This is a genomic window from Rothia sp. HMSC065C12 (genome assembly GCF_001812085.1).
GTDB classification, from domain to species: Bacteria; Actinomycetota; Actinomycetes; order Actinomycetales; family Micrococcaceae; genus Rothia; species Rothia mucilaginosa.
In genome coordinates this window covers 584,304-641,974 of the sequence record NZ_KV807679.1, presented here as the reverse complement: position 1 = coordinate 641,974, position 57,671 = coordinate 584,304, and the positions used below count along the sequence as shown (strand labels likewise).

The following is a 57,671-nucleotide window of genomic DNA, read 5'->3' as shown; positions in this document are numbered from 1 at the left end:
GAAGGAAAAGTACGCCGCACTGTGGCTTATCGTTGGCGTCATCATGATTGTGCTAGCGCTTTTCCCGAAGCTTTTGGATGCCCTCTCGCGTCTGGTGGGTATTGAGACCCCGGTCAACCTGCTGTTCCTACTGGCGATTATTATGCTGATGGGTATTAGCTTGCACTTGACCCTGGCTATCTCGAAGATTACGGATGATATGCGTACCCTCGCTGAAGAAGTTGCGATTATGAAGGCTCTTCAGCGTCAGCCGCAGGGCGCTTCCCGCGCTACGGAGCGAGAGCAGAAGAAGCCCTAAAGCCCCTGATTTTTATACGTTTCTACACGTTTGAGCTTGGAGTAATACCTCATGACCGTTGATATTCTGTTCCCCTACTACGGAGACGTCGCCATGATGAAGCAGGCTGTGCTGTCTGTGGTCGGTCAGACCAACCCGGACTGGCGCATGATTGTTGTTGATGACGGCTACCCGGACGACTCGATTCCCGGCTGGTTCGAGTCGCTGAAGGATGAGCGCATCACCTACATGCGTAACGAGAAGAACTTGGGCGCGAACGGTAATTACCGCAAGTGCTTGACCTTCGTAGAGAATGACCTGGTCACCGTCATGGGTGCTGATGACGTCATGCTCCCCAACTATGTGCAGTGGCTGGTGGATTCGGCGGCGAAGCACCCTGAGGCATCCATTTTCCAGCCCGGCGTGGTCGTGATTGATGAGAACAACGGCCTGTCGAATACCCTGGTGGAGCAGACTAAGGCGTTCTACCGTCCCAAGGGTGAGGCTGTTCTGCAGGGTGAGGAGCTGGCTACCTCCCTGCTGCGCGGCGCGTGGTTCTACTTCCCGTCCCTGGGTTGGCGTAAAGACGCTATCGTGGGCACCGGCTTCCGTGAGGGCCTGAACGTTGTGCAGGATATGGCGCTGATTCTGGACATTACGATGCGTGGCGGCTCCCTGTACTACGATCCGCAGGTTGCGTTCATGTACCGTCGTCACGGTGGTTCTGACTCGTCCTGGCGTGCCCTGGAGGGTACCCGCTTTGATGAGGAGCGCCGCTACATGAACACCATTGCTGATGAGATGACTGCCCTGGGTTGGACGAAGGCTGCCCGCGTGGCCCGTATCCGTTTCTCCTCGCGTGCTCACGCGCTGACTCTGCTGCCGAAGGCGGCCCTGGCGAAGAAGTGGCAGGGTGTTAAGAACCTTGCCGAGCATGTGGTGAAGTAAACCTATATTTGTGTGCGGTGCGTCGTACATCCTGCGGTGGATGTGCGGCGCATCTGCGTATGTAATGATGGTTTGTGTTGGCGGCTATATTGGCGGCTAGGAATGAGGAGGACGCGGTGAGCGAGTCGGTACAGCACCCCGATAAGAGCGGGGTGGAGGAACACCCCTCTCGGGAGGCCCAGTCTTCGGGTACGGTCACCCGCTACCAGTCCCTGGCGCTTTTGGGTTCGTCCCTGTTGGCGGCGGTCTCCACGCTGGTGGTGACCATGATTGCTCAGCGTGCCCTGAACGGTTCGGAGCTGACGGAGTTCCTGCTGTTCTGGGCGGCGCTTTTCACGGTGACGGGTATTATCACGGGTATTCAGCCGGAGATTACGCGCGCGGTGGGTACGGCACGCACCCGTGCTGTAGCTGACGGGGCTGCATCCGGTGGGGCTGCATCTGCTGAGGGTTCCGTGCCGCAGGGCGCTCGCGTGGTTACGGTGACCGCGGCTCTGGGTGCTATCGCCGGTGTGCTGGTGTTGGTGAGCTCCCCTCTGTGGGCGGGTCATCAGATTCCGCATTCGGCGGCGGTGGGCGTGACCGTTATGGCGGTGGGCGTGTTCCTCTACGCCCTGCAGGCGACTATGAGCGGTGTGACCGCCGGTGAGGACCGCTGGTACCTTTTCGCGGCGGTGGGCGGTCTGGAATCTGCCGGGCGCCTTATCCTTATGCTTGCGGCTGCGCTCATGATTCCTTCCCTTGCCGGTCTTGAGGCGGCAACCGTCGTGCCGATGGGTCTGTGGCTCATCCTGGCGTTCGTGACCGTTTCGGGTCGCCGCCTGTGGGTTGCCCGCGCCGATGTGCCCGCGCGCCGCCTGAGCTTAAATATCCTCTGGTCGTTCCTGTCCTCTGCCGCCGCGGCGGTGCTGATGATGGGCTTCCCGAACGTGCTGAAAGCGAGCGGCGCCGCGGCGAGCGAACCGATCGTGCTGGGCACCCTGATCCTGGCGATTTCCATTACCCGTTCGCCAATCATGATTCCCCTGCAGGCGTTCCAGGGTGTGGCGGTTTCTGCCTTCTTGAAGCAGCGCCACCGCCCCGTAGCGGCGTTCATTAAGCCTGCCGCCGCAGTGGTGGCTGTGGGTGCTGTGGGCGCGTTGGCGGCGTACCTGGTGGGTCCGCTGCTGTTCCGCCTGATTTACCCGCCTGCCGCAGGTGCAGAGTCCGCGTACGAGGCGGCAGCCTCCGGCATCACCCTGGGTGCGCTGGTCTTCGCCTCGGCACTGCTGGCGCTCATGACCCTCTCGGGCAATATGGCGCTCGCGGTGAACCAGCACCGCATCTACCTCGCCGGTTGGGTGGTTGCCGCGGCGGTGACCTTGAGCTTGGCGTTCCTGATTCCCGCCCCGCTGGTGCCGCGCGCTATTGTGGCGTTGGCGGTCGGTCCGGTCTGCGGCTTCGTGGTGCACATGGTGGGCGTGGCTTTGGCATCCCGCACGGAAGAAGCTCACGCCGAGTAGCTTAAAAACCTCTGCTTAAAAACCTATGGGAGGGGCACGTACATGATGTACGTGCCCCTCCCAACGTTTAAACCTGGTAAGCGGCTCACCGCTAGGGAATCAGCCACTTGCGGACCGGCGGAATCCAGCGCAGCAGCCACACCAGAATCAGCGAAGAAGCCCACACCAGCAGCGCGTAGGGTGCCTCCAGGCGGTAATCCACCAGCGGCCAACCGTAGGCGGCGAGGCCCTGAATAATCAGCAGGTGAATCAGGTACACACCAAAAGTCAGAGCCGACAGCTTACGCAGACCCGTCTGAACCGCCTCCGGCAGGCGATTCAGCGGCAGAGATTTGAAGAACACGAACACCGCCGCGGCCCAGAAAATCGTCGGAACAGACAGGTACTCGGTCGCCAAACCGCCCAGGCCCGGGTGGTTCAGTACCAGGTACGGGCCCACCAGAATATGCGCCAGAGAACCGGCAATACCCAGCACATAAATCACCAGACGCCACGGCAGGCTAAACTCCGTATTCGCCAATGCATAACCCAAGAAGCAGAAGCCCACATACCCCACGATGGGTGCCGAGAACTCCGGCATAAACTGCGGATTAATCTTCTGCAGGGTAGCAGTCGCAATGGGCATCAGCAGACCCAGCGCAGCCATCAGCCACGCCAGCTGCACCTTCTTCTCACCGGCACCACGCAGGGCGTACGAGAAGATCGGCAACACCAGGTACACGCCGATGAGCGCCTCCAAATACCAGAGGGTCACACCCACCTTGTTCGGCGCCAACAGCACCGCCAGAATCTCCTCACCCGTAGGCAGGGGAGTGTGCTTAAACCAGCTGCGCGCAAAGAGATACACCTGACCCCACACCAGCAGCGGAATCAGAATCTTCGTGAAACGCTTCTTATAGAACGTGCCGACGCTCTCACGGTTCGTGAAATTCAGCAGGGTAATGCCCGAGGCCATGAAGAAAAGCGGCACAGCCGCAACCGCGGTACCCGAAAGAATGTTCTCGAGAACCCAGCCGGGGGAGTCATAATCTACCCGGTAATTGAACCGCACGTGCAACGCCACCACGAAGATAATGGCGAGAACATTAATGAGATCCAGGTACACCTTTCGCGCGGGCTTAGGGTGCGTGGCAGGTACCTGAGACTCAGGCTGAGCATCCGCAGGTTGAGAGGACGCCACCTGCGCCGATGCAGGTTTGGAGGACATGAAATCCGCTCCAATCAATGTGTGTGAGTGTGACGAAACAGAGTATGACGAAACATGGGTGCACGCACCCGAATTCTAGAGGTTATAGACCCGCTTAACGTACGCACCATACAGCAGACGGTACAGTGGCGTGCTGGTCTTCAACAGCAGACCGGCGGCACCAAACACCGGGCGGATGCGCAACGCAAGCAGCGCATCGCTCACCGTAAAACCGGCACGGCAACCCGCCAGCACAGCCGGTGCGCTCTCACCGCCCACAATCAGCGCCTGCTGCGCGTTATTCAGGTACGCAATAACCCGGGCAATCGTCAGCGCCTCCTGACCGGCAAGCAGATGATACGTGCTCGTACGCTGCAGAGACTTCTCAAAATACTCCAGCAGGCGGCGAGTCTCAGACAGGGGAGTAATACGGCTCCACGTCAGGCTTCCCGCGCTCACCGCGTACGCGTACAGCGGCTCGTCAATGACGGTCACGCTCTGTGCTCGTAGGTAGCAGTCCAATAGCGCGCACTCATCCTCGGCTCGTTCAATCTGCGGGTATCGAACACCTTCAAATAGTTCGCGGCGAATAATCTTATCCCAAGCGTAAGGAGACAGCTCATCCTTAAGCAGGGCGAACGCCGCCTCCTGACCGGTCAGCGTGCCGGGGGCACCCTTCAGGCGCTGCGTAGTCGAACCGTCGGTCGCCACCATGTTGTGGGCGCAATTGACCACCTGCGCCCCCGTACGCTCCGCGTGGTGGTGCAGGCGCTCCAGGAAAATCGGGTAGAGAGCATCGTCAGAATCGGGGAACGTCACCCAATCGCCACGCGCCTCATCCAGGCCCTGGTTACGCATCGCGGACAGGCCCTGATTCTTGGGGTTATTGAACACGCGCACGCGCTCATCCGGGTTCTGCTGCAGATAGTCGGCAATCAGTTGCGCCGAATGATCCGGGGAGCCGTCAATCATGACCAGAAGCTCAAAATTGGGGTCGGTCTGCGCCAGCACCGACTTAATCGCCGCAATGACGGTGGAAGCGGTGTTGTAGACCGGCATAATGATGCTCGTGCGAGGGATGGCAGACATGAAAGACAGGAACCTTTAAGAACGGGGCTAATAAGAACTGTGATGATAAAAACGCTGAGGGGTTACATGCCGTAGGCGCGGCGAACGTACGCGCCGTACAGGGTGCGGTACAGGGCGGGGGAGAGCTTCAACAGCAGGCTCGCCGCACCCACCACCGGGCTAGAACGTAGCGCCGGCACAACCCAACCCCACTCGATTTGGCGGCGGCACTCGCGGATTACCGCGTCCGAGTCGGCGCTATCGCTCATGAGCGCCTGCTGGGCATTATTCAGGTAGGTCACCGCAGAAGAAATCGCCATCGCCTGCTGACCCTCCTTCGAGGAGAGCAGGGGTGCACCCGCTTCACGCATGTAGCGGGTGTGGCGGATACTTTCCTCCACCGGGGTCACGCGGCCCCACGTCAGACCCTCAGAGCCCATGTGGTACAGGTACAGGCAGTCCGGGATAACCTCAAGCTTCTGCGCCTGCATGAGGCACTCAAAGACCGCGAGGGCATCCTCGGCGCGGTGAATATCGGTTGCGAAACGTACCGAAGAGAAGAGCGAAGCGCGGAAAATTTTATCGTGCACAAAACCCGTAAAACGGTTCAGCAGATAGTTGATGGCAATATCGCGACCCGTGTACGTACCGGGCGCATCCTGCGGGCGGTCCATCGTGGAGCCGTCGGCGCGGGCAATGGTGTGACCGCAGGTTGCCACATCCGCGCCGTTACGTGCCGCCGCGGCGTGTAGGCGCTCCAGGAACTCGGGGCGGTACGTGTCATCAGAGTCAATGAACGTAATCCACTCGCCGCGCGCCTCATCCAGACCCTGGTTGCGTGCTGCAGACACGCCGGCGTTCTGCTCATTGTCGAACAGACGGATGCGGGGGTCGGGGGTGTTCTGCAGGAACTCGCGAATCACCTTCGAGGAACAATCCGGGGAGCCGTCAACTACTACCAGCAACTCAAAATCGGGGTCGGTCTGCGCCAGAACGGACTCCATCGCGGCGATGACAGTGTCAGCCGTGTTGTAGACCGGCATGATGATGCTGGTGCGCGGTGAAGACATGGTACCTCTTAGAGAACATTGGTGACGGAACTACATACAGATACATCATACGGGGGCTGGGGGTATCAGCCTGCTATTCCTACTTCATACTGTCTTCACACTCTGGGAACTTAGGTAACCCTATGGAAAACAGGTGGTGTGCTCCCTACACTGGAAGGGCACATTGACAAACCGCACGGGCCGCCTACACCGCGGCCCCGCCCCTCCCAACGGGTATAGTACCGAAGGAGCCACCCATGAGCCGACGCACCGACGCGCCCGCCCGATCACCACGACGAGCCGCCCTCGCCAGCTGGATAGGCTCCGCCCTCGAATACTACGACTTCGCCGTCTACGGCACCGCCGCGGCAATCGTGCTCAACCGCATCTTCTTCCCCGAAGACACTGCCGCCATCGGCATCCTCAAGTCCATGGTGGTTGTGGGCGTCGCCTACGTTGTGCGCCCCTTCGGCGCCATGATTGTTGGACCCCTCGGTGACCGCTACGGCCGCCGATTCGTCCTGATGCTCACGCTCTTCCTGATGGGCTTTGCCACTTTCGCAATCGGTTGCCTGCCGACCTACAGCGAGGCGGGTATCCTCGCCCCCACCCTGCTGGTCATCTGCCGCATGATTCAGGGTCTCTCCGCCGCCGGCGAGCAGGCAAGCTCCATTTCCATCTCCCTGGAGCACGCCAACGAGCATCAGCGCGCTTTCACGACCAGCTGGACCCTGCAGGGCACCCAGTTCGGCTCGCTGCTGGCAACCGCCGTGTTCATTCCCTTCGCCGCTCTGCCGGACGAGCACCTGCTCAGCTGGGGCTGGCGCGTACCCTTCTGGCTCTCCGCCTTCGTGGTGGTGACCGCCTGGCTGATTCGCCGCACCCTCTCCGAGCCGCCCGCATACCTGCAGCGCGAAAAGCTCACCGAATCCCCGCTCATGCTGGTCTTCAAGCACCACAAGCGCGCCGTGCTCACCATTGCCGTATGCGCCATGGTCAACACCGTGAACATGGTCTTCACGACCTTCGCGCTTTCCTTCGCCACCAAGGGTTACGGCCTTGACCGCAGCACTATGCTGCTGGTGCCGGTCGCCTCCAACACCCTCGGCCTGATTGCGATTCCGCTCGCCGCCATGCTTGCCGACCGGATCGGTCGTAAGCCCGTGTTCATTACCGGTGCGGTTGCATCGTCCCTGGTGATGTTCCCGTACCTCGGCGCGATTACCGAGGGCAACTGGGTGGGTATCTTCACCTACGGCGTGCTCATGCACGGTGCGCTGTACTCCATGGCGAACGGCGTGTGGCCCGCCTTCTATGCGGAGATGTTCCCGACCCGCGTGCGCGTGACCGGCCTGGCGCTGGGTACCCAGATTGGCTTCGCAATTTCTGGAGGCGTGGCGCCCGCCGTGGCGACGAGCCTCGCCGGTGCCGACCTGCATAACGCGGTGCTGCCCGCCATGTTCACGGTTGCCATGTGTGTGCTCGTGGCGTTGGGTGCGCTGACGGCTCGTGAAGGGTACAAGAAGTCCCTGGCTGAGCTGGATGCATAGCCCACAGAATATATTCCGAATATAGAATAAATACAGGTGGGGTTGGATAGATATCTATCCAACCCCACCTGCGTGTTTAACCTTCTAAGCCCCCTGCTGAGCTGCAATCAGCGCCTCAAAATGCGCCGCCATACGCTCAGCGTTCGGTTCCAATCCGGTGAAGAGACGGAACGCATCCACTGCCTGACCCACCGCCATGTAGCCGCCCGTCAGCACCTCGCACCCGGCGGCACGCGCCGCGCGCACCAGCTGCGTCTGTTGCGGCAGGTAGATGACATCCGCAACCCATAGGCCCTCACGCAACACCCCGGCGTTCAGCGCCGACTCGCTCAACGGCATACCCGGATGCACGTGCATACCCACCGGGGTTGCGTTCACTAAACCCTGAGCTTGTAGTAGAGCTTCAATCAAGCGCTCATCGTCGCTCAGCACCTCGACCCGGGTCTGCGGGAAGAGCCCGCCCAGCTGCTCCGCAAGCTCCTGCGCCTTCGCCGCGTCACGCTCAAAGAGACTCAGACGGCGCACCCCCAGGCGGCACAGCGCGTACGCCGTGGCGCTACCGGCACCGCCAGCACCCAGCTGCACCACGTGCTCCAGGCGCGCCGGGTTCTCCGCCACCTGCGGCAGGCCGCGCTTCAATCCCGCAATGAACCCGGAGTAGTCCGTGTTGTCGCCGTAGAAGCTGCCGTCCTCGCCAATCACTACGCAATTGACCGCGCCCAGGGCGCGTGCCGCATCCGAAAGCTCGTGCAGGTGCTCCATGACCGACTGCTTGCACGGGTGCGTGATGTTGAAAGCGTTGAAGCCGAGTAGCGCCGCCGCATCCAGAAGCGCCGGGGCGGAGGCGCCATCCAGGTTCAGGGCGTCCAGGTCGACGGGGCGGTACAGGTAGCGCACCCCGTGCGCGTCCGCCTCCGCCTCATGCATGGGAGGGGTCAGGGAGGAGGTGATGCCGTCACCAATGAGGCCCACCAGGAAAGATTCAGTACGCAAACTCATAGTTTCACTGTACGTGTCCGCCTCGTAAGATGCACCTACTTTCTTGAACCCGTACCAAATGCGCGCTGGAGTTGGGAAGAAGATAAAAATAATTTCTACGCCCACAAGAGCGATATGTCTGACAGAAACACCTCGAAGGTATAAGCTTGGTATAAGTGCTCGCGCGCCACGGCGCGCACATGAGACCACACAGACACCGTCACAGTGAAGTGATACCGATATTCGGAGGATAGATTGTCAATGACTGACAAGGCTATGGCACACTTCGCTGGCGCCGATGCATGGGTCGAGCAGTATTTCCTGAACAGCCCCGAAGATGAGCGTGAAGAGTTCACCCCGGCAGAGTTAGAGGATTTGGCTCGCACCCACCGTGCGCTGGCTCAAATCCGCCTGCCCAAGACCCCTGTCGTTGCCGCACGCAACGACGAGTACAACACCACCCTGTACGTCGCGACCGACGACATGCCGCACATCGTCAGCTCCCTGACCGCATGCCTTGCCACGCACTTTGGTGGTTTCGTCACCATTCTTCACCCTACCTTCCTCGCTGAACGCGGCCCGGACGGTACCCTCCTGAGCCTGCGCGGCACCGGCATGCGCGGCAACCTTGCCAGCGGTGATACCGCCACCCTTGGCGTGCCCTCCCTCAAGCTCAGCGAGAACGCCCCGGCGGGTACCACTGTCGCTATTGAATCCTGGATTGCGGTTCGCCTGACCCGCTACCTCACTGAGGAAGAGCAGCGCCGCTGCGAGAAGGAAGTTGAGCGCGTCCTCGCTGACGTTCGCGCCTGCCACACCGACCTGGATGCCATGGTCGCCCGCGTTTTCGACCTGGCGCAGTCCATGTACGACCTGCGCGGCGCAACCCTGGGTCATGGTGAGGAATCCTACGCCGCCAACCCGCGCGGTGTGGAGCCTGCATCCCGTGTGGAGGTGGCACAGGACTTCCTGCGCTGGCTGGCCCGCGGCAACTTCGTGTTCATGGGTGTTAAGGAGCGTGTGCTGGACGGCACCTCCGGCGCTATTTCTCTGGTGGACCGCCCCGGTTCGGCGCTCGGTATTCTGCGCACCACGGAGGGTAGGAGCCGCATCCCCCTTTCGGGTGAGACCCTGGAGCGTGCCCTGTTCCCGCGCCCCCTGTACATCACGAAGGCGAATTCCCGCTCCACTGTCGCACGGAACGACTACCTGGACTACATTGGTGTGCGCCGCTTCGACCTGAACGGCCGCGTGATTGGTGAGTACGTCATTCTGGGTCTGTTCACCCGCCAGGCGTACGCACTGCCCGCTATTGAGACTCCGCTGGTGCGTGAGCGTATCGCGATGGTGCGCCGCCGCCTTGGCTACCACCCCGGTTCTTACTCTGACAAGGCGCTTCTGGGTGCCTTGGAGGATTACCCGCGCCTGGAGCTGCTGCACGCTTCCGCTAATGATCTGACCGATACGTTCGGCGGCATCATGGGCCTGGAGGAGCGCCGCAAGACCCGCCTGTTCCTGCGCGCTGACCGGTTCAACCGGTTTATTTCCGCCGTGGTGTACCTGCCTCGGGATCGTTACAACACGAACGTGTGCTCCCGTATCCAGAGGGTGTTCCAACAGGAATTTGATCTTAGTGCCATCGACCATGAGGTGTACCTGTCCTCCTCATCGTTGGCGCGTCTATTTTTCCGCATTCGGCTCACCAACCCCAACGATGTGCCGAAGACGGATCATCAAGCTCTCGAAAAGCGACTGCAAGAAGCCGCCCGCTCCTGGGTGGAAGCAACCGCAGCTGCTATTGAGGCATGGAAACCCGGAGCGGCAGGCCGCCGACTCGCATCAGCCTGGGCAGATGCGACTAGCGCAGCCTACCGAGCCGATTACACAGTAGAACAAGCAATCGAGGATATCGTGATTCTTGAATCTCTCTCGGGCCAGAAGCCCGCCGCAATCAAGGTTGAAGCCGGCGAAGCCAACACCACCCGACTGAAGACCTACCTGTCCGCACCTCACACCCTCACCGAGCTTCTGCCGGTTATGCAGAATATGGGTCTGGTCGTTGTTGATCAGAAGCCCTACGAGTTCAAGCCTGAGGACGGCGAAGACTACGGCTACCTCTACGACTTCGGAGTTGAATTCCCCGAGGGCGTGGACGCAAACGCTGTGGCTTCCCTGTACGAGGATGCCCTGAACGCCTACCTGCTCGGTGAGCGCGAGTCCGATACCCTGGACCGCCTGATCCTGGCTGAGGGCCTGACCTGGCAGGAAGTACGTCTGTTCCGTGCCCTGAACCACTACCTGATTCAGCTGGGCCTGGGCTACACCCCGTCCTTCATGTCGAACACCCTGCTCGCTAACCCGGCCATCACCAAGCACCTGGTCGAGTTCTTCGAGGTCAGCTTCGACCCGAACAACGGTCTCAACGATGAGCAGCGCAATGCACGCCGTGACGAAATCGAAGCAGCCCTGGTTGAGGAACTGAACCAGATCCCCACCCTGGACGCTGACCGCTACCTGCGCTCCCTCGGCAAGGTTATCCGCGCTATCCTGCGCACCAACGCATACCTTGCTGACCGCCCCGCACTCGCGTTCAAGGTGGCACCGCAGGAGATCGACTTCGCACCCCTGCCCCGCCCCAAGTTCGAGATTTTCGTCTACTCCCCGCGCGTTGAGGGTGTTCACCTGCGCTTCGGTAGCGTTGCACGTGGTGGCCTGCGCTGGTCGGATCGCCGTGACGACTTCCGCACCGAGGTGCTCGGCCTGGTCAAGGCCCAGATGGTGAAGAACGCCGTCATTATCCCCACCGGCGCGAAGGGTGGCTTCTACCCCAAGCAGCTGCCCGACCCCGCAGTGGATCGTGACGCATGGATCACCGAGGGCCGCGAGTCCTACAAGGTCTTCATCGGCTCCCTGCTGGATGTCACCGACAACCTCGCAGTGGGCACCGACGGCTCCGAGACCGTTGTCCGCCCCGAAGGTGTTGTAGCACGCGACGCTGACGACTACTACCTGGTGGTTGCAGCGGATAAGGGCACCGCAGCATTCTCCGACACCGCAAACGCAATCAGCCTGGAGCGCGGCTTCTGGCTGGGCGACGCCTTCGCATCCGGCGGCTCCGTCGGTTACGACCACAAGGCTATGGGCATCACCGCACGTGGTGCATGGGAGTCCGTCAAGCGTCACTTCGCTGAGCTCGGCCACGACGCTCAGACCGAAGAGTTCACCGCAGTCGGCATTGGCGACATGTCCGGTGACGTGTTCGGTAACGGTCTGCTCCGCTCCAAGGCAACCCGCCTGGTCGCAGCATTCGACCACCGCGACATCTTCCTGGACCCGAACCCGAACGCGGCAGTGTCCTTCGACGAGCGTCAGCGCCTGTACAACCTGCCCCGTTCCTCCTGGCAGGACTACAACCGCGACCTGATTTCCGCCGGTGGTGGCGTGTACTCTCGCGGTCTGAAGTCCATCGAGATTACCCCCGAGGTGCGCGAGGTTCTGGGCCTGGATGAGTCCGTTACCGAGCTGGCACCGACCGAGCTGATTTCCGCAATCCTCAAGGCACCGGTCGACCTGATTTACAACGGCGGTATCGGTACCTACGTGAAGGCATCCACCGAGACCAACGCACAGGTTGGCGACAAGGCTAACGATGCACTGCGCGTCAACGGTAAGGACCTGCGCGCCAAGATTGTTGGCGAGGGCGGTAACCTCGGCTTCACCCAGCTGGGTCGTATTGAGGCTGCGCTCAACGGCGTTATCCTCAACACCGACGCAATCGACAACTCCGCAGGTGTGGAAACCAGTGACCGTGAGGTCAACATCAAGATTCTGGTGGACCGCCTCGTGGCACACGGCGAGCTGTCCAGCGAAGAGCGTGCTTCCTTCATCGAGTCCCTGCAGGACGAGGTCGGCGGCAAGGTCCTCGAGACCAACGTTGAGCAGAACGTTCTGCTGCAGGGTGAGTTCCACGGCTCCTTCCTGGGCACCAACCTGTACAAGCGCCTCATGCACGACCTGGAAGAGCACGCCGGCCTGAACCGCGCCGTCGAGTTCCTGCCCACCGACGAGGAGCTGGACGAGCGTCTGGAGACCACCGGCGACCGCCTGACCCGCCCCGAGCTGTCCGTCCTGGCTGCGTACGTGAAGATTTACCTCACCCACGCACTGGAGCAGACCGACTTCGCGGACGACCCCTACCTGGAAGGCGTTCTGCGCAGCTACTTCCCGGCAGCACTGGTCGAGCGTTTCGGTCAGCACCTGGACTCGCACCCGCTGCGTAAGGAAATCATTTGCACCCGCGTCGCTAACGAGCTGGTCAACATTGGCGGTATCACCTTCGCATACCGCGTGATGGAGGAGTTCAACGTCGGTATCGATTCCGTCGCACGCGCCTTCATCGTCGCTCGCGAGCTCTTCGAGCTGGGCACCGCAGCTAAGCTGCACCGCGAACTGCCCCCGAAGACCCCGCTGGACGCATGGTTCACCGTTCTGCGCGACAACCAGCGCGTTCTGGATCGTGCTGTCCGCTGGTTCATCACCGAGCGTGGCGTGGTTGCTGGCACCAGCATCTCTGAGCTGCTGGAGACCTTCGGTTCCGTCGTCGAGATGCGCCATAACCTGCCCGAGTACCTCTCCGGTACCTCCCGCGAGCGTGTTCGTGCAAAGCGCGACGCAGGCGAGGCATGGGGCCTGCCCGAGGAACTCATCGTCATCTGGATCCGCGGTTTCGAGGGCTACGCCCTGCTGGACGTCATCCGTTCGGCACGCGACCACGACTTCGAGGCAACCTCGCTGGCACCGGTCTACTTCGCAACCTACGACCGCTTCAAGGTGGACGAGCTGCTCGGCCTCATCTCCGACCTGCCCCGCAGCGACCGCTGGGAGATCCTGGCACGTCAGGCACTGCGCGGCAGCCTCTACGAGACCGCTGCAGGTCTGGCACTGTCTGTGGCAGAGGGCGCGAAGGGTGACTTCTCCACCGTGGACGGTGCGCAGAAGGCACTGGCTACCTGGATTGAAGAGCACCCGACCCGCGTGGGTAACATCGACCGCATCCTGAAGGAGATTGGCGAGGCCGCTCTGGACGTCACGGGTCACCCGCGCCTGGCTGTAGTGTCCGTGGCACTGCGTACTCTCTCGAGTGCATCCTAAATAGCTAAGGCCCGTTAGGGTCGCTTAGAGCATCCCGGTTCCCTCCCGGTGGGAGGGGCCGGGATGCTTTTGCGCAGGGACACATGGTGCGTGCACAGGTAGTGCGGGGGATCCTTGGTTGGGTGAACCTTGTGCCGGTGTGCCAGCGCGTCAGCACCTAGCGTGGAGCACCCAAATCAAGGTTGTTGCACCCCGCGTATATTGCATAGAATATTGCTCTCACTAGATGTTTTGCATTCTTGTGTGATGCGCATTATGTGGGTGTGTCCTAAATCCCTCCAAATATCAAGTAGAGGGTTAAGGAAACCAAAGGTTTTAGTTGATATATGCCGTATATTGATTCACGGCGGCATCAGCGCAAGCCATGGGGACCCGGCACTTCTCGGTACGACGACTCTTTCCCCTGGCGCGTCACACGGTGCTGTTCAAACACACTGCCCCTAATCTTTACGATTATCGACTGAAAGTCTGCAAGATTGTCTACCAACCACGGTACTGAGGAAAAAAGCAACAGCGCATGGCGCCTCCTCATTAACTTTCTGCTTTACGTCTCTCCGGTCGCCCTGCTGACCACCGTCTTCCCCATGGTCACCCCGACCATTAACCGGTACAACCTTGATGGTGTACCCCTGATCCAGGTGATTCTGGCGGCGTCCATTACCGTTCCTTGGCTCAGCCAGGCAGCCTGCCTGCCCCTTTACCGTGCTATCCAGATGGAGCACAAGAAGATTGCGGATGCCCGCGAAGGCCTGCGTATTCACGCTGAAACCCTTGAGCACCAGCTCAAGCGTGCCGAAGCACGAGCCGTACGCGCACGTATGTCCGAGCCGCAGTTCCAGGACATTACCGACCTGACCGCGTTCACCCGCAACTGGCTCTATCTCTTCTTCATGACCATGCCGCTGGTGCTGCTCTTCGCAATTCCGGTCGCCCTCGTTCTTCACTGGAGCCCGACTGCATTCGGTGCGTTCTTCGTCCTGGGCGTTCTCAACATTGCGTTCGCGCAGCTGCTGGTCATCCCGAACCTCGCGAAGAACCGCATCATCTGGTTCATCGCGTGGCTTGGCTACACTCTTGCCTTGTACTGCTATCCCGTCATCTGGTTCCTGCCGCCGCTGGTTGGTTCGCTCATCCTGCTTGTGAGCCTCGGTAAGGACCTGGTGCACCTGCTGCACTTCGCGCGCATCCCGCTCAAGGACATTGCGCTCGACGCCCTGCGCGGCTTCTTCACCGGCTCCATCATCTGGGCTGATAAGTACATGCTCTTCCTGGTCACCGGCGGTGAAATCAACGTCGTGGCAATCTACCTGAGCCTGATCCCCTGCGTTATCGCCTACAACTACTTCTTCGTGGTGGAGGCAGACCGCGTCAACGCAAGCATCCAGCACCTGTGGACCATCTTCGACCGCCTGCCCTACAAGGGTGTTCAGGAGGAGTCCTCGAAGGCTCTGCGCACCTCCAACCACGCTATCCGTAACTCCCTGCTGATTTACATCGCCAGCGCTATTGTCACCGGCATCCTGATGTTCATCTTCCTGCCGCAGTCCTACCCGCTGGCGCTCTCCGGCCTGGTCGTGGCGTTCCTCTTCGTTGCAGTGGCACTGCTGATTTACCAGATCGAGTACATGACCATGTACGTCACCGTGCAGCTGCTCTCCGCAGCGCACCTGGTGCTGCTCTTCATCTCCTTCATGATCCTGCCCAACGAGACCGGCTACCTGCCCATCATCGTGGGCGAGACAGTGCTCGCCTTCGCATGCTACCGCGTCTACCGTCAGGCGTGGGCTGCACCCGAGTACTCCCTCTTCTGGCGTCGAGCCCTCGCCTGGTAAGAACCGCACGGTCCGCGAAAGATACACACGACAATGACTGAACAGATGTACCGAAACCACTACGCGCCGCTGCAGCTTCCGGCTCCCGGCCCCCACTACAGCGACCCCGAATACCCGGACGTTGACGTCGCCATCATCATGGAATCCACCTACCCCTACCTCAAGGGTGGGGTGTCCGCGGTGGTGCACGATATCGTCTGCGAAAACCCGGATCTGACCTACGGCATTATTCACATCGCCTGGGATAAGAACTCCCCCCACGAAGACCTCTACGGCATGCCCGAGAACGTCAAGTGGGTCAAGGTGCTGTACCTGAGCCTGGAAGTCAACCGCGACGCCTTCGCGGAAGCCTGCGACCCCTCCGCACTGCGCATGAACTTTGCGGAGCGTCAGGCGCTCACCCAGCGCCTCATGGACGGATTCAGCGCCCTCATCGCCGGCGACGTGAACCCCCTCTGGAAGCTCTACGACGAGGGCATCAACCCCGCAACCCGCAGCTACAACCTCTTCGGTCTCTTCGGAACCCGTGAGTTCATGCAGGCGATTGCGGGTCTGGGCTTCTTCTCCGAGGTGCCCTTCGGTGAGCTCTTCTGGAAGGTGCGCGACTTCGTCTCCATCCTCTTTGCGATCCTGCACGAGCGGATGCCGCACGCCCGCGTCTACCACGCCCACACCACCGGGTACGCGGCACTCATCGCCGCCGCAGCCGCACGTGACCACGGCACCAGCTTCCTGCTGACCGAGCACAACCTGTACATTCGCGACACCGTGAACACCAAGCTCGAGCGCAACATGGCGAAGCCCGTCACCACCGACTACGCCTTCCTCAACGAGGAGCGTGAGCACCCCGGCCTGGGCCCGGTCACCCTCGACGAGCGTGCCTGGTCCGTCTGGTTCGTCGAAATGGGACGCTTCTGCTACCCCAGCGCCGACATGGCAACCTACCTGTACCCCAAGGCACTGGAAGAGGCACGCGGTATTGGTGCGCCCATCGACCAGATGAACGCGGGCGAGAAGGACCGCGCAATCATTCTGCCCAACGGTATGCTCATCGAGTCCGTGGCGGAAGCCTACTACGCCCGCCAGTCGGCGCGTGCCCGCATCCTCGCTGAGGGCCGCGGCCACGTGTGGCGCTTCGTGTTCATCGCCCGCGTGGTGCCTATTAAGGGCCTGACCGACCTGATTCGCTCCCTCGCGGTGCTGCGCGATCAGGGTCTGGTGAACTTCCACCTGGACGTGCTCGGCCCCAAGGACCACCTGCCCGAGTACTACGAGCTGTGCCTGCGCACCATCGAAGAGCTCAACATGGGCGAGTACATCACCTTCCACGGCACCGTGAACGTGCGTGCGATGCTCGACCGCTTCGACCTGCTGCTCATGCCCAGCTACAATGAGGGTCAGCCGATTGTGGCGCTCGAGGCGATGGCTGCGTCCATCCCGCTGGTCAGCACCGACGTGGGCGGTATGTCCCAGCTCATCGACGATGTGCTGGTCGCCCCCGACGGCCACGAAATCGGTAACTGCGGTATCTTGACCATCCCCGGCGATATTCACGGCTTCGCGGCGGCGCTGCGCACCCTCATGGAGGAGCCCAGCATCTACGAACGCTACTGTGTGAACGCCTACGACCGTATCGTCAGCTTCTTCCAGCTGCGACTGGTCATGGACCGCTACAACACGATCTACCGCGAGCTGGGCAAGCTGCCCCCTCGCGCCCCCGAATTCGACCCGGAGTACGATGGCGAATAAACTCACCCGCTTGGGCGGACCCGGCAAATTTGGTGCCTGGGTCCGCTACGGCGGTAAGCCCATTACCCAGCAGCAGCTCGATTTTGCGGTCAAGAACTACTCTGTCGCAATCCTGCAGCCCTGGGAACTGGACGCGGCACGCTACCTGAAGAAGCGTGCACCTCAAATGGTGGTGCTGGCGTACAAGTGCCTGTCCTCCACCCGCTCTTATGAGCCCGGCCCGATCTATTCTTCGGGTGTCTCTTACCCGCTGGCGCAATCGATGGCGAACTCCGGTAAGGATTTCTTCGCCCACCGCCTCAACGGTGACCGTATCGAATGGAAGGGCTACCCCAAGCACTTCCAGATGCAGGTGTGGAACGCCGACTACCGTTGGCAGTGGGTGGACGCTGTGGTGCGCGAAATGCGTAACTCACCCTTCGACGGGGTCATGGCGGATAACGACATCGAGAACGACTACTACGACCTGAACTTGCCCATCCAGGGTGTGGAGTCTATGACGAAGATCCGTGAGCACCTGGATTTTCTGGTCGCGTACGCCGGTATTGAGCTGAATAAAATCGGCAAGATTCTGGTGCCCAATATTGCTGAGTCTCGTCTGCGTTACGGCAAGTGGGAGCGTCACAGCGCCTACGGTGGCGGCTTTGAGGAGGTGTGGCTCGGCTGGGGTCCGAACGACTACCTGTCTTCGCCGTACGCCGTGATGCAGGGTCGTGAGATTGCGAACGGCTCGGCGGGCGACGTGAACCTGGGTACTACTTTTGCGGGTCTGGGTGGCCGTAGCGCCGCCTCGCAGAAGAAGGTGACGATTCTGCGTACCCCGCTCAGCGACCGCAAGGCTGCTATTACCGGTACGGATGAGAACTTCCTGTACGGTTTGGCGGGCTTCTGGGTGTTTGGTGGAGGCGCCTTCACCGGCATCAGCGCAACCCACCACGACGCCTACGACGAGATCCCGCACGCCCCGGAGCTTTCCTACGACCTGGGCGATCCGGTCGGCGGCATTATCGCTCAGAAGACCGCTCAGACTCGTGCCTTTACGCGCGGTTGGGCTGCCCTGAACACCGGCTCGAAGGATGTGACCGTGAAGGTTCCTTCCGGCCTGGTGGATGCGGCAAACCGCCCAGTGCCCTTGAGCTTCACGCTGCGGGCACATCAGGGTGTGGTGTACCGCCGTAAGGCGTAATTCACCGCTCGCGTAGCTCTTCTGAGCTTCTGTGCGACACCCCTTATTTGCGCATATAACCTCATAAACAAACCCACCGGCAATATAACCAATTGGCTATATGTACCGGTGGGTTTGTTATATGTGTGCTAGATGAGCTGGGGTAGCTTACTTAGCAGGGTAGGAGGGGACGTCGTAGCCGCCCATACGCTCCAGAACGCGAATCACCTGGCAGGAGTAACCGAACTCGTTGTCGTACCAGACGTAGACAATTGCGGAGTCATCGGTCACCACGGTAGCCAGCGAGTCCACAACACCTGCGGTGCGGGAACCCACGAAGTCGGTGGAAACAGCCTCGGGGGAATCCGAGTAGCCCACCTGGCGGCGCAGCTCGCCGTCGATGGACTCGCGGCGGAACAGCTCGTTCAGCTCCTCAGCGGAACCTGCGGGCTTGGTCAGCTTCACGTTCAGGATTGCCATGGAGACGTCCGGGGTGGGAACGCGGATAGCGTTACCGGTCAGCTTGCCTTCCAGCTGCGGCAGAGCCTTAGAAACAGCCTTTGCAGCACCGGTCTCGGTGATGACCATGTTCAGCACAGCGGAGCGACCGCGGCGGTCACCCTTGTGGAAGTTGTCAATCAGGTTCTGATCGTTGGTGAATGCGTGAACGGTCTCAACGTGGCCGCGCTCAACACCGTATGCGTCATCCAGAACCTTCAGTGCCGGAGTAATCGCGTTGGTGGTGCAGGATGCTGCGGAGAGAATCTTGTCCTCATCGGTGATGACGTTGTCGTTGACACCGAACACGATGTTCTTCATGTCGCCCTTACCGGGAGCGGTCAGCAGAACACGAGAAATGCCGGGGCGGTTCAGGTGCTGCTCAAGGCCCGGAACGTCACGCCAGCGGCCGGTGTTGTCCACCAGCAGAGCGTCGTTGATGCCGTACTCGGTGTAGTCAACGGTGGTCGGGTCAGAGGAGTAAATGAAGCGAACCGGAACACCGTTAGCGATGATGGTGCTGTTCTCTTCGTCTACCTCAATAACGCCCTTGAAGGGGCCGTGAACCGAGTCGCGCTCCAGCAGGGATGCACGCTTGACCAGGTCCTTGTCACCATTCTTACGCACCACAACAGCACGCAGGTTCAGGCCAGAACCCAGCGGCGAGGAGGAACGCTCCAGCAGAATACGAGCCAGCAGGCGACCAATACGACCGAAGCCGTACAGCACAACGTCCTGCTCCTTAGGCTGGTCGCCCTGGTGGTTCACGGAGGAACCCAGCTGCTCGGGCAGCCACATGGACAGCTCGGGGGAGCCAGCCTCACGGTGAGCCTTGTGCAGAGCAGCAATGTTAATCGAGCATGCACCCAGGTTCAGCTCAGCCAGAGCGCGAACCAGCTCCAGGGTGTGTGCGGGGTTCAGAGGTGCACCATCAATGTGAGATACAAAATCGTGCAGCTTCAGCAGCTCAATGACAGACTTGTTGACCAGGCTACGGCCGTGAATGCTCAGCACCACACCGTTCTCGCGGTGCAGCTTACCGATGAGGGGGATCAGCTCCTCTGCGGTAGCCTCACGGTTAACCCAGGTAGCGGTTGCAGTCGTCACGTATGACCTTCTTCCTAACTTCGTCGTTGGAGGGTAGGCGCGACGGTGCTGTCGCGTCAATACCGTGCCGGGCGTTAAAGACCCGGCGTCGGTTTAAGTCTAACCCGTGCGAACCCCTCTAGAGCCTCAAAATTAGTGATATTGGGGCTAAAAGTCAGAAGAGGTAAAAGTCAGTTCCTGCACCCGCCCGGCAAGCCAACACAAGCCCTCAAAAGGAAAAGTAAAACCACTTCAAATACCCACAAAAACACACCCCACGACATGGGAAAACATAGGTAAAATTGAAACCATGTTGACTGTAATCGGTGAAGCACTCGTAGACGTCGTCCACCAGCACGACGGAGAAACCCGCGCCTACCCCGGCGGATCGCCCATGAACGTAGCCGTGGGCGCACGCCGCCTCGGCCACCCCACCAACTTCGTCGGCCACTACGGCCCCGACGCCTACGGCAAGAGCATTGACGCACACCTGGAAGCATCCCAGGTGACCCTGCCCTTCGAACACAGTGCTGAGCGCACCTCCGTCGCCCAGGCAACTATCGGTGCCGACGGCGCAGCAGAGTACGAATTCGACATCACCTGGTCCCTCGACTCCGTCGCCGAGAAGCTCACCGAACTGGCACGCACCTCCGATGCAGTGCACACCGGCTCCATTGCCGCCATGCTCGAACCCGGCGCGCACGTGGTCGCCGCGGCCTTCGAAGCTGCCCGCGACAGCGCCCTGCTCAGCTACGACCCGAACTGCCGCCCCACCCTCATCCACAACGTCGACGAGGGCCGCGCCTGGGCTGAAAAGTTCGTGTCCCTCTCCACCGTCGTGAAGGCATCCGACGAGGACCTGCAGTGGCTCTACCCCGACCGCTCCCTCGACGACACCGCACGCGCATGGCTTGACCTCGGCGCTGAGCTGATGGTCATCACTCGCGGCGAGGACGGCCCCATCGCCTTCACCAAGAAGTACCCCGAGGGCATCAGCCAGCCCGCACACCGCGTTGAGGTTGCGGACACCGTCGGTGCCGGTGACTCCCTCATGGCGGCACTCATCGCGGGCCTGCTCGACCGCGGTATCGTCGGTGCTGAGGCGCGTGCCAAGGTCGCTGCACTGACCGCCGAAGACATCGCCGACCTGCTGCGTTTCTCCGCAACCGCAGCCGGCATCACCGTCTCCCGCGCGGGCGCTAACCCGCCCACCCGCGAAGAACTTGACGCCGTACTCGACGGCTAAATAATCTACGCCTCGCCGGCGGATAGCTCACTCTGTCCGCCGGCGTCACCATATCCACCCGCACCCCAACGCTGAGGAGCACCATGACCAACATCGGCACCGCACCCCTGCCCCGCGAACCCTACGCGGGCCTGCCCGAACTACCCGAATTCACCCTGACCTCCACCGACATTCAGGACGGCGGCACCGCCCCCGAATGGATGCGCTCCGCACTCTTCGGCATTGCTGGCGGTCAGGACCGTTCCCCGCAGCTGTCCTGGAGCGGATTCCCCGAGGGCGCCAAGTCCTTCGTGCTGACCTGCTTCGACCCGGATGCGCCGGTCCCCAGTGGCTTCTGGCACTGGACTGTCTCCAACATTCCCGCCAACGTGACCAGTATTGACACTGGCGCGGATGCACCCGCCGGCGCCCTGACGCACCGCAACGACGCCGGTGTGGCGGGCTTCCTGGGTGCTGCCCCTCCGGCTGGTCACGGCCCGCACCGCTACATCTTCTGCGTCACCGCCGTGGATGTGGAGAAGCTCGACATTGACGAGAACACCAGCCCCGCCGTCGTGAATTTTAACCTGCTCGGCCACGGTCTGGGTCGTGCGTTCCTGACCGTCACCTACGCGGAACCGGCGGCATAGCGGCACGCCGGCACAGTCTCACCAGCCCCGCCCACCAACCAGCCCTGCACCCTGACCAGCACCGATACACCCCACCATTGAAGGCATATCTGCATGATTAAACTCATCGCCAGCGACCTGGACGGCACCCTCATCGGGCACGACTTCCGATTCCGTCCGCGGACCTTGCGCGCCCTTGAGGCCGCCCGCGCCGCCGGGATTGATATCGTCTTCGTCACCGGCCGCCCGAGCCGCTGGCTCACGCCCCTGCGCGAGCAGACCGACTTCGACTCCTACGCCATCTGCTCCAACGGCGCCGTGGTGTACCACCTGGGCGCGAACGAGGTGGAAGAAGTCAACGGTGCAGACCCCGCGGTGATTGCCCGTACTCACGAACTGCTGGAGCCCATGTTCCCTGACGCCACCTACACCCTCGAAACCGTGGACACCGTCTACATTCAGGGCCCGCACGACGGCGGCGAGGTACTTGAGGGCGCCCGCGTGGTGGAGGCGAAAATCGCCGAGGCGCTCGAACGTATCGGTTCAACTCCGGTCATTAAGTACCTGATTCGTGTGCCCGGCATGGACCCGGATATTCTGCAGGCGCGCGTGCATCAGGCGGTCGGTTCGCTGGTGTCGGTGACTCGCGGCGTGGTCGGTGAGCCGCTCGTCGAGATGGGTTCTAAGACCGTGAATAAGGGGCGGATTTTGGAGAAGTTCGCGGCACGCCACGGCATTGAGGCGCACGAGGTGATGGCGTTTGGTGACATGCCGAATGACGCGGAGATGCTCTGCTGGGCGGGGGAGGGCTTCGCCATGGCGTCGGGGCAGCCGGCGCTCATTGCGAAGGTGGGGCGTACCTGCCCGCCCTTCCATGAGGACGGTGTGGCGCAGACGATTGAGGCGATGCTCGCCGAACGGTCCTAGCCGCCTAGCACTAGCTATCCAGCACGAGCCATCCGGTGCTAGCGGCTGGGTGAGCCTCCGCAGACATAACTCAGACATAAACTTTTATGTCTACACATAAAAAACATTTGAGTCTAGACTCAAATTTTTGTGTCTGATTTATATCTGATTTGTGTCTAAGTAGGGTGGTAGCTGTGTGTAACGTCCAGAAGACGCAAAAGCGGCCCGGATGGAAACCAATCCATCCGGGCCGCTTTTCTACAGCCTACGCATCAGGAGCATTACTCCAACGGGCGGTGAAGAACTTAGTGTCCCTCAGTGCTCTTCTCAGGGTCGAAGGGCTCTAGCGGGTCGCCAGCGGCCTTCGTGTACTTCGCGATGAAGGTCATCAGGTGGAAGATAATCAGGGTCGCAGCGGTACCCAGAGCAATACCGGCGAAGGACAGCTCACCGAAGGTCCAGGTGTAGTCCGCAATACCCACGATCAGCGCCACAGCGGCGGTGGTCAGGTTAATCTGGTTCGAGAAGTTCACGCGGTTCTCGCTCCAAATACGGGCACCGAGCATACCGATCATGCCGTACAGCACGGTTGCGGCACCGCCCAGAACACCCGCAGGAACGGTCGCAATTGCCGCACCGAACGCGGGGAACATGGACAGCGCAATCGCGAAAATAGCAGCCACCCAGTACGCCGCGGTGGAGTACACCTTGGTTGCAGCCATCACGCCGATGTTCTCAGCGTAGGTGGTGGTACCCGAACCGCCACCCATACCGGCGATGGTGGTTGCCAGGCCGTCCGCCATGAGGGCGCGGCCCGAGTAGTCGTCCAGGTTCTTGCCGCTCATCAGAGCAACAGACTTCACGTGGCCGATGTTCTCAGCCACGAGCACCAGGATCACGGGGATGAACAGGCCAGCGAGCTCCCAGTGGAACTCGGGGGTCTGGAACTGCGGCAGGCCAATGATGCCCTGGGTCTGCACAGCCTTGTCAATCTTGGAGAAGTCCACCTCACCGCGAATCACGGCGGTGATGTAGCCGATACCCACACCCAGCAGGATAGACAGGCGACCAATAATGCCCTTGAAGAGCACCGAAATCAGGATGATGGAGCACAGGGTCACCAGCGCGGTCACCGGTGCCACCATGAAGTTGTCCTTAGCGCTCTTTGCCAGGTTGAAACCAATCAGCGCCACAATCGAGCCGGTGACAACCGGCGGCATGAGCTTGGTGAGCCAGCCGGTGCCAGCAAACTGAACGATCAAGCCGACCAGGAACAGGGCGATACCCGCCATAACGATGCCGCCGAGGGCGCCAGCGGGGCCGTGCGAGTTCATGGCAGCCGCCAGAGGCGCAATGAACGCAAACGAAGAACCCAAGTAGGAGGGGACGCGTCCGCGAGTAATGAGCAGGAACAGGACCGTGCCGAGACCCGAGAAGAACAGGGTGGTTGCCGGCGGGAAGCCGGTAATAATCGGCACGAGGAAGGTTGCGCCGAACATTGCAACCACGTGCTGCGCGCCAATGCCGATAGTAATCGGCCAGGCGAGGCGCTCGTTCGGGGCGACGAAGGAACCGGGCTGAATGCTTCGACCGTCGCCGTGAATCGACCAGTCAAAGCCGAGAAGTTTAGAGATGCTCAAAGGGAGCTCCTGAGGTGAATGTGGTGGTGTATAAAATTCCACATAATTCTACGCGCATATGGGTGTAGGTCACAGCTAAACGCCTATAAATATGAGCAGAGATACGTTAATTAGGGCATAGTCTTTTTTTATTGTGGGCTCCATATCCCGTATATAGCCCAGAATGCATCAATACCCCGTATATGCAATTCAAAGCATATACGGGGTATTGATGCAAAGAGCGAATAAAAACACTCGCTATACGTAGCTCATTAGCTTAGAGAGCGTCACGCAGGTTCTCCAGGTGATCGTAACGCGCCAACTCATATCGCAGGTGACCTTCGGTCGGCGACTGAACCGGCAGGAACGACGCCTCACGCAGGCGACGAGCAGTCGGGGAAGTAGCCACGTAACCGGCGCCTCCAACAACCTGCAGCTCAAAGTGAGTAGCAATGGTCGCAAAGTGCGAAACACCCAAACGCAAGCTCAGCAGGTCACGACGCTCAGCACGCTCCGGCTCAGACGCCAGGCGAACCAGCTCCTCACGCAGGCTCTGGTACTCCGCCAGAATCAGCGGGAACTCAGGACGGAACACACCCTGGGAGACGTCCAGATGCTTAGCAGCCTCCTGTAGGGCACCAGCGGCAAGACCCAGGCAGAATGACGACTGAACCAGCAGGAACGGCGCGGTCACATCGTGCAGGAACGCCTCAATGTTGTCGCTGAGAATGTCCTCGCTCGGAACGAAAACGTCCTCGAACTTCAGAGTGCCAGACTCGGTGCCGTTCAGTGCCAGCAGGTTGCGGTGGTAGTCAACACTCAGGCCCTCGACGTCCTGGCGGACGGTCACGATGTAGCGGTTCGGGTGGCTTTCCGGGGCGTTCTGCACAGCCACCGGAAGAACAATCACGCCGCCCGGGTACAGGTTCGACGCCCACGACACGGAACCGTTCAGCTTCAGACCGCCCTCAACGAGGGTGCCCTCCACCTTGATCGGTGCCAGACCCGAAGCCTCCTTGTACGCCGCCGCCATGGCGGTGGTGCCGCTGACGGTCGCAGCCGCCAGACCGGCGGGCAGCTCGCGGCCCACAGCGTCAAAGAACGCAATGGTGGAGCGGTGAGCCCACAGGGAGAACGCCGTGGAGGCGTCCTCGGTGGCAAGGTCGAAAGCCACCGAAACCTGGGGGACCAGGGAACCGCCGTCGCGACCCAGGGTAATCAGGCCGTCCTTAGCGATTTCGCGCAGGTTTTCGAAGGGAGAACGCTCGCCGCGGTCAACAGCATCTGCGTGGGTTCGGGCGAGTGCGAGCACCTGCTCGCGCTGGGGGTAATCGTAGAGGGGTTCGAGAGTGAACTCGGACATGGGGTTTCTCCTAAGCGGGGAGCATCGCGTCTATGCGTGCAGCTTGAACAGTCGGTCGATGGGGGTGCTGACGGCCTTACGGGCGCGAACAACAGCTTCTTCGTCGGGTGCGTCGTAGAAGCAGAGGCACTTTGCGGTGTCTTCGCGAACGTAGGTGCGCAGGAAGGAAACCTCGGGTACTTCAGCGTACTTGGGGGCGTTTGCCTTCTTGCGGGTCAGGTACTGTTCCATAGTAATCTCTGCGGGGATGTCCCACTCAACCAGGTAGTCTGCGTCCTTCTTGAGCTTCTTGATGTCTTCGAGCTCTGCTCCGACCAGGCGGACTGCGTCGGGGCCTGCGACGGTTGCGCGCTCACCGATTGCTGCGGCGAGGTCGGGGCCGAATGCGGTGTTCTCGGATTCGACGATGACGAAGACGATCTTGTGGTCTGCGGAGACCTGGGTTTCGATGAGCTCGGCGCCGTTGGTCAGGGACGAGTTGACGGTCTCGATGAGTGCGGTTGCTTCGTCCTTGGACGGCTGTGCGGGGGTCAGTTCTACCAGGTAAAGTGCCATGATTTTCTCCTCGGCTAAGGGTTGAAGGGTCGTGCCGGAAGGTTTTCCGGCTCGTTCTGGAATCACCTTAGACCTGTGGTTGAGGGCTGTCTAGTAGATTTCTGTTCGTGGCTTAATGCGTCCCTTTTTGACCCTGTGTTTCGTCACGCGCGTTCACGGGGAGACATAAATCGTCACAGTTCCGCACATCAGAACTCGCCTGCGGCCGCAGAATTTTCGCGCGGGTTATCGAACCCGATGGCGCGTCTATCCGCGTCGTCCTGCTCGTGCCGCGAAGTTGTCGAGGGCGCGGTTGAGAGCGGGGACAGTCCACACTTTTTGCCCCTGAATTTTGACGCGTTCTTCACGCAGAATCTGCAGCTCCACCATGCGGTTGAGGAGGCGATACACACTAGCTCGGGACCCCTGTGTGTGCTCCTCCACCATGTGTGCAGTGAAGGCGGGCTCAGTGCAGCACAGGTCAGTGAGGGAACGCAGGAGAGGGGTTTTACGTTGGGCAATGGACAGCACCTCATCGCGCAGGGTTTCAATGTCTTGCGCCAGGATTTCTGCGTTGGTGATTGCCTTCTGCGCGGCGTCGATGAAGAGCTCGATGATGGGCTCAGCATCGCCTGCACGGTAGTCGGTGAGCGCCTGAATGTACCCGTCGGTATCGTGCAGCAGCCCGGAGGAGACGGGCAGAATCACGTGGCGAGTGACGCCGCGGGCGAGCAGGAGCGCGGAGATGAGGGCTCGTCCGGTTCTGCCGTTGCCGTCAGTGAAAGGGTGGATCGTTTCAAATTGGGCGTGCGCGATAGCCGCCTGTGCGAGGGGGTCAATATCGCGGCGGTTCATGAAGGCTACAAGGTCTTCGAGGGCGGCAGGAACCCGCTCGTGATGCGGTGCCACATAGTCGGCGGTTACCGGCGAATCACCCTTAATCCACACCCATTGGGTGCGGAGTACACCGGAGTCCTGCTGCAGGCCGCGGGTCAGTTCGCGGTGCATCGCGAGGATATTATCGACGCTAATGTTCTCTGCGGTGTTCAAGGCTGCACGCATGGCGTGAACATTGCGCGCCACCAGCTCGGCGTTAACGCCGACCTTCGACCCGCTTGCACCCAGGACAGCCAGTGAGAGCCTGCGTGCGCTAACGGTGAGGTTTTCAATCTGTGAGCTGGAGGCGGATTCGCCGCGCAGAAGAACCGCGGAGAAGGGGATGCCGCCGATGTGGTGGAGCCGCTCATCGAAGCGGGTCATTGCGGTGGCGTTCTCTTGGAGGCGCACTCGCAGTGCGGGGCTGAGTTCGACGTTGAGTGCGGCAATGGAGGCGGGTACGGCGCTGGAGAAGGCGCCGGAGTTGCGGCGCGTTGCGCGTCGGGAGGCGAGGGCGTCACGGTGAACCCAGGGGGTTTGCGGCTCCCATGTGAGAGCGGGCCAGGTGATGGCTGAGGGCATGGTTCCTCCTCCCTCCTCCTCTTCATCGGTGTCGTCTTGCTGGTCTTATGGGGGGTCTTAATAAGACAATACACTTCGATTTTCTTATTAAGGCGCTTAATAAGAAAATTCGCGCGGATTGTCTCATTAAAGAAAATGTCCCGAATGCCCCTAAACCCGCCCCTCCTGAACCTCCCTTCAACATTCCGGCGCTCCGACTGCTGGCACATACACCAGGGCATGCACCAAGTGCATACAGCAAGGGCCCCGAACCCTTGGTAATTCAAGGATTCGGGGCCCCTAGCCTAATATACGCTCGCCTATACACGCTCACGCCGCCTGAAAACAGCGAGTCAGCAGCCTAGACAAGCAGCTTTGTGGCTACTTCACGCCGCGCATCATCTTCTGAACCGGCTTGTGCACCAGGAACAGCAGAATACCGGTCGCGATGGTGATAATACCCATCCAGGTGAAGTAGGGAACCTCAGTCTCCATGCTGTAGAACGGAGCCAGCCAACCGGAAAGCACGGTACCCATTGCCACGGAGGTGAAGTACAGCGCCATCATGTTCACTCGGTGCGCCTTCGGGGCGAGTTTGGTCGCCAGCGAAATACCCACCGGTGAAATAATCAGCTCGGCGATGGTGCAGACGAACAGGATCAGCACGATCCAGCCGACGTTCACGCTCTGAACGCCCGCCTGAGCGAGGAAGATCCAGAACGCCAGGCCGATGATAATCAGCGCTGCGGAGAACTTCAGGGTGGTGACCGGCTGGCGGTCGCCCCACTTGGTCCACAGGGCGGAGAACATCATGCCGAAGATGATGATGAAGACGGGGTTGATGGAGTTGACCAGGTTCGGGGTCAGCTCCATGCCCAGGATGTTCCAGTTGAGGCGCTCGTCCGAGTACACCGCCATGACGGTGAACTGCTGCTGGTACAGTGCCCAGAATACGGAGTTTGCAATCCACAGGGGGATGAATGCGGTGACGCGGGAACGCTCATCAGCGGTGACATCCTTAGCGGTCAGCATCTGTGCGAACAGGGCGATAGCGCCGATGAAGATGAAGCCCATGACCCAGTTCTTGAGGTTGTCTGCGGTCATCAGGCCGGTTGCCAGCAGGATGCCGAGAACGACCACGATGCCGACCAGCGCCAGGGCGAAGTTGCGCTTCTGGGCACCGGTGAAGGGGGTGTCCACGTGGTGTACGGAGGCGGGCAGGTTCTTGCGGGTCAGCGAGTACTGAATCAGGCCGGCAGCCATGCCGATTGCGGCAAGACCGAAGCCCATGTGGAAGCCCCAGGTGCTCCAACCCCAACCGGTCAGGAGCGGGCCAAGCAGCGCACCGGTGTTCACGCCGATGTAGAAGATGGTGAAGCCTGCGTCGCGGCGGTGGTCGTTGTCCGAGTAAAGGGAGCCGACGAGCACGGAGGCGTTACTCTTCAGGCCACCGGAGCCGATAGCGACGAGCAGCAGACCAATCACCACACCCGGAATGCCGGGGATGAGGGAGAGGGAGATGTGACCCGCCATAATGCCGATAGCGGAGTAGAAGAGGGTGCGCTCGGGGCCGAGGAGGCGGTCACCGAGGATACCGCCGAGGATTGCCATGAGGTACACGACTGCACCGTACGCGCCGATAACGCCGGTGGCGAGGTCCTTGTCGAGGCCCAGGCCGCCCTTGTCGGCGGTGTAGTACAGGTAGTAGATCATGATGCCCTGCATGCCGTAGAAGGAGAAGCGCTCCCACATTTCTACGGTGAACAGGTTCGCGAGCATGCGCGGGTGGCCGAAGAAGGTCTTGGTGTCCTTGGGTTCGGCACCTGTGATGGTGTGAGACATGGTGGTAATTCTTTTCTGTGCAAGCCCGGGGTTCTGTGTGACCCGGGCAATATGTGTATAAGTGTATACCCTGAAAGGTGCATATGTATACATGTGGTGTTCCTGTATTTCAAAGATTTAACTATCAGTCAGTGCATGAAAAACCATTTCGATTTTTTCGTATGCATCATTTCCGAATCTCACAAACCCCCAAATACCGGGCTAGATGCGCCACGCACCCCCAAAGCGCTAGAGTGGAACCATAACTATGCCCACCCGGCACCCCACCGTGCCGACCGGCCCGTCCTCATTCAATTCAAAGGAGAACCCCATGACTGCTGTACCCCAGGTTGACCCCCGCGACGTTCCTGCCGGCGCAACCATCATCGACGTGCGTGAAGACTACGAGTGGGAGGGCGGCCACGCCACCGGCGCCAAGCACATCACCCTCGGCACCATCGCTGAGCGTCTGGAAGAACTGCCCGCACCCGGCGAGGACTTCTACGTCATCTGTCACGGTGGCGGCCGTTCGAACCGCGCGGCAACCTTCCTGCGCGAACACGGCTACGCCGCACACAACATTGCGGGCGGCACCAGCGCATGGTTCGCTGCCGGTCTGCCGATGACCAGCGAAAACGGCGAAGCACCCGCAGTCGTTCACTAAACCGCCAGTTCGCCTGTACGCCATACAATGGAGTCCGTGACTGAAACTTCCGCGGACCGTATTTTTTCTACCCCGAACGCTCCCGCTTCTGCGTCCCCTCATGCCCTGCCGAGTATTCTGCAGAGCATCCCGTGGGATGCGCAGACGCGGGAGCTTGTCGTGCGCCCGCTTCCTTTCGCGGTGAACTGCGAGGAGGCGTACCCGCTGCTGAGCGGTGGCGCTGAGTATTCCTTCTGGCTGGATTCGGCGCGCGAGGAGTCGCCCATGTCGGTTGCCTCGTATGTGGGTGTGGTTCCGGCGCAGCTGTCGCCCCTGCGCGTGGATTCGGCGCGTGCGGCGGCTGAGTCTGGCGGGGAAGACCCCTTCGCCCAGCTGGAGGCGGCGCTCGCCTGCGCACCGCGTGTGCACCCGGATGCGGCGGCGGCAACCGGTCTGCCCGCGGGTTTGCGTGGCGGTTACGTGGGCTATTTCGGCTATGAGGCGCGTGCCGCCATGGGCATGGAGCACAGCCACCCGGTGCCCGGCTACCTGCCGGCGCATGAGGCGCCGACCCCGGATTCTCTGTGGTTGCCGGCGGTCCGCTATCTGGTGCATGAGCATGCCCGCCCGGGGGCTGCGGCGCGTAGCTGGCTGGTGGGCGATGAGTCGTGGTGTGAGGCGGCGGAGCGGCTGCTGAGTGCGGCGCTGACTCCGGTGCTGAGCGCGGCGGGGGAGTGCGCCTCCGAAAATACTCCCGTCAACACCCCTGACAATGCCCCTGAGCTCGCCGAGCTCCTGCTCTTCCCGGCACCCGCCGCGGAAGCCTACATGGACGCCGTCCGCGCTAGTCAGCACGAAATCTACGAGGGTAACAGCTACGAGGTGTGCCTGACCGCGCAGACGGTCGCGCGCATCCCCAATCCGAGCCCGGAGCTTTTCTTTGAGCTGTACCGCCGCCAGCGCGCCCACAATTCGGCGCCGTATGCGGCGTATTTGCGGTGCGGTGATTTTTCGGTGCTTTCTTCTTCGCCGGAGCGTTTTTTGAGTGTGGATACGCACCGCAACGCGCAAACCAAGCCGATTAAGGGCACGGTACCGCGCGGCGCCACCCCGGAAGAAGATGCCGCAGCAGCGGCATGGTTGCGTACCGATGAGAAGACCCGCGCTGAGAACCTCATGATCGTGGATTTGCTACGTAATGACCTGTCCACAGTGTCTGACCCGGCGTCCGTGCGCGTGCCCGTGCTTATGGGAGTGGAGAGCTATTCGACGGTGCATCAGCTGGTGTCTACGGTCAGTTCGCGTCTGCGTGAGGGAATTTCTGCGGTGACCGCCGCGCGGGCGTGCTTCCCGGGCGGTTCGATGACGGGTGCCCCGAAGCCTTCGACCATGCAGATTATTGAGGGTCTGGAGGGTCGCGCTCGCGGCGTGTATTCGGGTGCTCTGGGCTTTGTGTCGGCGGATGGTTCGGCGAACCTGTCGATTGTGATTCGCACGCTCGTGGCGCACGATGAGGGCACGGTGACTCTTGCCGCGGGTGGCGCTATCGTGGCTGATTCCGACCCGACCGCCGAGTATGAGGAGATGCTGACGAAGCTGCGCGCCGCGTTGCCGCCGTCGGTAGGTTGCGTGGTGGAATAGCCTAGCGCTGGAATAGCACAGGGAATAGCCTGCGCCGCCTGCACGTGAGCCGCTACACTTGAACTATGACTAAGCTTTCTGAAAACCTCCCCATTGAAGAAGCCCGTGAACGCCTGCGCCAGCTGATTATGGAGCTGGCTGTGGTGCGCGGGCACGTGGTCCTCGCCTCCGGCAAGGAAGCCGACTACTACGTTGACCTGCGCCGCATCACCCTGCACCATGAGGCTTCTCGCCTGGTTGGTCAGGTCATGCTGGACCTGCTGGATAAGAACGGCATCGAGTTTGAGGCTGCTGGCGGCCTGACCATGGGTGCTGACCCGGTGGGTACCGCGATTATGCGTGCCGCTGGCGATCAGGACCGTGCGATCGACGCGTTTGTGGTGCGTAAGGCTCAGAAGTCTTACGGCATGGGTCGTCAGGTGGAGGGCCCGAGCGTTGAGGGTCGCCGCGTGGTTGCTGTTGAGGACACCTCCACGACCGGTGGTTCTGCGCTGACCGCTGTTGAGGCGCTGCGTAAGGCTGGCGCTGAGGTTGTGGCGGTTGCTGTGATTGTGGACCGTGCGACCGGCGCTAAGGAGCATGTGGAAGAGGTTGCGGGCGTTCCGTGCCTGTACGCGTACTCGAAGGATGAGCTGGGCCTGGATTAGTCTCTACTGGTTTGGACTAGGACCTCGTGAATTTTTAAGACGTTCCCGTTGCGGCGGGTGAACCCGTGCCGCTGGCTGCTGTGTGTGGCTGGTGGCGCGGGTTTTTGTCTGTAAGATGGCTCTGTGGGCGCCGGAGTGGTGCTGGTTGTTGGCGTGAAGGTGGTTGTGATGGTTGAGAATCGTGAGGCGGCTGAGGCTGTACCTGCGGAGGCTGTGCCTGCGGAGGCGGCTGTAGCTGAGGCTGTTGAGGGTACTGAGCAGGGTACTGCCCGTTTTGAGGTGGGTGTGGGCCCGTGGGAGGGCCCGTGGCCTGATGGTGACCACTGGGATGAGGAGCTGCTGCGTGAGGGCGACCGCCGTAACGTGGTGGATAAGTACCGTTACTGGTCGATGGACGCGATTATTGCTGACCTGGATACGCGCCGCCATGATTTTCATGTGGCGATTGAGAATTGGCAGCATGATTTGAATATTGGCACGGTGGTGCGTACTGCGAATGCGATGTTGGCGAAGGAGGTCCATATTATTGGGCGTCGCCGGTGGAATCGTCGTGGTGCGATGGTGACGGATCGTTATCAGCATGTGCGTCATCATCCGACGATTGAGGATTTTGTGGCGTGGGCGCAGGGTGAGGGTCTGGAAATTATTGGTATTGATATTTTTCCGGATTCGGTGCCCCTGGAGACTTATGATCTGCCGAAGAAGTGTGTGCTGGTTTTTGGTCAGGAGGGCCCGGGCCTGTCGGAGGAGTTGCATGCGGCGGCTAGGGATACTCTGTCGATTGAGCAGTTTGGGTCGACGCGTTCGATGAATGCGGCGACGGCTGCGGGTATTGCGATGCATGCGTGGGTTCGCCGCCATGTGTTTGGCCAGATTCCGTCGTAGTTCGGTGGCTGTTTATGAGGTGTTTAAAGGTTCCGATGCGTTGTGTGCGCGTCGGAACCTTTTTCGTTGTGGTTTGGGTGGCTTAAACCACGCATGAAATTATCTAGGCGTGTTAGTGTTAACGCAAATCACAGGAGATGTGAGAATCGCACTCTCAATTTCGGTTTAGGGTATGCGATGGATTTCCTGGCTTCGGCTCGCCAATGGTTGCGGGTTGTGCATATGAATGACCGCGACGTCATTCCCCTGAAAGGAGTCGGTAACAATGAAGAAATCTGCTGCTCTGTTCGCCTGCTTTGCTTTAGCTTTAAGTTCTTGCGCCGCTGCGCCTAAAGATACTAGCCTCAAAGCCCAGCTGGATTTTGAAAATAACTACATTACTCTTCCGCTCGATGAATACGACATGAGTGACCAGGCCCTAGATATAACATATAGGGCGTATTTGTTGATTCTTAAAGAGTGCTATGCGAAAAAGGGATACGATTTTGAAATTCTAGAAAACGGCTTGGTTTCTGGCAACGCCTCCCAGTACGGCTCCTGGAACGTGAAGCATGCGGCGAATCATTTTACGTCCAGCAAAGTCAGAGAAGAGCAGGAAAGGATTTATGAGAGCATCCCTGAAGACGTCAGGGCCAGCTGCCGCGAAGAGCATCGGGAAGAACTGGATATGCTCTATTTTGATGAGGCTGATGAGAAAAAGTACCGCCCCGTCGGTCGTATCAGTGGCGAAGCGTACCAGCGTGCGCAGGCTGACCCTGAATGGAAGAAAGCCCGCTCAGATTGGTGGGACTGCCAGCGTCAGGAAGGGTTGACGCCTCGCACCGGGGACGGTGAATGGACGAGCAAAGAAACGGCCAATCTGAATGCTGATGATCCCAAAGTGTTGGAGGAGGTTATCCGCCTGGCAACCATTGAAGCTCAATGTAGTGAGAAGGTGAGGTTGGCTCAGCGTCTGGGTGATCTTGAGGCGTCCTATCAGGGGCCTTTGATTGAGAAGAATCAGGCGTTGCTGAATGATTTGAAGGCCTATCGTGACGCGAAGATAGCCAAGGCGCGTGAAATTATCGCCACCCACCAGTAGATATCAGCGACAAGCAGATAGGAGCCCTTGGGATAATTGGGGTAACTCCGTTTGAACGTTACAACAAGGTATGGAGGAGGAAAAGCCTATGCGTAAGGCTCTCTCTGCGGTAGCAGTATTCTGCCTGCTGGGGGCGTGCGTGTCCTGCTCCAACAGCGCCGAGCGGGACACCTCACGAAAAGCTGTTCTTGATTATTCAAAGAACTACGTACACCTTCCACTGGACGAGTACGCCTTGGATGAACTAACACTCCGTACGGTGAGCACGGCGTGGCACACGCTCATGTCCGAGTGCTATGCGCACCACGGGCAGTCCTACGCCGTACCCTCAATAGACACCCCGCAACCGGGAGGCCTATACGGCAACTGGAACGTTGAGTACGCCAAAAAGTACGGGTACTCCCAGAAGGAATCCCGAGGCCCAGAAGATTCAGCATCAGACGACATCAACACCCGGTGCCAAGAAGAGGTGAAAGCCGCATTCTCTGACGTCGAACTGGACGAAAAAGAATACCGGTATGTAGGAGAGCTCAACTCACAGGCATACACCTACGCCTCCCAAACCGATGAGTGGAAAAATATTCGCTCAGAATGGTGGACCTGCCTGCGTGAACGCGGGCTAACCCCCAGGGAAGGAGAGAGCGACTGGATGTCCGAAGAAAGCGCACATCTCATGACCTCCTCCCAAGGCAACGAAGAAGCTAAGCCGGAGGAAATCCGCCTCGCAACTATCGAAGCGGAATGTAACCAGAAGGTGGGTATGGCTCAGCGTCTGGGTGATATTGAGGCGTCCTATCAGGGGCCTCTCATTGAGAAGAATCAGGCGAAGCTCAACCAGCTGAAAGAGGAGAAAGAAAAGCGTGTGGCGAGGGCGCGTGAGATTATCGCCACCCACCAGTAGCCACACCCGCTGAAGGGCAGAACGGGCGAACCAGCCGCAGAATGCCCACAAGCAAATTTCATAAGAAGGAGCCGGGGAGTGTCACCACTCCCCGGCCCTCACTTTATTCACTCTCAACCTCGCAGCCTCCGCTGGCGCACCTTACAGGCCCACCAGCTCAAGGCCACTCAGCGTCAGGTTACTTAGCCCTTTAGCCCACCGGAACGTTAACGTTCACCAGCGAGTACAGATCCTTCGGATCATCCGGGCTAGCAACCAGGTCAATGAACTGCTGCAGGTCGGTGTCCTGCGTAGCCGCACGGGCATAACGCAGACCCGAGAAGTCAGCAATCGCGAAGCCCACCGAATCAAACAGGGTAATCTGCTCATCCGACACGCGGCCCGGCTCCTCACCGGTCAGAACCTTCCAGAACTCCACCACGGGGAAGTCCGGGTCCTTCTGCTGAATCTCGCCCTCAATGCGGGTCTGCGGCGGGAACTCAACAAACACGGTGGAGCGGTCCAGAATTTCGCTTTCCAGCTCAGTCTTGCCGGGGCAGTCGCCACCAATAGCGTTCAGGTGCACGCCGGGCTTCACCTGGCGGTCCAGCAGAACCTTCGCCTGCTGCTTATCGGCGGTGCAGGTGGTAATAATGTCGGCACCCTCAACAGCCTCGTCCACGTCCTTAGCCAGGTGGATGCGGAAGCCCAGCGGCTCCAGGTTACGGCGGAACTTCTCCATCGCGTGCGGATCAACGTCGTAGACGGACAGGTCCTCAATGCCGAGCACAGCGCGCATACCCAGCGCCTGGAACTCAGACTGCGAGCCGGTACCAATCATCGCCATCTTCTTCGAATCCTTGCGTGCCAGGTGCTTAGCAACCATGGCGGACACGCCAGCGGTACGCAGCGCGGTCAGCAGGGTCATCTCAGCCAGGAACACCGGGTAGCCGTTGTCCACGTCAGCGAGCAGACCGAACGCGGTCACGGTCTGGAAGCCGCGTGCCGGGTTCGACGGGTGGCCGTTCACGTACTTGAAGGAGTAGGTGATGTTGTCGGAGGTGGGCATCAGCTCAATCACACCGAAGGGGGTGTGGGAGGCGACGCGAGGGATCTTGTCGAAGCTCTGCCACTTCTTGAAGTCTTCTTCGAGGAAGTCGACCATGCCGGCAATGATGTTGCCTACGCCGTCCTTCTGAATCCACTTCGCCATCGAGGCGACGTCAACAAATTCCACCGCGTGTGCGCTAGGACGTTCAGTCATGATTTTCTCCTTTGAATATCTGCACAAAACTTCTTTGTGCATCTGGTGGTCACTGTGGATATCTATTATCTCAAAATATATTGCAGGACACACCCTTTTAGAAATGCTGTAAATATGTACTTTGCTTTATGTATTACACGGATGTAATACGGAACGAACACGAAAAGACGTGCAGGGAGGGGGCCCTAGAGCTCCTGGAACCTACGGGCTAGGGTCTAGAACCCCCTCATCGCCTTCACCGGGATTTCACTGGGATATCACGGAATCGGAGGCTGCCGTCGGGTTAGTTGCCCTTCGGCTTGTCCTCGTCCTCAAGGTCCAGTTCACCCAGGTCAATGTGGGTACGAGGCTCCGGAACGAGCTTCTTCACCACGGGGCGGGCAGCAATCACAGGCACGGAACCGGTGTATCCTTCACGGACGCGAGCAATCTCGTTGACGCGGTCACGAACCGTGTACCAGCCGATAATCAGCAGCGGAATAACCACCAGCAGCGATGCCAGGGTGTAGGTACCCACCGGGTAATCCAGAGCCATCAGCACCATCACAACAGCGAGGAACACCATCACAGCCCAGTCGCTGAAGCGACCGCCGGGTGCGCGGTAGTTGGGGCGCTTGTACTTGCCCTCACCGACCAGCTTCAGGTACTTCTGGTGCGACATTGCGATAGCCGCCCAGCTAGCCATGGTGCCCACGGATGCGATGTTCAGCACGACCTCGAACGCCTGCTCGGGAACGAAGAAGTTCAGCACAACGCCGAAGAGGCCAATTACACCGGTCAGCAGAATACCTGCCACCGGAACGCCGGAGCGGGACACCTTGGTGGTGAACTTCGGTGCCGAACCTGCAACACCCATCGAGTGGAGAATACGGCCGGTGGAGTACAGGCCAGCGTTCAGCGAGGAAGCAGCCGCGGTAATAACGACCAGCTGCATAATCGGTGCGGTACCGTCAATACCGATAGCGTCGAAGAAGGTCACGAACGGTGACTCTGCATCCTTGTATGCGGTGTAGGGCATGAGCAGGCAGAGCAGAACCACGGAACCAACGTAGAAGATCGCGATACGCCAGATCACGGTGTTGATAGCGCGGGGGATAACCTTCTCAACGTTCTTGGTTTCACCACTGGTGGTGCCGACCAGCTCAATACCGGCGTAGGCGAACACAACGCCCTGAACCACGATAAGAGCGGGAAGAATACCGTTGGGGAAGAAGCCGTCATTGGCTGCAATAAGGCTCAGGCCGGGGGTGACGCCGTTGATGGGTTCACCGAAGACCAGGTACCAGATACCTACCGCCATGAAGGACAGCAGGGCAAGAATCTTAATGAGCGCGAACCAGAATTCCAGCTCACCGAAGAGCTTCACGGAGATGAGGTTCAGGGCCACAGTAATGACAACGATGATGAATGCGCTGAGCCACTGGGGAATATCTGCGAAGAACTGGTTGTATCGACCGAACCAGCTGATGTAGATAGCGATAGCGGTGGCGTCTGCAACGGCGGTCATTGCCCAGTTCAGCCAGTACAGCCATCCGGATACGAATGCGGCCTTTTCGCCGTAGAATTCGCGGGTGTAGGAGACGAAGGAGCCCGAGGAAGGGCGGTGAAGGATCAGCTCGCCGAGGGCTCGAAGGATCAGGTAGCCGAAGAAGCCGATGACGGCGTAGATGACGGCGAGCATGGGGCCTGCGTCCTGCAGGCGGCTACCGGTGCCCAGGAACAGGCCGGTACCAATAGCAGAACCGATGGCGATCATCTGGAGCTGACGTGCGCCAAGCCCCTTGTGGAAGCCTTCCTGTTCGTGTGCGAACGGGTCGTCTGTGGGGGGCTTAGTGTACTGATCCGCTGCAGAAGTCTGCGGGTTCTTGTTCGGTGAGGTGCTCACGCTATACCTCCTTGGATAGTTACGTCTGAAGCACGTGCTACACGAAATGTGGTTGGGAACACGTCTGCGGGTTGTAATGACTATAGCACGGTAATTTAGGTAAATATAACCCGCATCACGTAATAATTTATATAAATATAACGCATATCTTATGAATATATTTGGTTCATGTTGTATTGTGTGGTTTTCATTGTTTTGTGAAATAGATTAATTGAACCCTGAGTCCAAAAAATCAATTACCCCACCACCGCACAGCACAAGAGCACCCACAGCGGGGTGCTCTCACAACCTATTCAAAACGGGGACTTAGCCCTCCATCAGCCGGTCAATCTTCGCCCGCAACGCGCGCTCACGACGATTCAACCACCACCAGCTCGGCCAACGCATCAACGACTTACGGCCCACCTGCACGACCGAGGGGAGCTTCGCCTCCGCAAGTGCCACATCAATCTCGTGGTCGCTCGCGCCCTCATCACGCATTTTCTCCATCAACTCAAGGGATTTCGCCATATCGCCATGCCCCAAAACATGCCGACTCTTACGCTCCAGAACCTCATCCAACTGGGCGCGCACCGGGGCAATAGCCGCCGCATTCGGATGCTCACGCTCAGCACGACGCTGCGCCTGGCGGGCACGCTTCTCACGCTTCGCGTCGAGCTGTTTCGGATTATTTTTAGCGCTCGCCTTGCTCATGGGAGGTTCCTTTCGCCGCGTCCGGGTGATGTGTGCGCTGGCCTGCACGCGCAGAAGACATCAAGTCATTAACACCTCTACTTTACCGCGGTATTTCGCGGAAATTTCGCTGCAGTAAACCCAAAAAAACCCACAAAAAATTAACGATAAATAAGTCGTATCTTGGTAAAATAGTGCGAGTAGGAGGCGTCTCGCGCGCCAACAAAATATGGTGAACCGGCCCAGCATCGGTAACCGGTCGCATCTATCCAAGGAGTCAGCATATGGCTATTGCAACCCCCGAAGTTTACGCAGAAATGCTGCAGACCGCGAAGGAAAAGGGCTTCGCGTACCCCGCAGTGAACGTGACCTCCTCCCAGACCCTGAACGCTGCAATCCGCGGCTTCGCAGAGGCTGGCTCGGACGGCATCATCCAGGCATCCACCGGTGGTGCAGCATACTGGTCCGGCGCTTCCAAGAAGGACATGGTCGTTGGCTCCTTGGCCTTCGCAGCATACGCACGCGAAGTTGCTAAGCAGTACGACGTGAACATTGCACTGCACACCGACCACTGCCCCAAGGACAAGCTGGACGGCTTCGTCCTGCCCCTGCTGGCAGAGTCCGAGAAGGCTGTTGCTCGCGGTGAAGACCCCATCTTCAACTCCCACATGTGGGACGGCTCCGCAATCGACCTGGACGAGAACCTGAAGATCGCTGCTGAGCTGATCGAGCGTACCTCCAAGGCAAACATCGTGCTTGAGGTTGAGATCGGTGCCGTTGGTGGCGAGGAAGACGGCGTTGAAGGCGCTATCGACGACTCCCTGTACACCACCGTTGCAGACGCAATCAAGACCGTTGAGGCAATCGGCCTGGGCGAGAAGGGCACCTACATGGCTGCTCTGACCTTCGGTAACGTTCACGGCGTGTACAAGCCCGGTAACGTTCACCTGCGCCCCGAGCTGCTCAAGGAAATCCAGACCGAGGTCGGCGCTAAGTACGGCAAGGGCGACAAGCCCTTCTACCTGGTCTTCCACGGTGGCTCCGGCTCCACCGAGCAGGAGATTGCAGACGCAGTGTCCTACGGTGTTATCAAGATGAACATCGACACCGACACCCAGTACGCATTCACCCGCCCCGTTGCTGGCCACATGTTCAGCAACTACGACGGTGTGCTGAAGGTTGACGGCGAGGTCGGCAACAAGAAGACCTACGACCCCCGCGTTTGGGGTGCAGCTGCAGAGGCAGGCATGGCCGCACGCGTGGTCGAGGCTTGCCAGCAGCTCGGTTCCGTCGGTACCTCCATCAAGTAAGGTGCTGTTCGCCCGCCGTAGCTCCCGTAGGTGCTGCCGGGTGTGAACCTAAGCTTCGTTAAGCGAAAGCGGTGCCCGCTTCCTCATCACGAGGAGGCGGGCACCGCTCTTTGCTATGTAGTTTAGAACCGGGCGAGCCGGGCGCTCGTTGCCGGCAGGGGCGGGTTTACTTGCCGCCGCAGCCGCAACCACCGCATCCGCAGCCGCCGGACTTCACAGCTACCGAACCGGAGGTGGGGATACCGTCGCCGGTGTCGCCACCCATGAGGTTCACGCGGTTACCGATCTCGGGGCCGCCGACCGGCTGGGGTGCCTTACCCGCCAGGGTTGCCGCGAAACCGGCGGGTTCGCCGCTCAGGTTCGGAATCATCGACGCCGCCGGGGAACCGGACGGGCCGCACGCAGCCGCTGCCGCGTTCGCCTTCGGCTGGGCGACCAGGTGGGCGCGGGAGAAACGCTTAATCTGCTCGGCGGTCGGGTACGCGAAGGACACCTTCACCTCGCCGTTGACCAGCATGAGCGGCAGAACCTCGATGCCGTTCATCTCAATCTGCTCCGCCACCGGTGCGCACTCTTCAAATGCGGACGGGTAGGAGTCGGTGGAGTACACCTCAATGTCCACGCCCGAATCCAGAGCCTCCTGTGCGGCGCCCAGGAATTCGGAGCGCTCCATATCCTGCGGATCCTCCGGGTTCTCACCGGGGCCCGGAATAAATACTTCAAGAACGGTTTCAGCCGCTTCAGTCATCAGTTTTTAGCCTTTTCTCTCTTATAGGCACCGGCTCGGAGGAGGGGTGCCAGTCCTTCACTAAGTGTACTCGCGACCTCAAGAGTGCAGAAGTGTGAGTTGAAGTTCCAGATTTGCGGAATATTTGCAGAATTCGAGTCGAATGACCCTCAGCTCGTGAGCTACGGGTTTAGGTGTTGTATTCTGAGTGCATATGCACCGGAGTGTGCGAACCCTGCAATTTAGGCAGGCGCCGCCCGGTGTGAAACCAAGAAGGCAACGACGCCCGCATCCGACGCGGACGCATCAGCGCTACAAATACACGCTATTCATAGCGCCACACGACCAGAAGGAGCATATATGTTCGGTTTCGGCAAGAAGAAGAAGGAAGCTGCCGCACAGGAAGCATCGTCCGCAGACGTCTACGTCGCACCTGTTACCGGCGAGTACCTGCCGCTGAGCGAAGTCTCCGACCCCGTTTTCTCTCAGGGCGTTATGGGCGACGGCTACGCAGTGAACCCCACCGCAGGCACCATCGTCGCACCCGTTGCAGGCACCATCGCACTGATTCAGGACACCCTGCACGCATTCATGCTCCGCACCGAAAACGGCGGCGAGGTACTGGTCCATATCGGTATCGACACCGTTGAGCTCGGCGGCGACGGCTTCACCAAGATTGCTAACGTAGGTGACAAGGTTGAGGCAGGCGCACCCATCATCGAGGTCGACTGGGCAGCTATCGAGGGCCGCATCCCCTCCAAGGAAACCATGGTGATGATTACCAACACCGCAAAGTTCAACATCTCCAAGGACTCTGAGGCACGCCGCCCCGTCGCAGCCGGTGACCGCGTCGCTCAGGCATCCAAGAAGTAAGCTGAACCAGCGAAAATAGCTCAGCTTCAACAGCGGTGAAAAACCTGCGAAAAATGTTTTAACGCAAAAGGTCGCGTCCTGTAGGCTCAATCGGGCTGTAGGCGCGGCCTTTTTCGTTACACGAGAAATTTTTTAACGCCGCATGAAATGCCGCTATTAAAAGCGGCGGAAAAGGAGGAACACATTCACCCGCATTACACCGCGGGTAAGAATGAGGCGCACATAATACCCTATTTTCCTGTAAACGCAGTGAATCACCGATAAAAAATCGTTATCCTACTTAGAGTTGTAGTTTGAGTTGAGAGAATCCGGACCCTCAGCTATAAACCAAAAACTTCAATGAACAACCACACACATTACGCTCAACTCATAAAAGAAAAAGGACTACTACGGTGACTGCATTCCCGAAGACCTCTAAGAATCTGAGCCGCCGCGGCTTCATCGGCGCCTCCGCACTGGCACCCGCCGCCCTCATGCTCCAGGCAGGCGAAGCCCACGCCGCAGCCAACACCCGCGCACAGCTCGCGGCAGTACACAGCGGCTCCCCCGCACATCAGCTGCTCTACAAGACCGATGAATTTTTCATCGCCCACCGCGGTGCCGGCAACATCAGCCCCGAGCACACCGCCTACGCCTACGCAGAGTCCGTACGCCGCGGCGCCCTCGCCGTCGAAATTTCCGTACGCACCACCAGCGACGGCCAGTTCGTCTGCATGCACGACACCAACATCAAGCGCACCACCGGTGCGTCCATGGACGTGCGCGGCCATACCCTCGCCGAACTGCGCCAGCACAAGGTTGACATGCGCCAAAACTTGGGCGAGAAGACCGGCCTGTACGACATCCCCACCCTCGAAGAAGCCATCGCCGCGGTTGACGCCGTACCCGCAGGCGGCGAATACGCCTCCGTCGGCGGCAAGAAGGTCGTACTGTTCCTCGAAGCGAAGGACGGCCCCGCACAGGCAGGCCTCGTCAAGTTCATCACCGAACGCGGCCTGCAGCGCCGCACCGTCATCAAGATGTACCGCGACGGCAGCGGCGGCTTCAAACCCACCTCCCGCTACCTGAAGCTTGCCAACTCCGCAGGCTGCGCTACCTGGTGCTACTTCGACGGTGGCGACCCCATCGACAAGATTTCCGCAATGGCACGCCACGAAAACGTGGACGCCATCGGCGTACCCTACTACGAGAAGCCGACCGGCGCTTCCCAGGGCTCCATGAGCGAGGAGAACGTACGCGCCCTCACCGGCCTCGGCAAGGCAGTCATCGTCTGGGAAATCCACCGCCGCTCCGCCTACGAAAAGTACAAGGCACTGGGCGTTAAGGGCTTCATGTGCCCCGACCCCTACTGGGTAATCGGTGACCCCTTCGACGCCAGCGTGAAGATTAAGACCGGCCAGCGTCCCCACGGCATGCTGCCCGCCGACCCCTCCGTCGCAGCGGACATGCCCGACCTGACCGGCGCAGCCATCGTGCACAACCAGCGCTACGACGAATCCGTGCTGCTCGGCCCTCTGGCGAACTACACCACTCGCGACAAGTACACTCTCGACTTCTCCATGAAGTGGACCAGTGCAGTGCCGAAGCAGGATGGTCACTACGGCTACATTGCGTTCGGTCGCGAACACGACGGCGCCTTCGGCATCGGCAAGAAGTTCGCTGCAAAGCAGGAAGACGGCACCTACGTGCTCGCCATCCGCCCCAACTACCGCGGCGGCTCCGTAGCGCAGATTCTCTGCTTCGAACCCAACCAGGCAAGCCCGCGCGTGCTGCACACCATGAAGCTACGCCAGAAGGTCACCACCGGCCAGGCACTGAACTGCAAGATCGTGCTGAACAAGAACAGCTTCTACTACACGGTCAACGGCCAGTACTCCAGCCCCATCAACCACAGCGCCTACCGCGGCCCGTACGTACACTTCGGCCGCTTCCACGGCACCAACGATGGCGGTCCTCTGGAGCTGACTCGAATCGAGGCACGCCAGTCCTGGATCTGAGAGAACCGGTGGGCCTAGTCCACCTGGGTGCCCGCCTCACCGCTGCTCAGCGGTGAGGGCGCGGGTATCGGGCAGAGCGGATGCAACACCGAGCATCCCTTCCGGGCAATGCCTTCCATAATCCTCAGCTAGGACTCTCGCGCGCTGAGCGAGAATCTATCCGAAGGGGGTCGTATCCAACGCGGATGCGACCCCCTTCGGCGTGCCCACGGTCTTTTTGGGTGGGGAGAGGGCGAGCGGGGCAGGGGAGAGAGCCGCTGGATCGGTTCGAGGAGCAGGGGAGCGCGCAGGACTAGAATTAAAAGCGTCAGAGTCGACCGCACCGGCCGCCCCAACCCGAAAGGCACGCCATGACCACCTCACCCGAAAGCTCCGCCGCCGAGAGCGCTACTTCCGCAAAGCCCGCCGCGAAATCCGCTCAGCTGCGAGGCCGCACCGAACCGCACATGCAAAGCATCAACATGCCGCAGCGCGAACCCATCGACCCCTACGAACGGCCCTCCTACCCCTTCTTCTACGTGCCCACCGACCTGCTCATCGGCGGCACCTGGGTCACCGGCGACAACGGCTCCTTCCCCGTGCACAACCCCTCCTGCGGCCAAATCCTCGCGCACGTCGCCGACGCCAGCGTCGAACAGGGCATCGAAGCACTCGACGCCGCCTGCGACGCCCGCACCTCATGGGCGGCAACCAGCGCCCGCGAACGCGCCGACATCCTCAACCGCGCCTACACGCTCATGACGCAGCGCACCGAAGTCATCGCCCGGCTCATGACTCTCGAAATGGGCAAGCCCCTCGACCAGTCCCGCGGCGAAGTCGCCTACGCGGCAAACTACCTGCGCTGGTACGCCGAAGAAGCCGCCCGCAACTTCGGCCGCACCGCCGTCGCCCCCGAATCCGGGCTGCAGATCACCACCGTACGCCGCCCCGTCGGCCCCTGCCTGCTCATCACCCCCTGGAACTTCCCGCTCGCCATGGCGGCACGCAAGGTCGCCCCAGCGCTCGCGGCGGGCTGCACCGCGGTGCTCAAGCCCGCCTCCCTGACTCCGCTCAGCTCCCTGTACTTCGCGTCCCTGATGCGTGAGGCGGGCCTGCCGGACGGCGTGCTGAACGTGGTGACTACCTCCCGTACCGGCGAGGTTGTCTCCGCGCTGATGGCTGATGAGCGCCTGAGGAAGGTATCGTTCACCGGCTCCACCGCCGTGGGCCGCACCCTGCTCGCGCAGGCCTCGCAGAATGTTCTGCACACCTCCATGGAGCTGGGCGGCAACGCACCGTTCATCGTCTTTGAGGACGCGGATATTCCCGCCGCCGTGGAGGGTGCCTACGCAGCGAAGATGAGGAACATGGGCGAGGCGTGCACCGCCGCCAACCGATTCATCGTGCACGAGGACATTGCCGAAGAGTTCACCCGCGCCTTCGTGGAGCGCATGGAGGCGACCGTTGTGGGTGACGGAACCGTCGACGGAACCGAATGTGGGCCGCTAATTCAACCTTCAGCGGTTGAATCCATACTTTTTATGGTCGAAGACGCCCTGGGTAAGGGCGCGCTCCTCGCCTGCGGCGGGTACATTCCCGAGCTTGAGGAGAACGTTCCGAGCGATACCGGCGGCATGCCCAAGAACCTGAACAAGGGCAACTTCGTGACCCCCACCGTGCTGACCGGCGTGACTGATTCGATGCGCGTGTGGCGTGAAGAAATTTTCGGCCCCGTCGCCCCGATTGCCACGTTCAGCGGCTACGGTGAGGAGGGTGAACGCACCGCCCTGAAGCTCGCCAACGACACCGAGTACGGCCTGGCAGCGTACGTGTACACGAGCAACCACCCGCGCTTTACGCGCATGGCTGCGGGTCTGGAGTTCGGCCTGATCGGCTACAACTCCGGCGTTATCTCGAACGCGGCAGCCCCCTTTGGCGGTGTGAAGCAGTCCGGTATGGGTCGTGAGGGCGGCCCCGAGGGTCTGGAGGAGTACACCGAGCTGCAGTACATCGGCGCGCCGAACCCGTTCGCCGGATAAGCCTGCTTGTCGGATAAGGTTGAAATATCGGTTACGGTGAACCCTGGATACGCCGAACCCTGAATACAGCGAAGCCCCGGCGGGTACCCGAGAAGGTGCCCGTCGGGGCTTCACGCTGTCTACATTATGCGCGGGTGCTAGAGCTGAAACAGACCGCGCAGCTCGCGGCTGAAAGCATCCGCGGGACCCTTGCCGCACGAGTTGGGGCGCGGCTCAAGGGCGACCCGCTCGAAGAAGGCGACCCAGGTGCGTCCGTCGGTGTGGGAGGTGAGTGCCGCCTCCATGGTGGGGTTTTCGGCGGTATCTACCGCGGGGTCGATGCTCGCTTCGAGGAGTGTACTCAGTGCCTCCGCTACCGATGTTTCACGTGAAACCAAACCTCCAGAGGTTACTTCTTCACCCTTTTTCTCCAATTCGAGGCGTACGGCAACCTCCGCCGCCTGCTCCACCGGAGTATCCGTGCTGCGGCCTCGCAGACCGTGCAGTGATGGAATGGAACGACCCGCCAGCGACAGGTACGCAGCCAGCGCCGAAGGCTCCGAGAGGCGACCGTAGGTGTAGCCGGTGGGCAGCATAATGCCGACCGGGGCAAAGCGGTGGCCGCCCGTATGCGAGCACTCCCAGACCGCATTACCCGGCAGGATATCCGCCAGGTGCGCCGCAATGGGGCGACCGCGCAGGGCACAGCAGCGGTCACGCTTGGAGTGGGTGCATACGAGAATGGCGGGGGAATCCATGAGCTCCGCGCCGGTCGCCTGAATCAACTCCTGGGGGTTGCCCAGGGGTAGTTCGAGGAGCTGTTCGGGGGTGCTCACGCTGAACGAGTAGAGCTTCTCCTCACCCGGGGTGCAGAGCGCGTAGAGTACCCGGTGGGTCGGGTCGCCGGATGCATCCGGCGCGCCGTGCAGTACACGCCCTGCCCTGCCCACCTGGCGGATCAGCAGGAACTTCAAACCCGCCTGCGAGACTGCCTCGCCCAACGCCTCCGAAAGTTCCTCACCGAGGGCGGAGCCGTCCAGCACGTCGCGACCCCACTGGCCCACGTGCTCGAGCGCCAGCCAGGCGGTGGCGCGTCCGGCGGTGCCGCCGAGCGCCTCGTCGTCGTAGAGGGAGCAGGAGTCTGCCGGGATGCTCGTGGCGCGGGTGCGTGAAGAGAGCTCATCGGCGTGTGCGGCACGCAGGTTGTTCAGCTCGGCGGGGTTGGTGGCGCGCGGCTCGGGGGTTGCGGGGGTGCAGGATTCAGTCATGGTTTCTCGATTCTACGCCTGCAGGATGTGAATGACCTATGTTGCCCCTGCACGGTCTAAATGCTGAAAAACAACCGATCAAGGGTGATTTTTAGGGGCTATCGGGCGGTCAACTACTCAGGAAGGAGCGCCAAAGCGACGCGGTAGAGGCGGTCCTTTTCCTCGGGGGCGCCGAAGAAGGAGCGGAGCATGTACCCCTGGAAGACCATCATGAAGGCGTCTGCGGTGTCGCGGGTGTAGTCGGTAATGAGCGCCTCCTGTTCGGGGGTGCGCTGCGCCGGATCGGGGTTGATTTCGTGTAGAACGCTGAGCTGTTCGGCTGCCCAGGGGGTGAGGGTCTTTACGATGATGCCCTGCAATAGAGGCATGGTGTCTGCGGTTGCCCTGGCGATTTCGGGTGCGTGGAGCGATTTGGCGCGGATGCGCAGCATGGCGGAGAAATTGTCGTTTACCAGCTGGTTCGTGTGGATGGTTTCGAGAATATCCTGGGGGCCTGCGCCTTCGGGGAGTGTTTCGTAGAGCTCCTTGACGTTGTTGAGGCGCTCGTTGATGGCGGTGATGAGGATGTCTTCTTTGCCGGAGAAGTGCGAGTAGATGGACCCGGAGGACAGTCCGGAGGCTTTGATGATGTCGCTCATGGAGGTGTTGGTGTAGCCCTTTTCGAGGAAGCAGCTAATGGCGGCTTCGATGATTTGGGCTCGGCGTGCGGCTTTGGTGGCGTCTGTTAGTCGGGGCATGGTTCCAGTCTAGGGGGTGGGGCTAAAGAACGCGTAAACACAACACTGATTCTTTTTGTGACTTTACAAACAAAATAGCTATTTTGTTTGCACTCGGTAAAAATCGAGAGTAGAGTTCTGACTCGTAAACGAAATAAGCATTTTGTTTGGAGATTGTCATGAACAACGAAACCGCCACCGCAGTCACCGCAGAAGCAGTGACCGCCGCAGCCACCCAAGCTGCCGCATCCCAGAAGATCGCGGCAAAGAGCATTGCAGAAACAAGCACGCAAGAAACCACCGACCGTTCCTCCTGGCTCAAGGTCATCACCACCTCCGTACTATCATCCTTGGTGGTAGCACTCATCGTCCTAGCTTTCACCTGGCCCACCAAGACCATGGAAGCAAAGAACCTGCCCGTCTCTATCGCAGGCCCCGAGGTGACCGTCAGTCAGTTTGAACAGTCCCTCAAAGACCAAGGTATTGAAACCTTCGACTTGAAGCAGGCATCCTCCCGCAAAGAGGCTGAACAGCAAATCAAGCAGCGCGAAACCTACGGCGCAATTATCTTCACCGAAGGCGCTGCTCCCGAGGTGCTGACCGCCCCCGCCGCCAACACCGCAGCAACCCAGATACTCAACGGTGTTGCCACCCAGCTGAACGCGCAGATTCAGCAGAAGGCACTCGCCGCTAAGACGGAAGCCCTCACCCAGGCGGTGCAGGCGGGAGGCGAGCAGGGTGCGCAGGCTGCCGCCCAGCTGGAGCAGATGAAGGTGCAGGCCGAGCAGGCATCCGCAATGGAGGTGAAGACCACCGCAGTGGTACCCCTGAGCGAGAATGACTCCTCCGGTACCGGTCTGGCTATTGCCGCATTCCCCCTGGTCATGGGCGGAACCATCGGTGGCATGCTCTCCTTGACCCTGATTAACGGCACCTGGCGCCGCTTCGCCACCGCAACCCTGTACTCTGTCATTGCCGGTGCACTGACCGCCCTGATTCTGAGCACCTGGTTCGGTTTCATTCCCGGTGACTTCGCAACCCTGTGGGCTGCGTTCGCCGCAACCTACCTGGCTACCGCGTCCTTCATGATCGGTATGGGCGCCCTGCTGGTTCCCTCCGCTGGCCTGGGTCTGAGCGCCGTGGTGACCATGTTCATTGGTAACCCGATTTCGGGTGCGACCATGCCGAGCGTGTTCCTGCCCGGTGCGTGGGGTCAGATTGGTCAGATGTTGGTGCCGGGTGCTTCCTCGACTCTGCTGCGTTCGATTGCGTACTTCCCGGAGGTTGCAACGAGCGACCAGTGGCTGGTGCTCTGTTCCTGGATTGCGTTTGGTCTGCTCGCCGGCGTGATCGGCTGGGCGCTGAAGGAGCGCCGCCCCGCAACGGTGGAGGCATAACCGCCGCGGGCTAGACCGCCGGTACAACGTAAGAAGGGTGTGTGCCGTGTTCACTGAACACGGCACACACCCTTTCGGCATACCGACTATTACCGGCTGTTATGCGCTGTTACTGGTTGTCGAGAACGTACTGCTTGAACTGCTCGTCCCGGCGCTTGAATTCTTTGAGCTCATTCTCCAGGGCCGCCTGGTTCTTGGCGACGAGCGGCTTCTGGTACTGTGCCTCCAGGTCGTAGAGCTTCTGCGAACGGCCTACATCCTGATTGCACTGCGCCTGGATGGTGGCGATTCGAATTTCCTCTTCTGAGGGGGTGGTGCTCTGAGGAATGTTCTTTTCTTCCTTGACGGTCATCTCACTATCGGGGGTGAGGCCCTTGTCCTTGACGCATCGCTTCCATTCGTCGTCGAGGGATTTTTTGAGCTGTTGATCCCCTGCGGCATTTCGGGCATCGGTTTCCAAACGCCTATACGTGGCGGAGCCGAATGGTATCTCTCCAATTTGCTTCATCTCATCGCTGGCGCGCTGATAGCATTCGGTGCTGACATCCTTCCCAGGGTCGGATGAGGGCGCAGGGGCGGAGAGGTCCAGCGTATTCGATTCATTGGGCTCGTGGAGGCCGTATTTTTGGGCGCGCTCAACGTTCCAGATTCCGTAGGTCCTACCGAAGTTCCTGCCGGATCCCTCGGTGCGGACGAACATCTCATAGTGCTGCCCGTGTTCGGCAAAGCACTTTTTACGGGCCAGCTCAAGGGCTTTGGTGAAGTATTCGTCCTTGCCGGTGGTGTCGTATGCATCCAGGGGTAGGATCACCTGGTCATTTTCTACGTCGAAAATAGCGCGGGCGCTTTCATCCTTCTCCAATGTGGGACCAAAAGAGCAAGAGGACAGCACAGTGCTGATGAGGGCAGCCGCCAGGAGCTTTTTCAAAGCTGACATGGTGTATATCCAATCTGTTACGGGGAGCCCGTGGCGTCGCGGCCACACCCCCCCCGTAGACCACGCGAACTAGGTGGCCTTGAGAACACTTCTTGAGAAGGTGACTTAACAATACCCCTAGTGGATGCAGGTTTGCGCTCAACAGCCTGGTGCGTGCAATAGAAAATTTTCTGCCGCATGGCAGGTTCGGTGCCGGTTGCGGATTTGCCCGGTGAGATTACGGTGAGATTGCGCAGGATAGGTGGGCGCACCTGATTTGGTGCCCCGCCCGCCTCGCGCCACAATGAACACATGACCGCAGAAGACACCACCACACTAACCAGCGCCAGGCTCGACCTCTGGCTCTGGTCAGTGCGCATCTTTAAAACCCGCTCCCTCGCCGCCGACGAATGCAAAGGCGGCCACGTGCGCGTCAACGACGCCCCCGCCAAACCCTCCCAAAAACTCAAAAAAGGAGACGTGGTGCGCGTGCGCTACCCCGGCTGGGAACGCGTCTTCAAAGTTGAAAAACTCCTCGTCAAACGGGTAGGCGCACCCATCGCCGTCACCTGCTACGAAGACCTCTCGGGCCCGCGCCCCGCCTACCTTTCCATGCCTCCGGTCGCTAAACGCGAACGAGGCAGCGGCCGCCCCACCAAGAAGGAACGCCGTGCCCTCGACGAACTGCGCGGCCGAGGCGCCTAAAGCGCATCTCGCAGAGTGCACCCCACCCCGCGCGCAGGCACCCGCGGCGGCGGCGGGGAGTAGCCTAGAAGGATGAGCACACAGAAGCACCCTATTGCTGAACCCGGTAGCACTGCACCCGGCGCGCCCGCGAAGAATACCGCGACGGTAGCGAGCCCCGCCGCGAATACCGCCGCGGGCCCCAGTGCCAACGCCGCTGCGAACACCGCCGAGCCTTCGCTGAACCGGCGCATCCTCGTCCTCGCCGTACCCGCCTTCGGCGCGCTCATCGCCGAACCCATCTTTGTGCTCACCGACTCCGCCCTCATCGGCCAACTCGGCAAGGCAGAACTCGCCGGCATGAGCATCGCCGCCACGCTCGTCACCACGGTCGTGGGCCTCATGAACTTCCTCGCTTACTCCGTCACGCCCGCCGTGGCGCGCGCCTTCGGCGAGAAGAACCTGCGCCGCGCCTGGCAGATCGGTGTGGACGGCGTGTGGGTCGCCTTCGGCCTCGGCATGCTCCTCATGATCGCCGGATACGCCTTCGCAGACCCGCTGCTGCGTGGCCTCGGCGCGACCGACGAAACCATGAGCTACGCCCTCGACTACCTGCACCACTCGCTCTGGGGCATTCCGCCGATGATGATTATCCTCGCGCAGGTCGGCACGCTCCGTGGGCTGCAAGACACCGTCACCCCGCTCAAAGTCGCCACGGTCGGCACGCTCGTGAACATTGTGCTGAACTGGCTGCTCATCTACCCGGTCGGCTGGGGTGTCGCCGGTTCGGCGACCGGCACCTCCCTCACCCAGTGGGGCATGGCTGCCGCTCTCGGCGCGGTCATGATGCGCGGCACCCGCGAGCACGCCGTCCGCTGGGCACCCGACGTTGCCGGCATGCGTTCGGTGCTTTCGCTCGGCTCCTGGCTCATGCTGCGCACCCTGTCCATGCGCATCGCCTCCCTGCTGACCGTGTTCGTCGTGGCACGATTCGGCACCGAACACACCGCCGCCTACCAGCTCGGCATGGGCGTATTTAACCTCTTCCTCTACGCCCTGGACTCCCTCGCCATCGCCGCGCAGGCGCTACTCGGCAAGGAGCTCGGCGAACGCGACCTGAACGTAGAATCCGAACGTGCGAAGGTGCGCCAGCTGAAAAACCGGCTGCTCCGCATGAGCCTCATCTACGGCGTCATCACCGGCCTGATCTGCCCGCTCATTGGCTTCTTTGGCTCCTGGATTTTCACGCAGGACGCGCAGGTGGCGTTCCTCTTCACCATCGCCACCGTCATCATTGCCCTCGGCCAGCCCATCGCCGCGTACGTGTTCACCCTGGACGGCATCCTCATGGGCGCGCAGGACGTGAAATACCTGGCAATCGGCTGCTTCATCATGCTCGTCATGTACGTGCCCGTCATGCTCGGCCTGCACTGGGCGGTCGGCAACGGCACCATGGACGCGCTCGCCGGGTATTGCGGCTTGTGGGCGGCGTATATTCTGTACTTCCAAGGAATCCGCGCGGTCATTTTCGGCCGCCGCGCCCGCTCGGATGTGTGGATGAAAGCCGGTGCCTAAACCCCTCCCTAAACCCCTCGAGCCTGATTGCTTCGCGCATACGTGCTCTGGGCGTAATGGCTCACAATTAGACCGCCCGCACCCTCCGCAGGTGTAGCATGACAGGATATTGAAACCCTCATGCAAAGGATGAAACCGTGACCGTAACCCGCGAAGAAGCCCTCGAAATTTTCGCCCGCCGCCGCGCAACCCGTGCCTACGACCCCGACCGCCGCGTCAGCGACGAAGACTTCGCCGCAATCCTCGAATTTGCGCGCCTGTCGCCCAGCTCCGTCGGCACCGAACCGTGGAAGTTCCTGGTCATCCAGGACCCCGAACTGCGCGAAAAGCTCAAGCCGATCGCCTGGGGCATGGCGGGCGCCCTCGACGCCGCAAGCCACCTGGTCGTGCTGCTGGCGAAGAAGGGCCTGCGCTACGACACCCCGTGGATGCGCCGCACCCTCGAAGGCCGCAACCTCACCGAGGAGCAGATGCAGGCTGCACTCGAACGCTACGGCAACTTCCAGAAGAACGACATGAAGATCCTGGAAAGCGACCGTGCGCTCTTCGACTGGGCGTCCAAGCAGACCTACATTGCCCTGGGCAACATGATGACCGGCGCCGCAATGCTCGGTATCGACTCCTGCCCCATCGAGGGCATGAACTACGAAGCAGTGAACGAGCTGCTCGCCTCCGCTGGCCTGTTCGACCCGGAGGAATACGGCGTGTCTGTGGCCGTGACCTTCGGTTACCGTGCCCGTGAGATTGCGCCGAAGAGCCGCCGTTCCATCGAGGACCTGGTCACCTGGGCGTAAGGTTCTTGCCGGGTTGTCGGCGAGGTTTTCTTGCCGGGTTTTAGGCTCGGGCTGTTGAGCTCGGGCTTTCGGGCGGGGCGTTTGAGCTAGGCGTTCGCGCTAGACGCTCGCGCCAGGTGTTCAAGCCGCCGCCCGTGAAAACTGAATATAAAGAAATGCACCGCCTTTACACGGGCGGTGCATTTCTTTATATCTTTTACCGCGTGAAATGCGCGGTGAGATATGCTTTTGAAATTTTCGTTTGAAATCGCGCGAGGCAATTCATTCTGTATAACGGCGGGGCGCTACTTCCTAAACGCCGTCAGACGCATAGAATTCAGCACCACAAATACCGAACTAAACGCCATTGCCGCAGCCGCAATCATCGGGTTCAGCAGGCCCGCCACGGCAACCGGAATAGCCGCCGAATTGTAGGCGAACGCCCAGAACAGGTTCGACTTAATGGTGCGCAGCGTAGCGCGGGAGAGACGCAGTGCCGTGACCACCGAGGCGACATCCGAGCGGGTCAGCACGATATCGGCGGCCTCCGCGGCAACGTCCGTGCCCGAACCCATCGCGATACCCAGCTCAGCAAGAGCCAGCGCCGGGGCGTCATTCACGCCATCGCCGACCATCGCCACGCGGTGACCGGCAGCCTGCAACTTCTCAATCACCTGCGACTTACCCTCCGGGGTCACGCCGGCATACACGTTCTCAGCCGAAATACCGACCTTCGAGGCGACCGCCTGCGCAACCTGCGGGGCGTCACCGGTGAGCAGGATCGGCTCCAGGCCGAGCTCACGCAGCTGCGCCATGGTTTCTGCCGCCTCCGGCTTGGGGGTGTCGGCAACCGAAATCATGCCGACCGGCTGCAGAGCGGAGGTGCTGCTCGGGGCCTCATCGGGGGCCTCGCCGCGGGCGACAACCACCGTTGTCAGACCCGCCCGGCGAGCCTGATCCAGCAGGGCCAACTGGGCCTCGCTCAGCTGCGCACCGGCTGCCTGCAGGTACTCGGGGGTGCCCACCAGAACCAGCTGGGGGGTGCCGCTCTCGGCACCGTCACCCGAGCCGCTCAGCACGCCGCGTACGCCTCCGGGAACACCCTCAAAGCCGCTCACGCTCGGCGCCGAAGCGCCCTCCGCCAGCACGCCCTGCTCACGGGCAAAACCGGCAATCGCGCGGGCAATCGGGTGCTCACTCAGCGCCTCCACGGCGGCGGCATCACGCAGAACAGACAGGGAACGATCGTTCTTGGAATCTGTGGATTCCGGTGAAATACCGGCCAGGTTACCCGCCGACTCGTAGTCACCGAAGGTGCCGTAGAACGCCACGGACATCTCACCAGTCGTCACCGTACCGGTCTTATCCAGCACCACGCGATCAACCGTGCTCGTCGCCTCCAGCACCTGCGCATTACGAATCAAAATGCCCAACTGCCAGCCGCGACCCGTACCCGCCAGCAACGCCGTCGGAGTAGCCAAACCCAGGGCGCACGGGCACGCCACCACCAGTACCGTCACCGCCGCATTAAACGCCGCCGCACCGTCACCGGAAATCAGCCACCAACCGACCAGGGTCAGCGCCGAAATCGTCAAAACCACCGGCACGAACACCGCAGAAACACGGTCCGCCAGGCGAGCAATCGGAGCCTTCGTCTCCTGCGCGCTCGCCACCAGCTCACCCATCTTCGCCAGGGTTGTCTCAGCGCCCACGCGGGTTGCACGCACCGTCAACGCACCAGACGTATTCACCGTCGCACCCGTGACCGTATCGCCCGGATGCACCTCAACCGGCACAGACTCACCCGTCAACAGGGACGCATCCACCGCCGATGAACCCTCAACCACCACGCCGTCCGTGGCAATCTTCTCACCCGGGCGCACCAGGAACAGATCATCCGGCATGAGGTCCTCCACCGGAACCTGCACCTGCTTCGTCACACCCTGCTTATCGGTGCGCAGCAGAGTCGCCTCCTTCGCGCCCATACTCAGCAGGGTGCGCAGCGCCTCCGACGAACGGTGGCGAGTGCGGTGCTCAATCGCGCGACCAATCAGCAAGAACAGCGTCACCATGGACGCCGAATCGAAGTACAGCGGCGCATGGTTGCCGGTAAACATCGACCAGAAACTACCGCCCGCATGATGCACATGCGCCGTCAACGCCGGGTTCATGAGCAGCTGCGCCAGCGAATAGAAATACGCCAACACCACGCCGAGAGACACCAGCGTATCCATCGTGGACGAGCCATGACGCGCATTAATAAGCGCCGCCCGATGGAACGGCGCAGCACACCAAAACGCAACCGGCGCCGTCAGAACCGCCACAACCCAACCCCAATTCGGGAACTGGAACGACGGGAACATCGAAATCAAGAAAATCGGCACACCTAAAATCGCCGCATAAATAATGCGGTCAGTGAAGCCGCCATTCATGCTCGGAGTGCTGTGATGGTTGCCGCCGCCGGATGCGCTCGCATCTGTTCCAGCGCCCGCGCGCGGCCCGTTCTTGAGGTGCGCCGTGTAGCCGGCATTGTTGATGGTCTCAACGATCTGCTCGTCGCTCACACTCTCGGGCACGATGACGCGCGCCGACTCCAGCGGCAGGTTCACCGCCGGGTCAACGCCGGGGATTTTGCGGAGCTTACGCTCCACACGACCCACGCAGGATGCACAGGTCATACCCTGAATATCCACGTGGATGATTCGGGTTGACTCCGTTGATTTTACGGTCGTTCCAGTGGAATTAAAAAGAGAACGCTCACTCTGTGATGAGGGCTCACGGGTGGTTGGTGAAGGCTGTGTAGAAGACACAATACTTCCTCAAAACTCAAAAACGGGAGGGTAGAAAAAGGTACACCAAGCCGGGGGAGGGACCCCGAAGGACCCCGCCCCGGACGGTGTATGGTGCAGTATCAGGACGCGGCGTCGAGCGCGCGCGGGCGAAAGCTGCGGGTAAAACCGCGAGGCTGTAAACGCGGCGGCGAGAGTAAAGCTGCGGCGGCTCAGTGGTCGCCGGGTAGCCCATCCGGCCTGCTCGTATGCGGACGAATACCGGTCACCTTCGCGCCGCGATCAGACACACCGTAGGCACGCTTCACGGCAGCCCGCGGGAACGGCGAAGCGTTCGCCTTCTCACGCGCCTTCACGCCCTGCTCGTGCTCGGCGGAACGCTTATTCGCGCTCGTGCCGCTACGTCGCGCCGCACCGGGCGCATCCTCACGCGCCGTGTATTCGGGGCTCTGCTTCACCCACGAATCGACCAGCGCCGCATCCAGATTCATCTGCCTGGCCACGCGGGTGATCGCGTCGCGCAGGTGCATGTTTTCGGCGCCGACAAGGGTGCGGACCGCGCCAACAACCATCGCAATGTACTGCGGAGGGTAAGCCATGATGACTCCTAATCGAGCCGGCTGCCGCGCTAGACGGCGGGGGTGAAGCCAGCCTCTACGATAGCGTCTGCAACAGCCTGGGTGTTGAGGGTGCCCTCGTGCTCAATGGTCACGGTGGAGACGCCGTCCTTGACGACGTCCACGGTCACGCCGGTCACGCCGGGAACTTCGCTGACCTCTTCGCTGACGCTCATAGCGCAGTGGTTGCAGGTCAGGCCGGTTGCCTTAACGGTGGTGGTGCTCATGATGATTTCCTTTCGGTAATGGGTTGAAAACTTGGGGCCGCCCGGTGTTTAGGGGCAGCGTGTTTAGCTGCGCATGAGGCGGGAGATTGCGGCGGTTGCCTCTTTGACCTTGGCCTCTGCGATGGTCGGGTCGCCGGTGCGTTCGGATTCGATGGCGGCGCCGGTCACGCAGTGGCCGATGTGCTCTTCGAGCAGGTTCAGGGAGACGGCGTGGAGCGCCTTGGAGACCGCGGCAACCTGGGTGAGGATGTCGATGCAGTACTTGTCTTCATCGACCATGCGGGCGATGCCGCGGACCTGCCCTTCGATGCGGCGCAGGCGCTTGAGGTGCGCCTCTTTATTGGAGGCGTAACCGTGCTGGGTTTCGGGCGCCTCGCCGCTGCAGCATGCGCCGGTGTGCGCTTCGGACTGTTCCTTGGCGGGTGCGTCGGATGCGGTGCTGACCTGGTCGGATGTGCTGTGGCAGCACTGGTTGCTAGTGGTTTCCATGACTCCAGTATATACCCTAGGGGGGTATACTGCAAGGGGGTGTTACGGGTTGTTACGCGGTGAGGGTGCAGGGGCTTGTCGATAGGGGGATTCTTCGATAGGTTACGGCCCTTTCGATAGGTTAGTGTCTTCACTGCGGGTTAAA

Annotated in this window: 46 protein-coding genes (1 of these 46 only partly in view); 25 read left to right on the top strand and 21 right to left on the bottom strand. The window is 60.6% G+C overall.

Going from position 1 to position 57,671, the window contains the following annotated elements:
* The 3 genes from HMPREF2836_RS08670 to HMPREF2836_RS08660 form a co-directional block, all read left to right on the top strand.
* Nucleotides 1-298, top strand: partial view of a DUF2304 domain-containing protein gene (locus HMPREF2836_RS08670; RefSeq protein ID WP_005507976.1) — the 3' portion only. The gene continues 80 nt to the left of window position 1, outside the view; 298 of the gene's 378 nt are visible here — the last part of the coding sequence; its start codon lies off the left edge, out of view; its stop codon occupies nucleotides 296-298.
* A gap of 51 nt (nucleotides 299-349) precedes the next feature.
* Entirely contained in the window at nucleotides 350-1,225 is an 876-nt protein-coding gene (locus tag HMPREF2836_RS08665) for a glycosyltransferase family 2 protein (RefSeq protein ID WP_070507453.1), read from the top strand.
* 116 nt (nucleotides 1,226-1,341) lie between these two features.
* Entirely contained in the window at nucleotides 1,342-2,727 is a 1,386-nt protein-coding gene (locus HMPREF2836_RS08660; protein WP_070630102.1) for a hypothetical protein, read from the top strand.
* A 91-nt stretch (nucleotides 2,728-2,818) separates the two neighbouring features.
* On the opposite strand, the gene HMPREF2836_RS08655 is transcribed toward HMPREF2836_RS08660, so the two are convergent.
* The 3 genes from HMPREF2836_RS08655 to HMPREF2836_RS08645 all read right to left on the bottom strand — a co-directional run bounded on the left by HMPREF2836_RS08655 (nucleotide 2,819) and on the right by HMPREF2836_RS08645 (nucleotide 6,051).
* Entirely contained in the window at nucleotides 2,819-3,934 is a 1,116-nt protein-coding gene (locus HMPREF2836_RS08655) for an acyltransferase (protein ID WP_070630101.1), read from the bottom strand.
* Between the two features lie 75 nt (nucleotides 3,935-4,009).
* Nucleotides 4,010-5,002, bottom strand: coding sequence for a glycosyltransferase family 2 protein (locus HMPREF2836_RS08650; RefSeq protein WP_070630100.1), 993 nt, complete (start codon nucleotides 5,000-5,002; stop codon nucleotides 4,010-4,012).
* A 62-nt stretch (nucleotides 5,003-5,064) separates the two neighbouring features.
* Complete coding sequence (locus tag HMPREF2836_RS08645; protein WP_070615769.1) at nucleotides 5,065-6,051, bottom strand: glycosyltransferase family 2 protein; 987 nt, start codon at nucleotides 6,049-6,051, stop codon at nucleotides 5,065-5,067.
* 236 nt (nucleotides 6,052-6,287) lie between these two features.
* Here HMPREF2836_RS08645 and HMPREF2836_RS08640 point away from each other — a divergent pair, with 236 nt between their 5' ends.
* Entirely contained in the window at nucleotides 6,288-7,580 is a 1,293-nt protein-coding gene (locus HMPREF2836_RS08640; RefSeq protein ID WP_070615771.1) for an MFS transporter, read from the top strand.
* 84 nt (nucleotides 7,581-7,664) lie between these two features.
* Here the strand turns inward: HMPREF2836_RS08640 and HMPREF2836_RS08635 are convergent, their stop codons facing one another.
* Nucleotides 7,665-8,579 (bottom strand): shikimate dehydrogenase, encoded by a 915-nt coding sequence (locus HMPREF2836_RS08635; protein WP_070615773.1) that lies wholly within the window; start codon nucleotides 8,577-8,579, stop codon nucleotides 7,665-7,667.
* Between the two features lie 240 nt (nucleotides 8,580-8,819).
* Between HMPREF2836_RS08635 and HMPREF2836_RS08630 the strand changes: the two genes are divergently transcribed.
* The 4 genes from HMPREF2836_RS08630 to HMPREF2836_RS08615 all read left to right on the top strand — a co-directional run bounded on the left by HMPREF2836_RS08630 (nucleotide 8,820) and on the right by HMPREF2836_RS08615 (nucleotide 18,476).
* On the top strand, nucleotides 8,820-13,709 hold the full coding sequence (locus tag HMPREF2836_RS08630; protein ID WP_070615775.1) for an NAD-glutamate dehydrogenase: 4,890 nt from the start codon (nucleotides 8,820-8,822) through the stop codon (nucleotides 13,707-13,709).
* A 476-nt stretch (nucleotides 13,710-14,185) separates the two neighbouring features.
* Complete coding sequence (locus HMPREF2836_RS08625; protein ID WP_070615777.1) at nucleotides 14,186-15,541, top strand: hypothetical protein; 1,356 nt, start codon at nucleotides 14,186-14,188, stop codon at nucleotides 15,539-15,541.
* A 33-nt stretch (nucleotides 15,542-15,574) separates the two neighbouring features.
* Nucleotides 15,575-17,290, top strand: a complete 1,716-nt coding sequence (pelF, locus tag HMPREF2836_RS08620) for a GT4 family glycosyltransferase PelF (protein WP_049326812.1) — start codon at nucleotides 15,575-15,577, stop codon at nucleotides 17,288-17,290.
* Nucleotides 17,280-18,476 (top strand): putative glycoside hydrolase family 15 protein, encoded by a 1,197-nt coding sequence (locus HMPREF2836_RS08615; RefSeq protein ID WP_049326811.1) that lies wholly within the window; start codon nucleotides 17,280-17,282, stop codon nucleotides 18,474-18,476. The genes pelF and HMPREF2836_RS08615 overlap by 11 nt, the downstream gene beginning before the upstream one ends.
* A 147-nt stretch (nucleotides 18,477-18,623) precedes the next feature.
* On the opposite strand, the gene HMPREF2836_RS08610 is transcribed toward HMPREF2836_RS08615, so the two are convergent.
* Entirely contained in the window at nucleotides 18,624-20,060 is a 1,437-nt protein-coding gene (locus HMPREF2836_RS08610; protein ID WP_049340110.1) for a glyceraldehyde-3-phosphate dehydrogenase, read from the bottom strand.
* A gap of 289 nt (nucleotides 20,061-20,349) precedes the next feature.
* Between HMPREF2836_RS08610 and HMPREF2836_RS08605 the strand changes: the two genes are divergently transcribed.
* The 3 genes from HMPREF2836_RS08605 to HMPREF2836_RS08595 all read left to right on the top strand — a co-directional run bounded on the left by HMPREF2836_RS08605 (nucleotide 20,350) and on the right by HMPREF2836_RS08595 (nucleotide 22,820).
* On the top strand, nucleotides 20,350-21,285 hold the full coding sequence (locus tag HMPREF2836_RS08605) for a carbohydrate kinase family protein (RefSeq protein WP_070630099.1): 936 nt from the start codon (nucleotides 20,350-20,352) through the stop codon (nucleotides 21,283-21,285).
* 83 nt (nucleotides 21,286-21,368) lie between these two features.
* Nucleotides 21,369-21,914: a YbhB/YbcL family Raf kinase inhibitor-like protein gene (locus HMPREF2836_RS08600; RefSeq protein ID WP_070630098.1), complete on the top strand. Its 546-nt coding sequence runs from the start codon at nucleotides 21,369-21,371 to the stop codon at nucleotides 21,912-21,914.
* A 93-nt stretch (nucleotides 21,915-22,007) separates the two neighbouring features.
* Nucleotides 22,008-22,820, top strand: coding sequence for an HAD family hydrolase (locus HMPREF2836_RS08595; RefSeq protein ID WP_070630097.1), 813 nt, complete (start codon nucleotides 22,008-22,010; stop codon nucleotides 22,818-22,820).
* 284 nt (nucleotides 22,821-23,104) lie between these two features.
* Here the strand turns inward: HMPREF2836_RS08595 and HMPREF2836_RS08590 are convergent, their stop codons facing one another.
* The 5 genes from HMPREF2836_RS08590 to HMPREF2836_RS08570 form a co-directional block, all read right to left on the bottom strand.
* On the bottom strand, nucleotides 23,105-24,439 hold the full coding sequence (locus tag HMPREF2836_RS08590; RefSeq protein WP_070630096.1) for a uracil-xanthine permease family protein: 1,335 nt from the start codon (nucleotides 24,437-24,439) through the stop codon (nucleotides 23,105-23,107).
* 256 nt (nucleotides 24,440-24,695) lie between these two features.
* Nucleotides 24,696-25,781, bottom strand: coding sequence for an acyl-CoA dehydrogenase family protein (locus HMPREF2836_RS08585; RefSeq protein ID WP_070630095.1), 1,086 nt, complete (start codon nucleotides 25,779-25,781; stop codon nucleotides 24,696-24,698).
* A 30-nt stretch (nucleotides 25,782-25,811) separates the two neighbouring features.
* Nucleotides 25,812-26,336: a DUF4242 domain-containing protein gene (locus HMPREF2836_RS08580; protein ID WP_005504223.1), complete on the bottom strand. Its 525-nt coding sequence runs from the start codon at nucleotides 26,334-26,336 to the stop codon at nucleotides 25,812-25,814.
* A 246-nt stretch (nucleotides 26,337-26,582) separates the two neighbouring features.
* On the bottom strand, nucleotides 26,583-27,773 hold the full coding sequence (locus tag HMPREF2836_RS08575) for a Fic family protein (RefSeq protein WP_070630094.1): 1,191 nt from the start codon (nucleotides 27,771-27,773) through the stop codon (nucleotides 26,583-26,585).
* Nucleotides 27,774-28,133: 360 nt separating this feature from the next.
* Nucleotides 28,134-29,594, bottom strand: a complete 1,461-nt coding sequence (locus tag HMPREF2836_RS08570; protein ID WP_070630093.1) for a peptide MFS transporter — start codon at nucleotides 29,592-29,594, stop codon at nucleotides 28,134-28,136.
* A gap of 310 nt (nucleotides 29,595-29,904) precedes the next feature.
* Between HMPREF2836_RS08570 and HMPREF2836_RS08565 the strand changes: the two genes are divergently transcribed.
* The 6 genes from HMPREF2836_RS08565 (at nucleotide 29,905) to HMPREF2836_RS08540 (ending at nucleotide 35,371) form a co-directional block, all read left to right on the top strand.
* A complete protein-coding gene (locus tag HMPREF2836_RS08565) occupies nucleotides 29,905-30,237 on the top strand; it encodes a rhodanese-like domain-containing protein (RefSeq protein WP_005504230.1) in 333 nt (110 codons plus the stop codon).
* A 27-nt stretch (nucleotides 30,238-30,264) separates the two neighbouring features.
* Entirely contained in the window at nucleotides 30,265-31,857 is a 1,593-nt protein-coding gene (locus tag HMPREF2836_RS08560; protein ID WP_070630092.1) for an anthranilate synthase component I family protein, read from the top strand.
* Nucleotides 31,858-31,922: 65 nt separating this feature from the next.
* Entirely contained in the window at nucleotides 31,923-32,504 is a 582-nt protein-coding gene (gene pyrE, locus HMPREF2836_RS08555; RefSeq protein ID WP_005504234.1) for an orotate phosphoribosyltransferase, read from the top strand.
* Between the two features lie 123 nt (nucleotides 32,505-32,627).
* Nucleotides 32,628-33,389, top strand: a complete 762-nt coding sequence (locus HMPREF2836_RS08550; protein WP_246822853.1) for a TrmH family RNA methyltransferase — start codon at nucleotides 32,628-32,630, stop codon at nucleotides 33,387-33,389.
* 265 nt (nucleotides 33,390-33,654) lie between these two features.
* On the top strand, nucleotides 33,655-34,470 hold the full coding sequence (locus HMPREF2836_RS08545) for a hypothetical protein (RefSeq protein WP_049350218.1): 816 nt from the start codon (nucleotides 33,655-33,657) through the stop codon (nucleotides 34,468-34,470).
* Nucleotides 34,471-34,558: 88 nt separating this feature from the next.
* On the top strand, nucleotides 34,559-35,371 hold the full coding sequence (locus HMPREF2836_RS08540) for a hypothetical protein (protein WP_070630091.1): 813 nt from the start codon (nucleotides 34,559-34,561) through the stop codon (nucleotides 35,369-35,371).
* 190 nt (nucleotides 35,372-35,561) lie between these two features.
* On the opposite strand, the gene HMPREF2836_RS08535 is transcribed toward HMPREF2836_RS08540, so the two are convergent.
* The 3 genes from HMPREF2836_RS08535 to HMPREF2836_RS08525 form a co-directional block, all read right to left on the bottom strand.
* Nucleotides 35,562-36,614 carry an ornithine cyclodeaminase gene (locus tag HMPREF2836_RS08535; RefSeq protein WP_005504242.1) on the bottom strand — a complete coding sequence of 351 codons (1,053 nt, stop codon included), beginning with the start codon at nucleotides 36,612-36,614 and terminating at the stop codon, nucleotides 35,562-35,564.
* 283 nt (nucleotides 36,615-36,897) lie between these two features.
* A complete protein-coding gene (locus tag HMPREF2836_RS08530) occupies nucleotides 36,898-38,499 on the bottom strand; it encodes an amino acid permease (protein ID WP_070630090.1) in 1,602 nt (533 codons plus the stop codon).
* Between the two features lie 306 nt (nucleotides 38,500-38,805).
* Complete coding sequence (locus HMPREF2836_RS08525) at nucleotides 38,806-39,192, bottom strand: hypothetical protein (protein ID WP_049342000.1); 387 nt, start codon at nucleotides 39,190-39,192, stop codon at nucleotides 38,806-38,808.
* A 263-nt stretch (nucleotides 39,193-39,455) separates the two neighbouring features.
* Here HMPREF2836_RS08525 and fbaA point away from each other — a divergent pair, with 263 nt between their 5' ends.
* On the top strand, nucleotides 39,456-40,481 hold the full coding sequence (gene fbaA, locus HMPREF2836_RS08520; protein WP_005507927.1) for a class II fructose-bisphosphate aldolase: 1,026 nt from the start codon (nucleotides 39,456-39,458) through the stop codon (nucleotides 40,479-40,481).
* Nucleotides 40,482-40,647: 166 nt separating this feature from the next.
* Here fbaA and HMPREF2836_RS08515 read toward each other — a convergent pair whose 3' ends face one another.
* On the bottom strand, nucleotides 40,648-41,229 hold the full coding sequence (locus HMPREF2836_RS08515) for an arsenic metallochaperone ArsD family protein (protein ID WP_070605210.1): 582 nt from the start codon (nucleotides 41,227-41,229) through the stop codon (nucleotides 40,648-40,650).
* Nucleotides 41,230-41,568: 339 nt separating this feature from the next.
* On the opposite strand from HMPREF2836_RS08515, the gene HMPREF2836_RS08510 reads away from it, so the two are divergent.
* The 3 genes from HMPREF2836_RS08510 (at nucleotide 41,569) to HMPREF2836_RS08500 (ending at nucleotide 46,096) form a co-directional block, all read left to right on the top strand.
* Nucleotides 41,569-42,081 carry a PTS sugar transporter subunit IIA gene (locus tag HMPREF2836_RS08510; RefSeq protein ID WP_070593546.1) on the top strand — a complete coding sequence of 171 codons (513 nt, stop codon included), beginning with the start codon at nucleotides 41,569-41,571 and terminating at the stop codon, nucleotides 42,079-42,081.
* A 392-nt stretch (nucleotides 42,082-42,473) separates the two neighbouring features.
* Nucleotides 42,474-44,078, top strand: coding sequence for a glycerophosphodiester phosphodiesterase (locus HMPREF2836_RS08505; protein WP_049326796.1), 1,605 nt, complete (start codon nucleotides 42,474-42,476; stop codon nucleotides 44,076-44,078).
* A gap of 350 nt (nucleotides 44,079-44,428) precedes the next feature.
* On the top strand, nucleotides 44,429-46,096 hold the full coding sequence (locus HMPREF2836_RS08500) for an NAD-dependent succinate-semialdehyde dehydrogenase (protein WP_070630089.1): 1,668 nt from the start codon (nucleotides 44,429-44,431) through the stop codon (nucleotides 46,094-46,096).
* A gap of 137 nt (nucleotides 46,097-46,233) precedes the next feature.
* Here HMPREF2836_RS08500 and HMPREF2836_RS08495 read toward each other — a convergent pair whose 3' ends face one another.
* Nucleotides 46,234-47,343 carry a sucrase ferredoxin gene (locus HMPREF2836_RS08495; RefSeq protein WP_070630088.1) on the bottom strand — a complete coding sequence of 370 codons (1,110 nt, stop codon included), beginning with the start codon at nucleotides 47,341-47,343 and terminating at the stop codon, nucleotides 46,234-46,236.
* Nucleotides 47,344-47,456: 113 nt separating this feature from the next.
* Nucleotides 47,457-48,080, bottom strand: coding sequence for a TetR/AcrR family transcriptional regulator (locus HMPREF2836_RS08490; RefSeq protein ID WP_070630087.1), 624 nt, complete (start codon nucleotides 48,078-48,080; stop codon nucleotides 47,457-47,459).
* Between the two features lie 158 nt (nucleotides 48,081-48,238).
* On the opposite strand from HMPREF2836_RS08490, the gene HMPREF2836_RS08485 reads away from it, so the two are divergent.
* Nucleotides 48,239-49,456: an ABC transporter permease gene (locus HMPREF2836_RS08485; RefSeq protein WP_246822852.1), complete on the top strand. Its 1,218-nt coding sequence runs from the start codon at nucleotides 48,239-48,241 to the stop codon at nucleotides 49,454-49,456.
* Nucleotides 49,457-49,565: 109 nt separating this feature from the next.
* On the opposite strand, the gene HMPREF2836_RS08480 is transcribed toward HMPREF2836_RS08485, so the two are convergent.
* Entirely contained in the window at nucleotides 49,566-50,393 is an 828-nt protein-coding gene (locus tag HMPREF2836_RS08480; RefSeq protein ID WP_070630085.1) for a UDP pyrophosphate synthase, read from the bottom strand.
* Nucleotides 50,394-50,684: 291 nt separating this feature from the next.
* On the opposite strand from HMPREF2836_RS08480, the gene HMPREF2836_RS09165 reads away from it, so the two are divergent.
* The 3 genes from HMPREF2836_RS09165 to HMPREF2836_RS08465 all read left to right on the top strand — a co-directional run bounded on the left by HMPREF2836_RS09165 (nucleotide 50,685) and on the right by HMPREF2836_RS08465 (nucleotide 53,425).
* Nucleotides 50,685-51,077: an RNA-binding S4 domain-containing protein gene (locus tag HMPREF2836_RS09165; protein WP_070633606.1), complete on the top strand. Its 393-nt coding sequence runs from the start codon at nucleotides 50,685-50,687 to the stop codon at nucleotides 51,075-51,077.
* Nucleotides 51,078-51,149: 72 nt separating this feature from the next.
* Complete coding sequence (locus HMPREF2836_RS08470; protein WP_083309188.1) at nucleotides 51,150-52,631, top strand: MATE family efflux transporter; 1,482 nt, start codon at nucleotides 51,150-51,152, stop codon at nucleotides 52,629-52,631.
* Between the two features lie 137 nt (nucleotides 52,632-52,768).
* On the top strand, nucleotides 52,769-53,425 hold the full coding sequence (locus HMPREF2836_RS08465; RefSeq protein ID WP_070630084.1) for an NAD(P)H-dependent oxidoreductase: 657 nt from the start codon (nucleotides 52,769-52,771) through the stop codon (nucleotides 53,423-53,425).
* Nucleotides 53,426-53,709: 284 nt separating this feature from the next.
* Here the strand turns inward: HMPREF2836_RS08465 and HMPREF2836_RS08460 are convergent, their stop codons facing one another.
* From HMPREF2836_RS08460 to HMPREF2836_RS09490, 4 genes are all read right to left on the bottom strand, one after another.
* Complete coding sequence (locus HMPREF2836_RS08460) at nucleotides 53,710-56,097, bottom strand: heavy metal translocating P-type ATPase (RefSeq protein ID WP_256388396.1); 2,388 nt, start codon at nucleotides 56,095-56,097, stop codon at nucleotides 53,710-53,712.
* A gap of 308 nt (nucleotides 56,098-56,405) precedes the next feature.
* Complete coding sequence (locus HMPREF2836_RS08455) at nucleotides 56,406-56,792, bottom strand: hypothetical protein (RefSeq protein WP_005507683.1); 387 nt, start codon at nucleotides 56,790-56,792, stop codon at nucleotides 56,406-56,408.
* 29 nt (nucleotides 56,793-56,821) lie between these two features.
* Nucleotides 56,822-57,037, bottom strand: coding sequence for a heavy-metal-associated domain-containing protein (locus HMPREF2836_RS08450; RefSeq protein WP_044150011.1), 216 nt, complete (start codon nucleotides 57,035-57,037; stop codon nucleotides 56,822-56,824).
* Between the two features lie 63 nt (nucleotides 57,038-57,100).
* Entirely contained in the window at nucleotides 57,101-57,526 is a 426-nt protein-coding gene (locus tag HMPREF2836_RS09490) for a metal-sensitive transcriptional regulator (protein ID WP_070630082.1), read from the bottom strand.
* Nucleotides 57,527-57,671 lie beyond the last annotated feature (145 nt).

Bases quoted from the DNA above. Each gene is read 5' to 3' on its own strand.
- HMPREF2836_RS08665 (WP_070507453.1), top strand. From the start codon at position 350: ATGACCGTTGATATTCTGTTCCCCTACTACGGAGACGTCGCCATGATG.
- HMPREF2836_RS08655 (WP_070630101.1), bottom strand. From the start codon at position 3,934: ATGTCCTCCAAACCTGCATCGGCGCAGGTGGCGTCCTCTCAACCTGCG.
- HMPREF2836_RS08650 (WP_070630100.1), bottom strand. From the start codon at position 5,002: ATGTCTGCCATCCCTCGCACGAGCATCATTATGCCGGTCTACAACACC.
- HMPREF2836_RS08645 (WP_070615769.1), bottom strand. From the start codon at position 6,051: ATGTCTTCACCGCGCACCAGCATCATCATGCCGGTCTACAACACGGCT.
- HMPREF2836_RS08640 (WP_070615771.1), top strand. From the start codon at position 6,288: ATGAGCCGACGCACCGACGCGCCCGCCCGATCACCACGACGAGCCGCC.
- HMPREF2836_RS08635 (WP_070615773.1), bottom strand. From the start codon at position 8,579: ATGAGTTTGCGTACTGAATCTTTCCTGGTGGGCCTCATTGGTGACGGC.
- HMPREF2836_RS08630 (WP_070615775.1), top strand. From the start codon at position 8,820: ATGACTGACAAGGCTATGGCACACTTCGCTGGCGCCGATGCATGGGTC.
- pelF (WP_049326812.1), top strand. From the start codon at position 15,575: ATGACTGAACAGATGTACCGAAACCACTACGCGCCGCTGCAGCTTCCG.
- HMPREF2836_RS08615 (WP_049326811.1), top strand. From the start codon at position 17,280: ATGGCGAATAAACTCACCCGCTTGGGCGGACCCGGCAAATTTGGTGCC.
- HMPREF2836_RS08605 (WP_070630099.1), top strand. From the start codon at position 20,350: ATGTTGACTGTAATCGGTGAAGCACTCGTAGACGTCGTCCACCAGCAC.
- HMPREF2836_RS08600 (WP_070630098.1), top strand. From the start codon at position 21,369: ATGACCAACATCGGCACCGCACCCCTGCCCCGCGAACCCTACGCGGGC.
- HMPREF2836_RS08595 (WP_070630097.1), top strand. From the start codon at position 22,008: ATGATTAAACTCATCGCCAGCGACCTGGACGGCACCCTCATCGGGCAC.
- HMPREF2836_RS08585 (WP_070630095.1), bottom strand. From the start codon at position 25,781: ATGTCCGAGTTCACTCTCGAACCCCTCTACGATTACCCCCAGCGCGAG.
- HMPREF2836_RS08580 (WP_005504223.1), bottom strand. From the start codon at position 26,336: ATGGCACTTTACCTGGTAGAACTGACCCCCGCACAGCCGTCCAAGGAC.
- HMPREF2836_RS08575 (WP_070630094.1), bottom strand. From the start codon at position 27,773: ATGCCCTCAGCCATCACCTGGCCCGCTCTCACATGGGAGCCGCAAACC.
- HMPREF2836_RS08570 (WP_070630093.1), bottom strand. From the start codon at position 29,594: ATGTCTCACACCATCACAGGTGCCGAACCCAAGGACACCAAGACCTTC.
- HMPREF2836_RS08565 (WP_005504230.1), top strand. From the start codon at position 29,905: ATGACTGCTGTACCCCAGGTTGACCCCCGCGACGTTCCTGCCGGCGCA.
- HMPREF2836_RS08560 (WP_070630092.1), top strand. From the start codon at position 30,265: ATGGAGTCCGTGACTGAAACTTCCGCGGACCGTATTTTTTCTACCCCG.
- pyrE (WP_005504234.1), top strand. From the start codon at position 31,923: ATGACTAAGCTTTCTGAAAACCTCCCCATTGAAGAAGCCCGTGAACGC.
- HMPREF2836_RS08545 (WP_049350218.1), top strand. From the start codon at position 33,655: ATGAAGAAATCTGCTGCTCTGTTCGCCTGCTTTGCTTTAGCTTTAAGT.
- HMPREF2836_RS08540 (WP_070630091.1), top strand. From the start codon at position 34,559: ATGCGTAAGGCTCTCTCTGCGGTAGCAGTATTCTGCCTGCTGGGGGCG.
- HMPREF2836_RS08535 (WP_005504242.1), bottom strand. From the start codon at position 36,614: ATGACTGAACGTCCTAGCGCACACGCGGTGGAATTTGTTGACGTCGCC.
- HMPREF2836_RS08525 (WP_049342000.1), bottom strand. From the start codon at position 39,192: ATGAGCAAGGCGAGCGCTAAAAATAATCCGAAACAGCTCGACGCGAAG.
- fbaA (WP_005507927.1), top strand. From the start codon at position 39,456: ATGGCTATTGCAACCCCCGAAGTTTACGCAGAAATGCTGCAGACCGCG.
- HMPREF2836_RS08515 (WP_070605210.1), bottom strand. From the start codon at position 41,229: ATGACTGAAGCGGCTGAAACCGTTCTTGAAGTATTTATTCCGGGCCCC.
- HMPREF2836_RS08510 (WP_070593546.1), top strand. From the start codon at position 41,569: ATGTTCGGTTTCGGCAAGAAGAAGAAGGAAGCTGCCGCACAGGAAGCA.
- HMPREF2836_RS08500 (WP_070630089.1), top strand. From the start codon at position 44,429: ATGACCACCTCACCCGAAAGCTCCGCCGCCGAGAGCGCTACTTCCGCA.
- HMPREF2836_RS08495 (WP_070630088.1), bottom strand. From the start codon at position 47,343: ATGACTGAATCCTGCACCCCCGCAACCCCCGAGCCGCGCGCCACCAAC.
- HMPREF2836_RS08490 (WP_070630087.1), bottom strand. From the start codon at position 48,080: ATGCCCCGACTAACAGACGCCACCAAAGCCGCACGCCGAGCCCAAATC.
- HMPREF2836_RS08485 (WP_246822852.1), top strand. From the start codon at position 48,239: ATGAACAACGAAACCGCCACCGCAGTCACCGCAGAAGCAGTGACCGCC.
- HMPREF2836_RS08480 (WP_070630085.1), bottom strand. From the start codon at position 50,393: ATGTCAGCTTTGAAAAAGCTCCTGGCGGCTGCCCTCATCAGCACTGTG.
- HMPREF2836_RS09165 (WP_070633606.1), top strand. From the start codon at position 50,685: ATGACCGCAGAAGACACCACCACACTAACCAGCGCCAGGCTCGACCTC.
- HMPREF2836_RS08470 (WP_083309188.1), top strand. From the start codon at position 51,150: ATGAGCACACAGAAGCACCCTATTGCTGAACCCGGTAGCACTGCACCC.
- HMPREF2836_RS08455 (WP_005507683.1), bottom strand. From the start codon at position 56,792: ATGGCTTACCCTCCGCAGTACATTGCGATGGTTGTTGGCGCGGTCCGC.
- HMPREF2836_RS08450 (WP_044150011.1), bottom strand. From the start codon at position 57,037: ATGAGCACCACCACCGTTAAGGCAACCGGCCTGACCTGCAACCACTGC.
- HMPREF2836_RS09490 (WP_070630082.1), bottom strand. From the start codon at position 57,526: ATGGAAACCACTAGCAACCAGTGCTGCCACAGCACATCCGACCAGGTC.